The organism is Exiguobacterium sp. SH4S7, assembly GCF_004336795.1.
Taxonomy (GTDB): domain Bacteria; phylum Bacillota; class Bacilli; order Exiguobacteriales; family Exiguobacteriaceae; genus Exiguobacterium; species Exiguobacterium aurantiacum_A.
On sequence record NZ_SJUT01000006.1, the window covers coordinates 167,572 to 210,883 of the forward strand.

The following is a 43,312-nucleotide window of genomic DNA, read 5'->3' on the forward strand; positions in this document are numbered from 1 at the left end:
AAATCGGGGACGAGTTGATAGATGCCAATTTGTTCGAACGCCCGGGCACTAGCGAGCTCGAACGGGAACTTCCGGCGTAGCGATGTGACCCGTCTTGCTTCCTCGGTCGCGGCATAGAGCGTATCGCTTTCGAAGAAACGCCCGCTAATCCCGAGGCGAGGTTCGGCGTCAGTGAACTTGTCTTGAAGCTGGGTCTCGAAGCGACCGGCCCACTGGAGGAGGGCGCCCTCTTCTTCAGACAGCTCGGACTTCATATAATGCCAGACGAGCAGTTGTTGGCCGTCGATAGCGTGGAGGACGACCTCGATCGCTTCTTGTGTCGCAAGCGCATAAAATAACCGCTCAGCGAATTGCGGAGTGATCGGCTGCAAGCAGTCGATGATCGTCAGGCGACTCGCGACGGCAATCGGGGCAAGTTCGTTCAAGCGTTCCCGATGTGCGGAAGCGAGGTATGGCGAAGCGAGCACTTCTAAAAAGAAACGCTCGAGTTCGGCATCGATGCGACGTTCGTGCATGGCGATCGTCATGAGCAGTTTCTTGGCAATACTTGCCCCTTCCTTCAAGACGGTGAGCTCCTGCTCGGAGAAAGGGGTCGTCCGGGCCAGGCTCCAAATGTAGCCGAGCACGTCTTCTTGCTGCTTGATGACGACGGCGGCGCGCTCGCCGAGACCGATGGCCATCCGGGCCGGGATGACGACAGGCTCGTCTCGGTCGATCAGCTCTTGCAGGATACCGCTTTCCCACAAATCTTCGATGACGGCTTCCGGGACGCGACGGCCGATGATGGTCGCGATCCTAGCCGGGTCGGTCGAGTCGGGATGCGTGCTATAGGCGAGTAGCTGATGGTGGCGATTTTCGATCGTGATCGGTGCGCGGATCGCTTGCCCGATCGCTTCGGCAAGCGTGTCGAGTGATTCATATGATTTCTGTAAAAAAGGCATGTCGATTCCTCCTCTCTATCACTATACCGTCTCTGTTGTGAAAGTTCACAAAAAGATGGACAGTTTTTGAGAGGGGACCGACATGCCTGGACATGTGTATCGTTTTACATTGGGAAAAATAGTCCGACGACGAGGCCAAGCAATGCGCCGACGATGACTTGGTACGGTGTATGGCCGACGAGTTCGTTCAAGATCGGCGTGTCGTGCTTGATCCCTTTAAAATAGTCGTTCAATAGACGGGCTTGGAAACCAACGGCTTGACGGACGCCGGTCGCGTCGTACATGACGATCGTCGCGAACGTGAGCGCGAGGGCGAACATGCTTGAGTCGAGGCCTTCAGCCCGGCCGATCGCGGTCGCGAGCGCGACGACGGTCGAGGTGTGGGAGCTTGGCATTCCGCCTGAGGCGAACATGATTTCAAGTTCAAAGTCACGTGTTCGAATGAGTTCGGTCACAAGTTTGGCCGCCTGGGCGATAAACCAGGCCAGTATTGCGGCGAGTAACGGTTCGTTAAAGAGCAATTCAGTCACTTCCTGTCTGACAATAGTATCTACACTATACCCGATTCCATGCCGCGCTAGACGTAAAGTTTCTGTCAAAAATAGCGTCGCGGGCATTTGCCCGCGACGCTATTCGGTCGATTTTTGTTACCCGACGACGCCTTCAGTCTCTTGAAGTTTTTCCGCGATGTTCTCGATGATAAAGCGGTTGCGTGGATGCTCCTGACACTCTTTCGAGCATGAACGCATCTGTTTCGGCTCACACTCTTCACAACAGAAGTGTTGGGCGTTACATACCGGGTTGGCACAATTAACGTAACGGACCGTCTTCGTTCCGCAGTGCATACATGCTGAAACGACTGACGGATTGACCGTGTTGACCGGGACGTTGATGCGCTCGTCAAAGACGTAAAGCTCGCCGTCCCAGTTTTCACCTTGCGTCGCTTCGTCCTTGCCGTACATGGCGACGCCGCCTTTTAAATGGAAGATGTTGTCGTGACCTTGGTCACGCATATATGCGGTAAATTTCTCGCAACGGACGCCTCCGGTACAGTACGTGAGAAGTGTTTTCCCTTCGTAGAGGTCTTTGTTCTCCTCGAGCCAGTCTGGCATGTAACGAGAAGCCTCTACGTCGATTTTGATCGCATTTTTGAAGTGACCAAGATCGTACTCGTAGTTGTTACGAACGTCGAGGATGACGACATCATCGCGATTCATCATCTCTTTCCATTCTTCCGGTTCGAGATACGCACCGTGTTGTTTAGGCACGTCGAACTCGCCATCAAAGCGCCACGTCACGAGCTCTTGTTTGTGACGGACAAAGATTTTCTTGAAAGCATGCTCTTCGACTTCATCGATTTTGAACTCGATGTCGCTGAAGTATGGATCGGCTTTCAAGTCGTTCATGTACTGTTCGGTTTGTTCCCAAGTGCCCGAGCACGTCCCGTTGATTCCTTCGGAAGAAATCAAGATACGTCCTTTGATCCCGAGGTCCTTACAATACTTGAGGTGTTGTTGTGTCAGTGTTTCTGGGTCCTCGATGTTGACGTACTTATAGTACAGTAAGACCCGCATTGGTTTTGTTTCCATGTTATTGCTCCCCTGTGTTCAGTTTTTTGCAGGAAAACGAACGTTGGGTTGTGTCGTTCGACGAATGAACTTGCCTGCAACCACAAGTCCATTATTATATGATAGATATCACAGTGAAATTTCGCAAATACTTTTTATTTTTTTTTGAGGAGGGCAGGGGGATGCGTCCTCTTGAACGAATTCGGGTAAAAGGTAGTAACGAAAGCCGAAGGTGGAAACTGAAATGCTCACATCACTCCAACAATATATATTGAACATCATCGAATGGCTCCAAGGACTGCCGGGAGGTCCTTGGGCTGGACTCGGGGCCCCGTTCCTGGAAGCGATTTTCCCGTTCCTCCCGCTCGTCTTGATCATCTCGGCGAACGCGGCCACGTATGGCTTCTGGCTCGGTGTGCTCTTATCGTGGATCGGCAGTTTGGCAGGGACGCTCCTCGTGTTCGCCGCCGTCCGATACGTGTTCCGCAAACCGATGACGCGTTGGCTCGAAAAACATAAACAGGGTGTCTATTGGCTCGATCGCATCAACCATATGAGTCCAATCTCGCTCGGATTCTTATATTCGTTGCCGTTCATCCCGGTCAGTTTGATCACGTACTTACTCGCCTTGATTCAAATGCCGCTCCGGACGTTCGTATTGGCGGCCGGATTCGGGAAACTGCTCGTCGTCGTCATCTTCTCGGTCATCGGTGATCAGTGGCAAGAGTTCATCCAAAGCCCGTTCCGCTTGTCGATGCTCGGCTTGCTCTTGCTCGTATTGTGGGCGATCAGCCGGGGTCTCGAAGAACTTCTCAAACGGCGCGCTTTCAAAAAACGGAACGAAGAGCTCAAACGTAAACGTGAAGCGAGAACATAAAAATCCTCGAAGGCGACCGCCTTCGAGGATTTTTGCTTAGTTGGTTTTTTTGAAACGTGGGAAGTTGAAGACGATCGCCAAGCCTCCGCAAATGAACAGGAGGAACGGATAGAACATATACGGGACGAGGGCGGGGGACGCCGTGTTCGTCAACTCGGCGGCGATGAGGAGCTGCGCCCCGTAAGGCAGAAGTCCTTGTACCCCGCACGAGAAGATGTCGAGTACGCTCGCTGACTTTTTCCGTTCGATGTCATACGTATCGGCGATATTCGCGGCAAGCGGGCCTGCTACGAGAATCGAGATCGTATTGTTCGCCGTCGCGACGTTCGTCGCACTGACGAGCCCGGCGATGCTCCATTCCGCACCAGCCCGGCGTTGAATCCGTGACGTGAGTGCGTCTCGTAAATAGGTGAGTCCACCGTTATGCGAGATGAGTCCGACGAGTCCGCCCATGAATAACGTCAAGAGCGAGATCTCGGCCATGCCCATCATGCCGTCGGCCATCGCCGTGACGTAAGACGTGACGGCCAAGCTTCCGTCAATCAGCCCGATGATGCCAGCGAGCGCGATGCCGCCGAGCAAAACGAGGATGACGTTCAGTCCGGTCAAGGCGAGGACGATGACGGCGAGATACGGAATCAACTTGTACCATTCGAACGCGGCCACTTCAATCGTCGACTCTCCGCTTGAGAGAACGGCTAACAGGACGGTCGTGATGATTGCGGCCGGGAGCACGATCCAAAAGTTGGTCCGGAACTTGTCGCGCATGTTCGTCCGTTGTGTCCGGACGGCGGCGATCGTCGTATCCGAGATGAACGACAAATTGTCTCCGAACATGGCCCCGCCGACAACGGCCGCGGCCGCGATCGCGATATTGACCCCGCTCTCTTGATGGATGCCGAGCGCGATCGGGGCGAGCGCGGCAATCGTACCGGTCGATGTGCCCATCGCCATCGAGATGAAAGCGGCGATGACGAACAGTCCGCTCAGTAAGAGTGACGGTGGCAGGAACGTCAAGGCCGCATTGACCGTCGCGTCAATCGCACCGATTGCACCGGCGACGCTCGAGAACGCACCGGCGAGCAGGAAGATGAATATCATGATCAAGATGCCTGGATTACCGGCACCTTGGGCGATGCGCTCAACGGTCTGAGTGACGCTTCCTTTCGTCATCATCGCAGCGACAATTAAAGCGATCAACGCCGCGATCAGCACCGGGAACTTGTAAAAGTCGCCATAATAAATACCCGCCCCGATGAAGAAGACGAGGAAGACGAGCAAGGGCAAGAGTGCCCATTTGTTAGCTGTTGGTTGTTCCAATCGATTCACCTCATTTCATAGAGTAGAAAAAAAGAGCCTTCCGAAAAAGGCTCTCTCTGTAAGAGACACCCTTTTCATCTTTCGAGCAGAACGCTCGCTGGATTTGGCACAGGTTACCCGCTGCCGAGACATCTAAGGGCCAGTCCCTCCGTCTCTCTTGATAAAAAGTCGTCATGATGTAGTTGTTAGACACGTTTCCTAACGTACCTGTTTCAAATCGGGTTGTCAACAGAAATCCCCCTGCGCCAGTGGACGCGGGGGGAAGTCATGTCGTCAAAAAGTTGTAATGGGCGACGCGGTTACGACCGGCGTACTTGCCGCCGACGTAAAGGGCCCGGTCAGCGTTACGAATCGTATCATCAAGCCGTTTGTCGCCGAACGCTTGAATCGTATCGACACCGATCGAGGCGGTCACGGGAATATCGACCCCATCGACACGGAACGGCTTATCTTCAATCTTCTGCCGAATCCGTTCGGCGATATCGACGGCTTGGTCGACGTCGCAATGATTGAGCAGCAAGATGAACTCCTCGCCCCCGTAACGGGCCGCAAAGTCATCGGTCCGGAGCATTTGCCGGATTCGCCGCCCGAACTCTTGGAGCACGCTGTCTCCGACTTGGTGACCGTGCGTGTCATTGATTTTTTTAAAGAAGTCGATGTCGAGCATCGCGACCGAGATCGGGTACATCGAGCCGTCCGAGATTTGTTGAATCCCATACTCGTAGAACGCGCGCGCATTGGCGAGCAGCGTCAAGCTATCGGTGCGGCTTTCCGTGTATAGGCGGTCGCGTTCGTGGCATCGGCTGATCGTTCGGTTGAACGATTTCAACAGTTTTACCATCTCGTTTTGAATGATGGGCGGATAGCCATAGACGTGTTCACCGATCATGACGATACGTGTGCGAATCCCGTCAATCTCTTCTGACTGGACCGAGATGAAGCTGTGGTAATCGTCATGAAACGCATCTGACAACGCTGCGTCCCATTCGAAGCGCATCTCATAATCGACAGACTTGGCGTGTGGATGGCGCGCTTCCATCAAGTCGAAGACGAGCGGACGGTCGATCGGCTGTCGCGTCAACAAATCGAAATAGAGCGTTCGGTCGAACAGGACGAACTCGACAAACCCTTTATCATATTGGTTGAGGCGCTCACATTGACTCAAGAACACTTCAATCGCCTGGGCCTCGCTTTGAGACAGGGAGACGGCCTCTTTCGCTTCATCGTACTGTTCGATCAATGACTTGAACGCGTCTTGGCGCCCTTTTTGAATCATCAACCGCTTAATAAAGAACGTGAGGGCGGCCGCGATGCTGCTGACGACGAGCAAGTTCGTCTCACGGAAGAACGACGCGGCGAAGATGAAGACCAAACTGACGATGTATGTGTAAAACGCGATGCTCAAAAAATCACGGACCGGGATATCGACGCGGAACCACCAGCCGACCTGATACTTCTGGACGACCGTGTTCAAAATGATGGCAATGATCAGACCGACGAGCGGAACGAACGAATCCTGCGAATAGAAGCCAAGACCAGTTTCACCTCCGAGGGCCAAGTAAACACTTGCCGGGATGGCGATTTCTAAAAATGACGTGATCGCGTTCCAAGGATAAGTGAACCGAAAGCGGCGGAGCGCGACGCGCGGTTTTAGGTTGGCGAACTGAAAGACGAGAAGTCCGATTTGGTTGACGAGGAGCGCCGTCTCAAAATCAAAGAATAAAAAGATGATGAGGACGATGCTTTCTGAAAACGTGAAATAAATGCCTTTTCGTTCAATCGAGTCCATTTGGAAAATGACGACGAGCAGCGCGATCAAGATGAACGGAAGCGGCTCGATCGCCGGAATATCAAGAACACCGGTTGTAAACAAGGTGATGGTCAGTAAAACGATCAAACTCCAAATGCTCCAACCGAGGACGGACATTTTGCGAAAATGATTCATAGTTCCCTCCTGTGTGGGAAAAGTCTTCTCATATGTATGGTAGGAGATTCGGCACGGTTGCGCCCAAGTCCTGCCTATTCATCATAATGGCTGAATTCTAGCATTGAGTCTACATCAAATATCCTCTATAATGAAGTTGCTTTTCAACCACATAGACGAAAGTCGATGAAAAAGAGAGTAACGATCGTTTAGTCAACAAAGCGACCTAGGGATTGGTGAGAGCCTAGGCTGACAAACATCGCGAAACGCACTTTTGAGATGCTATCCGAAGCGAGTAGGCGTAGCCGGGGGCCCCCCGTTATCACCGTTAAAGTGGTCTGTGTAAAGCAGGCAAGAAGAGTGGTACCGCGGGCCAACCCGTCTCTTTGCATCTGTGCAAAGGGCGTTTTTTTTATGACTAGATTTGAAGGAGGAAATTTACATGAGTTATGAACGCAAGTATGCGGAGGCTCTGTCACGTGTCATCGGTGACGAACTCACGCTCGACCAGATTGAGGCATTGATTGAAAAACCAAAACATGAGGCGCACGGGGATCTCGCGTTCCCATGCTTCCAACTCGCCAAGGCGTACCGGAAAGCGCCGGTCATGATTGCGACTGACATCGCCGGTGAATTGAACGACGAACTGTTCACAAAAGTTGAAGCGGCCGGTCCATATGTGAACGTCTTCTTGAGCCGTGACGTCGTCTCGCAGGAAATCATTAACACGGTTCTCGACGAGCAAGCGGATTACGCGACGCATGCGACACGCAACGAGACGATTGTCACGGACTTCTCGTCACCTAACATCGCCAAACCGTTCTCGATGGGACACTTGCGCTCGACGGTCATCGGTAACGCCATCAACCAGATCGCTCGCAAAAACGGCTACAACGTCGTCGGTGTCAACCACCTCGGCGACTGGGGTACACAATTCGGGAAACTCATGGTCGCTTATAAGAAGTGGGGCGATGAGGAAGCGGTCCGGGCAAATCCGATCGCTGAGCTCTTAAAGCTATACGTTCACTTCCATGAAGAAGTGAAAACTCAGCCTGAGCTTGAAGACGAGGGCCGTGCTTGGTTCAAAAAGCTCGAGGACGGTAACGTTGAAGCGACCGAACTGTGGACGTGGTTCCGTGACGAGTCGCTCAAAGAGTTCCAAAAAGTATACGATCTCCTCGGTGTCGAGTTTGACAGCTTCCACGGTGAAGCGTTCTACAACGACAAGATGGACCGGATCGTCGCCATGCTCGAAGAGAAGAACCTGCTCGTCGAGAGTGAAGGGGCGATGGTCGTCTCGCTTGAAGACGAGAACTTGCCACCTTGCCTGATCACAAAGAAAGACGGCGCGACGCTTTACGCGACACGTGATTTGGCTGCGGCCGTCTATCGTCATGAGACGTACAAATTCGTCCAAGCGAACTACGTCGTCGGTGGCGAGCAGGCGCTCCACTTCAAACAGTTGTTCTCGGTACTCCGCAAGCTCGGTTACGACTTCGTCGACGGCATGCACCACGTACCGTTCGGCTTGATCTTGCAAGAAGGGAAGAAGATGTCGACACGTAAAGGCCGCATCGTCCTACTTGAAGAAGTATTGAAAGAAGCGATCGAGAAAGCGCAAGCGAACATCGAACAGAAGAACCCTGAGCTTCCAAACGCAGAGAACGTGGCTCGTATGGTCGGCGTCGGCGCCGTCATCTTCCACGATTTGAAGAATGAGCGCATCAACAACATCGAGTTCGACCTCGACAGCATGCTCAAGTTCGAAGGGGAGACGGGACCTTACGTGCAGTACACGAACGCACGGGCGAACTCGCTCCTCCGTAAAGGCAACTACGACGGTTCGACGTTCGCAGGTGCGAACGACGACCACACGTGGGGCGTCGTGACGATGCTCAACGCGTTCCCACACGTCATCACGCGTGCTCATGAGCGCCGTGAGCCGTCGATCATCAGCCGTTATGTCCTCGACTTGGCGCAATCGTTCAACAAGTATTATGGCCACGTCCGTGTGCTTGAAGAAGATGCGGGCAAACAATCGCGTCTCGCGCTCGTCAAAGCCGTGACGATCGTCTTGACGGAAGGACTCCGTTTAATCGGTGTCCAAGCTCCAGAAGAAATGTAAATAAAAACATTCCGAACGCTGAAGTGACCCCTGAAAGTTAGACACGGTTATTTCATTTAGGCTGCGTGAACGAACTGGGTCCGGTACTACACCGGGCTCAGTTTTAATTTTGCCTTGATTCATCTTGCATTGTAATCATCTATATAAACGTGAAAAAGGGATGAATTCATCCCTTTTTCACAATCTTTTTTCGATTTCCATTCCAATCTCAAGGTATGCTTTTGTCCAATGGAAAGGCTGGATTTCTTCTAATTTTTTGTAGATTAATTCGTTCTTGTCTGAAGTTATTGCCGCCTTTACTTGTGAACCCCAGTAATAAAGTCTTTCTTGGCAGACGCCGCATGGTGTGAGCACTTTGAAGTTAGCGTTTTCATCATCACGAACGACGCATATCGAATGAGTCACTTTAGAGTTTAGCTTATGAGCTTCTAGGATTGCCCCAGTCTCCATACATAATTCGGTTGAAGCGTTAATAACTTCTGGCGATACGCTTATTAGCACATCACCTTGATCCGTATACATAGCTGCAGCACCGCCCCAACCGACAGGGTATCGTTGTTTGATAAATGCTACAGTAGCGTCGTAAAGTTCCTTCTCAATGTTCAAATCAATTTCCTCCTGTAGAAAAATACCATTTTATCCTTCGTTTGAAATATTATCATATTATTTTTGAGATGGGATTTTCTTCAAGCATCTTGATCTTGTTTTTAATAGTATGGAAGAGATAAAGGTTCAAAGAGTATAAGGTGCAATTACTATCACTTTCTATGATAGACCAGATAAAACCTAGCGTTTTCATGATGTCATCAAAAGTGGCATATATTGTGCCATTCTAAGTTGGCGCACGACATCGTTAATAAACGACTTCTTCTAAAGGCAATCCTTTCCAAATGTCGAAAGTTAGTGTATCGGTTTACTTTGATTCAGCTCTTAACGTGATTTATTCACCGATAAGTTAACTCGATTGAGGAGAGGGATAGAAGAATGCTTGAGAAGATATTAAAACATAGTTGGAACGCATTTTCGGGTCTATTCGTATTGCGATGTTCGGTTCGGTTGACGATTGGCCGAGTGCTTTTCTCCGAAACGAAATACTTCGTTCGTAAGTGCACGTACAAGGAGAGAACCATATGAAAAAAGTACTTCAAAAAAAGAGTAAGAAGGCGACATACACAGGTTTATTGATATTTATTGTACTTGTAGTTGCAATCGTTCCGACCCTGATCAATGAGTATAGTGAAATGAAAATTCAACATACAAAACAAGTGTCAACTGAATCTATGACGATGACCAAAGACGAAATATACAAATTGGAACGTCAACAGAGAGAACTAGCAAATCAATATGAAGAAAATCATGAGTGGTTGTACGATGAAATAAAAGACGTAGCACCACTTATAGAGTTTGGCTATGATTTTATGTACGATCACCCTGAGTATGACAAATTAAAAATAACATATCCTAAAACGACATATAAAATTGATGGAAAGAATGTAACTTTTATTTCTAATGAAGGTAAGATTATCCGAGCACATACTCAAGAGGGTTGGGAAAATGTACAAGTAAAATAAATCATCCTTAAAATGAACTGCACCTTTGATTGTTAGATGTGTCTAACAATCAAAGGTGCAGTTCGCATGCGTTCGGAGTGTTTTTATGCTTTCATCCGCGTAACTGTTCGCGTCTTCGTATCATACAGACACCATTCCCGGTCGAAGATGACGGCGCCGACGTTGATGACGTAGCGCTTCTTCTTCAACTTGAACGGTGTCCCGATTTCCCAGGGAATCGAGCGGCCTTTCCGGTAGATGCCCGGAATATGACTATGCCCGATGAAGACGAGCGGGTACTTGCCTTTTTCGACGATCGGCTCCCAGTCGGCGCTCCACTCGATTTGGTGACCATGTAAGAACAGCGCCTCATCGAGTGTCGTCTGTTCAGGCAATAATGAGATGCGGGTCTTGACAGGGTGCGACACGATGAGCACTTCGTCAATCCGTTCTTCTTGGTTGCCGCGCAGGCTCGGGAACGTCAAGAGCGCCTCATACTGCTCGTCAAACGTCATGACGTCAGAGACGTCATGAAACCGTTCGTTGCGCCGTTTTTTGCCGATATGGCACTCGTACAAGTCGCCGAGGCAGAGGATGTGCTCGGTCTCGCGCCTGACCGCCTTGAGGACGGCTTTCAAATCATCAAACGAACCGTGCGGGTCACTGATGATGGCGAGTTTCATCGGTAGTTCGTGAACTGGGCATCGACCGATAACTCGAGCTCACGGACGAGTTGCATGACCGCTTGTAGGTCATCCCGTGACTTGGCCGTCACACGAATTTGATCGTCTTGAATTTGCGATTTCACTTTCAACTTCGACTCTTTGATGGCGTTGTTGATCTTCTTGGCATCGTCTTTGTCGATTCCGCTCTTCAACTTGACACGTTGACGGACGGTACCGCCGAGTGCGCGTTCGATTTTTTGATAGTCGAGGTTTTTCGTCGGCACGCCGCGCTTGATCAACTTCGAGATCATGACGTCTTTTAATTGTTCGAGTTTGTAATCGTCATCTGAGACGAGGACGAGGTCACCGTTATCGAGTGACATCTCACTCTTCGACCCTTTAAAGTCGTAACGGTTCAAAATTTCTTTTTCGGCGATTTGGATCGCGTTTTTCACTTCTTCGAGGTTCATTTCTGACACGATATCAAAAGAATTGTCTTTTGCCATGTTTCATCCATCCTTTGTATGGGTTTTGTTATAATGATAGCAGATTTGAAGCAGTGAAGGAGTGAAACGATGGAACATACAATCGATAGACAGACAAATGTAGACTTGGATCACGTTGCATATCATGGAAAAGACCTTGGGGTGACGTTTAAAAGTGAACTCATCCGTCTGCGGGTGTGGTCGCCGGTAGCCGAGCAAATGACAGTGAAGCTTTATCGTACGGCGCGGGCGCGTAAGTTTGATCGCATCGAGCTCAAACGGGCCGAAAAAGGGACATGGATGGTCGAGCTTGACCGGGCGCAATTCGAAGGTCAGTTTTACGTGTTCGAGGCAATCGTTGACGGCAAACGCATCGAATCCCTCGATCCGTATGCGAAAGTCGTCGGCGTCAACGGGAAGCGGGGCTGCCTGCTCGACCCGTCTTCAATCAACCCGGACCATTGGGTCAAAGAACGTCCGCTCTTCCACTCTTCGCAAGAAGCGGTCATTTATGAAGCACATGTGAGAGATTTGACGAGCCATCCGGATGGCGGTGTCATGCACCGTGGTAAATTCCTCGGGATGACCGAGGCCGGCACGAAGACGAAAAACGGATACCCGACAGCGCTCGACTACATCACAGCGCTCGGCGTGACCCACCTTCAACTTATGCCGTTCTTTGACTACGGTTCGGTCAACGAGTCGCGGGAAAGCGAGTCGAACTATAACTGGGGCTATGACCCGGTCCATTATTTCGCGGTCGAAGGTTCGTACGCCTCGACAGCGGATGACCCGGCCGCCCGTATCCTCGAATTGAAGGCGATGATTCAAGCGCTCCATGACCGCGGGATCCGCGTCATCATGGACGTCGTGTTCAACCATACGTATGACGCTTTGACGACACCGCTCGGCCAGTTCGTGCCGGACTACTACTATCGGTTGAACGAGGACGGGACGCTTGCCGACGGCTCGGAGTGCGGCAACGATACGGCGTCAGAGCGGGCGATGATGCGCAAGCTGATCGTCGAATGCGTCTCGTATTGGGCCAAAGAGTTTATGATCGACGGCTTCCGCTTTGATTTGATGGGGCTGCATGACGTCAAGACGATGAACCAAGTCCGCAAAGCACTCGACCGGATCGATCCCTCGATCCTCGTCACCGGAGAAGGCTGGGATCTCGATACACCACTGGCAGTTCGTAAGAAGGCAAACCAACACAACGCCCATAAAATGCCACGTATCGCCCAGTTCAACGATGCAATCCGGGACGGAATCCGTGGTGACGTGTTCATCGAAGACTTGCCGGGCTGGATCAGCGGCAACGCCGAGCTGACGGCTGACGTGAAGCGCGGGATCGCCGGTGCGGTCACGAGTCAAAGCTTCGCCGATGAGCCGAACCAAGTCGTCAACTACGTCGAATGCCATGACAACTTGACGCTTTGGGACAAACTTGCCGCCGCTAGTCCTGACGACAATGAGACGACGCGCCGCCGCCGTCATCGTCTTGCGACGACGATCGTCCTGCTCAGTCAAGGCATTCCGTTCCTTCACAGCGGTCAAGAGTTTTTCCGCACGAAAGACGGGGACGAGAACAGTTTCAAATCGGGCGAGGTCATCAACCGATTGGACTGGACCCGGGCCGAGCAAGAGACGCCGAGCGTCGAATATGTGAAAGGCTTGATCAACTTACGCAAACAGTATCCGTTGTTCCGTCTCGAGAACACCGAACAGATTCGAAAGCACTTACGTTTCTTTGACGAAGAAGAAGGGATAATCGCCTACGAACTTCATCGTCACGTCGAAGGTTATGTCGAGCGTCATCTCGTCTACCATAACGGACTCGAAGTACCGGTCGACGTGAAGCTGCCAGCAGGCAAGTTCGAAGTTCATGTCGAGGACCATACCGTCAACTTGACGGCGCCACGCCTCGTCGAAGACCGGCACCTCACCGTCGCGCCGCTGTCGACGCTCGTCGTGACAGAACGCCGTCCGGATTACAGCAAGTACGCCGTCGCCGGTGGGGCTGCGCTTGCCATCCTTGGACTCTGGTACGTCGCGAAAAAACGGAAGAATAAACAAGGGTAACAAAAAAAGGAGACGTCATTCCGTCTCCTTTTCTTCGTTCGGCTCGGTCTTAGATGCTTCAAGCTCCATCATCTTCCGAACGAGGATATGTTTTGGCATATGCATGAGTTCTTCAAGCGGTACGTTCAACTTTTTGGCAAGCTCGACCGCCGTCTCGGGAGACAGTTGTAGTGGGCGCATGTGGTTTCTCCTTTCTAAATTCAGGTTTGCTACAGCCAGTATACAGCAAAAACGGACCGAGTGAGAATGTGTCGTGTGAACACATTCAAAATCGAAAAACCGTTCGGTCGTTGCTAAGCTGAAACTAGGAAGTGATCAAATGTACAAACAAGTAGCAGACTATCAGTTTCATCAGACGGTTGAATGGTTAGAGCGCGTCGGTGGAGGATGGATGTTGTATTTGGCGCAAACCGGATTTGTCTTTTTCGACGAAACGTTCCAAATCAGATGGGAACTCGAGTGGAAATCGGCACCTTGCGCACTATATATTGAACCACATGGAAAAAAAGCCGTCGCGCTGTTCCGAGACATGCAAACGTATGGAGTCATTGATTTAAAGCAAGGCATGATGGAGTGTCACCCAATCCCAAAAACGTTTCATGACGATTGGTTCAGCAATTTATGTCATTGGCGAGGAGATGATTTATTTCTCTACTCGGCGGAATCTGACATCGTGGCGTTAAACATGACCGACCACACGTTCCGCTATAGCCGCTATGAGGAGACGCCGGAGTTTGGCGCCATCATTGAGTTAGCCTATCATCCGATTTATGATTTTGAGCGATTCACGGCCCCGGGCCTCGTCACGCTTTACGATGAATTGAATCAGCAATTCATGGTCGAGCAGGTCGAAGCGGGTGAACGATGGACGATTCCTTACGGCGGCGATTATGATACGGTTATCGTCGACCAGGTCGGTGCGACGACAGCGATTACGTCGATGACGTCGTTCCAGCTGTTCAAGCGTGACCGTCTGCTGTTTGCTTCTGACGTATGTGCCGAAAGTGAATTATTGAAAGTGATGTTGCTTGATGAGTCGGGAGACCGCCTCGTCGTATTATCGACGCCTCGACGATTTTGCCATAGTTGGCTACAAGTGTTCGAGCGTTGACGTTCCTGGACCGAACTCACGGTTCAGGATTTTTTTGCGAAGACTTGATGAAACTCGTGCGAAACGGGAACAGTCTTCTTAGATGGAGAGGGGTGGACTTGGATGGAACGGTTAGGTAAAAATTTGGTGCGGTGGCGCTTTTGGGTGGTCGCCGTGTGGACTGTGTTATTAGCGGTCTCGATTTACTTCGGATTGCAGTTGCCTGGGGAATTGCGAGGAAACGGGTTTGCGGTTCAAGATGGTCGCTTCGCGCAAGTGGAGGACACGTTGAACGATCGGTTCGACCGGGCCGGCGCTTCGATGATCGTCTTGCTTGAAGGCGGTGACTTAGAGACGGTCATGGCCGAACAAAAAACACGGCTCGAATCTGTTTCAGGCGTCGATGGCGTCATCACGCCAGCGGAGAACCCGGACGCGCGTTCAGGTGACGCCGCGTACTTCGTGCTCGAGTTCGAGGACCAGGAAGCGGCCGAGGCGGCGATTGCCGACGTTCGTGCTGAATTGATTCGAGATACGGACACGGAAGTCCGGTTGACCGGGGAGCCGGTCTTTGCCCAAGATTTGAACGAGGCATCGAAAAATGACTTGATCCGGGCCGAATTGATCGGGATCCCGGTCGCGCTCGTCGTCCTCCTGCTCGTCTTCGGGACACCGCTCGCCGCTTTCATGCCCTTATTCGTTGGACTGATCACGTTCATCGTCGCGGCGGGATCGCTCTTCTTCTTCACGCAGACGATGGAGCTATCGATTTTCGTATTGAATGCCGTCGCGATGATCGCGATTGCGCTCGGGATCGACTTCTCGCTCCTGCTCGTCAACCGTTACCGTGAAGAGCTCGCCAAAGGACTGTCACGGGAAGCGGCCATCGTCCGGACGGTCGCGACGGCTGGTCGCTCGATCCTGTTCTCAGGACTGTGCGTCTTCGTCGGGCTCGCCGGACTGTTGTTCATTCAAGTCGATGTGTTTCAAGCGATCGCGCTCGGTGCCTTGATTGCGGTCGCGGGTGCCGTCTTATCGGCGCTCACGCTCTTGCCGTCGGCGCTCTATATCGTCGGCGATGCCATCAATAAAGGACGTCTCATCAGAACGAACGAGACGCGCTCTGAAGTGCGCTGGCAAAAGTTGGCCCGGTTCGTCATGAAGCGTCCGGTCGTGATGACGCTCGTCGCGTTGCTCCTTTTGTTGCCGAGCCTTTGGTTCGTCCGCGACTTAGAACTGAACATCCCGGACGCCGATGCGCTCCCGACGTCGTACGAATCCCGGGCCGCCCTCGAGCGGTGGGACGATGTGTTCGGCGAGACGTCGACCGATGCGGTGCTGTTGTTTGAGACGAACGATTTGACCGACTCGATGATTCTTGACGAGTTGACAACCCTTACAGACGAGTTGAATGAAGACCCGATTGTCGACAACGTCACGACGTTCTTGACCGCATCAAACTTAACAGCTGCGGAATTCCAACAGCTCGTTCAAGTCGCCCCGGAACAGCTCGAGGCGTTTGAACGTCTCGTCACGCTCGAAGGGAATACCGACCTCGCACTCGTCAACGTCAGCTTCGACGTGCCGCCGAGTGATAAAGCAGCGCAGGCGTTCGTCCGCGATTGGCGCGACCAAGGCTTCGACGTCGGCGGACCGGCCGCCTTCAACGAAGAGATCTATGAAGAGATTTACGACAGCATCCCCTATGCGGTCGTGACCGTGATTTTAGCGACGATGGTCATCCTCATGTGGGCGTTCCGCTCGATCTTGATTCCGATCAAGGCGATCATCATGAACGTGCTCGGACTCGGGGCGACGTTTGGGTTATTGGTCATCATCTTTGAGTCGGGCTACGTCTACGACGCCGAGACGATCAGTATTTTGACGCCGGTGTTCATCTTCTCGCTCGTTTTCGGCCTGTCGATGGACTACGAGGTGTTCCTCGTCTCACGGATCGAGGAGTATTACCGCGAGACCGGGGATAACGACTATGCGACCGAGATGGGGCTCGCTAAGACGAGCAAGATTATCACGTCGGCCGCGATTATCATGATCGTCGTCACGGGCGCGTTCGCTTTCACCGGTGTCAGCCCGATCAAACAGCTCGGGGTCGGTATCGCGCTCGCCATCTTCATCGATGCGACGATCATCCGGATGTTGCTCGTCCCGTCCTTGATGAAACTGTTCGGCGACTGGAACTGGTGGTGGTTCGGGAAGAAGGATTTACCGAAACGTAATCTACACTAAATGTACATTTAATGAAATAGTCGCGAGAGTATGTTAAAATGGTCTCATGATTACGCGCAATTTGGGAAAGGAAGGTCTTTATGGACACCGAGAGGACATGGCCTCTGTTTCAATTGCCGGACTTCTAGCGTTGAGTTTTTACAGACGAACATCGATGTAAAAAATCAACAAACGGAAGATCGGAGATGGAACAGATGGAACCGCGGCTACGACTGAGGATCCTCCTCTCCGTTGAAAACGGGGAGGACAATCGGAATGAAACGAGTTGCTACCATAGTGCTCGGAACGCTGATCATGGCGTTCGGTTATTATTATTTGAATGAACAGTTTGGTTTGGCAGAAGGGGGCTTTGTCGGGTTAGCATTACTCGGCCGCTATTTATTTGATATCGATCCGGCGATCTCGATGATCGTACTCGACATCCCCTTCTTTTTAATCGCTCTTTGGTGGAAAGGCTGGCGCTTCGTCGGACAAGCCGTGCTTGCCGCGGCGTCACTTTCGCTCAGCTATGCGATGTGGGATCGACTCGACCTGTTGACGTTTGACATCCAGGTCTGGCCGGCGACACTGTTTGCTGCGATTGCGAGTGGGATTGTGACCGGCTACGGTCTCGGTCTCGTCTTGAAGTCAGGTGGAGCGACCGGAGGCGACGATTTATTCGCACTCGGTCTGTCAAAGTGGTCCGGCGTATCGGTCGGAACGATTCTCATCGCCTTCGATGTGGTTGTTCTTGCGATCTCGCTCATCTACTTGCCGCTCTCGAACGCGCTCTACACGCTCATCGCGGTCTCAATCGCGGGTCGTGTCGTCACGAAGATGTTGACGGAAGACGCTGTCGAAGTAGCCATACCAAGTGTGACCAAACTAACACCAAAAAACGATCTCGCCTGAGATCGTTTTTTGTTTTGTAAAATTTGTCACAGTTTTCCCCACGCCGTTCTTCTAAACTGATTATAGAAGGAGTGAGTCACATGAAATGGATGATTCCAAAACAGCACGGCGCCTGGTCGATGCTTATTTTACCGTTCTTACTCGGCGGCATCGTCGGAGGATGGACACTCGCGCACTTACCGTTCGCCATCGCTTGGTTGTTCGTCTACATGGGCACGTTTTTCTTGTTCCAATACGTGAAGCAACGGAAGAAGTCGGCTGAGCTGTTGCGAATGGTCGTGACGTATCTCGTGATTGCGACAGTCGCTGCCATTCCGGTGTTCATCACCGAGTGGCGTCTCGTCTGGTTCGTCCTCGCGATGATCCCGTTCGGTCTCGTCAACGCCTATTTCGCCAAAATCAAAGACGAGCGCAACGTCTGGAACGACGTCAGTGCCGTCACGTCATTTTGTATCGGTGGGATGGCGAGCTATTACTTGGGTGCGCAGACGTTGGGCGCGACGATCGTCTGGCTGTTCATCTTGCCATACTTGTATTTCCTCGGCAGTATCTTTTACGTCAAGACGATGATTCGGGAGAAGAAGAGCGCGTTGTACCGGAACATCTCGTGGGGGTATCACCTCATGCTCGTCGCAGCGTTCATCGCGTTCGGCTATTCGGTCTTGGCGCTCGCATACGCGCCGAGCCTCGTCCGGGCGATCGTTTTCTACGGCAAAAAGATCCCAATCATGAAAATCGGGATCTTTGAGATTGTGAACTCGGTGTTCGTTTTAATCTGTTTGAGCGTATATCTTTACACGTAGAAGGGGCAACCCTTCTTTTTTTAGTCGCTTGACGACGTGCTCGCGATGATGGCGACGCTTGCTGCCGCCGAGGCCGCTTGTTGCATCGCCAGCAAATGAGCGAACGTCCCGTTCAGTAGCAGGTCGCTCGCATCTTCGGTAATATGTTCCGCGGCGACGAGTTGGATGGCGATGTTTAGTCCGTGCGTGTTGAACCAGCGTTGCTGCTCTTTTTCAGCGTTCGTGATGTCGAGGATCGCTTGTTCGTCTTGGTCGTTCGGTGCCGAGACAATCGAGAGCAAGGCGAGCGACGGTAGCTGCTCACTCTTGACGGCAAGCTGTTGGTTTTCAAGGCGGGTGCGCCAGTCCAAGAAGCGAGCGACGGCGTCGTCTCGGTCCAACTTGCTGAACGTGAGCAAATGCGACACGAGCTGCAGTTCGTTCGAGCGTGGTAAGTGGATTTTCAGCGCCTCGTAATACGATTCGATGTGCTCGTTCAGTTCAGTGTGGTCGTCGAACGCTTGCACGAGGACGAGTGCCGACAGCAGATCCTCTTCACTCGTGAGCCACGGATGCTGGCGTTTAAATGCTTGATAGAGGGCGCTTGCCTCATCGAGCCTGCGTTCCGGTTCGTCGACGTTGATCAACTGGCTCGCGAGGAACGGCCGCAGCGCGCTGAAACGGAAATGTTTTCGGTCGAGCAGCGTGTCGAGACGAAGTGCTTCGTCAATCGCGGGGCCGACGTCTTCATACCTGGCGTCGAGAAACGATAACCAGACGAGGTTGTTGCTACCGCGAAATTTGGAGAACAAGCCGGTTTTCTGTTTGACGGCCGCCTGCGCCTGTTCAAACCGATTTGGATCGAACGGGGTGTCGTGGATGGCGTAGTTGACGGCCATCAAACGCCGGAAGTCGTCAGTGAGTGCCCATTTGGTCGCCGTTTTGATGGCTTCGAACGAATCGAGGTAAAGCGTATAACGAGCCAACATAAAAATCCCTCCTTTTTCTATTCGTACGGAAAAATTGGGCTAAACGTTTCATAAAAGTGATATTGTTTCTGCTCTTAAATTAGGACGGCGTTTAATTAGTAAACAAAAGGGAATCGAAATATGTCCGAAAACTTTGTTATTAATTTGGAGGTGCCGAAACATGGAAGGTAGTCCGTATGCATACGCGTTCCGAAACCTTGGTTCGGGATTTCTGTTCGGATTGGGCCTGATTGCATTTGTGGATGAGACGGTATTTCATCAATTATTGGCGTGGCATCATTTCTATGATAAATCGACGTCTGCCGTCGGCTTATTCTCAGACGGGTTATTTCATGCGTTCAGTTGGTTTGCGACCGTAGCTTCCTTGTTCCTCCTGGCAGACCTACGGAGAAGAAAGTCATTTTGGATGAAGCGGTGGATCAGTGGCGTCCTGATCGGCGTTGGTTTTTTTCAACTCTACGATGGGATTATTCATCACAAACTACTGAAAATTCATCAGATTCGTTATGGCGTTGAGATTCTTCCATATGACCTCGTTTGGAATGTTACGGCCCTCGTCATTCTCATAGGTGGTTTAGTGCTCTTTAACCAAACGCAGAAACGGAAGCTACTTGTGAAAGAAGGAAGATAAATGAGGATGCATTCCCATGTCCAGACGATAAGTGGCGGTTATGAGGCGGTGGTCGTGATTTTGTTGTTTATGGCTCTCCTTGCTTATTCGTTCGCCGGAATTTTCACGAGTCGCGCTTATAAACCGTGGCCGCTATATCGCTACGGGTTATGGATGATAGGTATTGTTTGTGTAGGCCTTACTTTGGTTGGACCGTTAGCGACTTTTGCCCACACCAATTTTGTCGGGCATATGATTAGTCATCTGTTTCTAGGCATGTTGGCGCCGTTGTGTCTCGCCTTGTCCGCCCCGATGACGTTACTGTTACGGACGCTTGATGTACACGTCGCGAGAAGAGTGACACGCGTATTAAAAAGTCGGCTGCTCCAATTCTTCACGAATCCGGTCACGGCTTCCGTTCTCAACATTGGAGGACTATATCTGCTCTACATGACGGATTTGTATTCACTGATGCATCAATCAATTCTTTTATATGTGTTAATTCATCTACATGTGTTTTTAGCAGGGTATTTGTTTACCATTTCTTTGATTTATGTGGACGTCACGTCACACCGATACAGCTACATATACCGATCACTTGTATTGATTGCAGCGTTGGCCGGACATAAGATATTGGCAAAAATAATTTATGTGAGCCCACCAAATGGGGTGCCAACAGGAGAGGCAGAGGCAGGAGCCATGTGGATGTATTACGGTGGGGATTTGGTTGATCTTTTATTAATCATCATTCTTTGTTACCAGTGGTATATTGCAACTTCTCCCCGTGCCCTAGCTACGAGAGATAACGTATGAGTACACAAGAAAAGACGATCGTCCCGATGCGTTCGGGATGATCGTCTTTTCTGTCTGGCGGTCTACAATTATTGAACTTGCGTGTACAGTTTTTGCATGTACTCGTTCACTTCGTCGGCTGCTTGGAACATCATGAACGAATGTTGCAAGATGATTTCCGGTGAGAAGCCGAGGTCGAGATCGAGCGTTGAAGCGAGCGTGACGTCACGGTCGCTGTCGAGCACGCAACGGAAGTACTTGAACTCTTGGTTGAACTCGTTCAATGCGTTGAGGATCGGTAGGTCTTCGACGTAGTCCGGCACGTGCGTCACTGTCGCGGCGTATAGCTCGGCGTCAGTCGTCTTTTTGTTGAAGGCGATAATCATAACGGGCTGGGCCCCAGATTTAGTCGTTTCACGCGTTAAAAACGTGACGTGCGTTTCGGTCTCGCTCTCTTTGAACGTCATGTTGCGTTCTGCGACGAGCGCTTTGAATGATTCTACTTTTTCTTCGAAGTTCACAAAGAAATCCCCCTTAAAAGTCGTTACTCTAACTTTCTCCCATTTGAGAGGGGAAAGCAAGGGGAACTAGCGTTTCATCAACATTTTGATGGCTTCTTCGACCGTTTCCGACGTATCTTCGCCATCTTGTTGCGCCGTGATGATGCACTGCTCCAAGTTCTTGGCGACGATGATCGTCGAGGCGCGGTCGAGTGCCGATCGGGCCGCGCTCAGTTGTGTCACGACGTCGCGACACTCCTTGCCTTCTTCCATCATGCGGATGATGGCCCGGATCTGGCCTTCGACCCGTTTCATCCGGTTCAACACTTTCGTGTCGTATTGATACTGTTCCATAAGTTTCACCTCTATATTCAAATCGTTCAGTAACCCAACTAGTAGTGTGTAGTCTCATCTTAATACGTGGGGGAGTATGTGTCGAGCAACAACGTTTAAGCCGGAAAAAATCGACTGTTTGCCGATTCGTCAAACTTTTCCCTTGCAATCGCATACCATAGGGGGTATATTAATGACGTGGAAGCGAATTGTTCAATGAATCACAAAGTTTATCGAACGCCCGCTACCAAGCTGATCATGAATACGTGAAATGACTATAGATAAAAAGGATGGGTAAACAAAGATGAAAGCATCGGCTTTAAAACGTCAAATGGACTTTGAAGTCCCTGTAAACATCGTCGACGTGCGCGAACGCGACGAGTTTCAAGAAGCACACATCGCGGGGGCGGCGAATTATCCGCTCTCTGAAATAACGGAGTGGATTGATACGCTCGACACAGACCAAGAGTACATCGTGCTTTGTCGTTCGGGCGCTCGCAGCACGCAAGCTACTTGGCAAATGGAAGCAAAAGGTTATAAAGTGGTCAATATAGAAGACGGCTTGATGAGCTGGCCTGGTGAAGTCGTCAAAGGAGGAAATGAGCAATGAGTAAAAAAATCGTAATTGTCGGTGGGGTAGCAGGTGGTGCTTCGGCAGCCGCACGTCTCCGTCGCTTAAATGAAGAAAATCAAATCGTCATGTTCGACCGTGGCGAATATATCTCATTTGCCAACTGTGGTCTCCCATACTACATCGGTGACGTGATTCAAGACCGTCAAAAATTGCTCGTCCAAACAGTTGAGGGCATGAACAAACGGTTCCAACTCGATATCCGCAACTTGACGGAAGTGATGAAAATCAACCGCGCTGAGAAGACGGTGACGGTGAAACACGTCCAAACGGGTGAAACGTACGATGAGTCATACGACGTCCTCGTCTTGTCGCCTGGAGCGAAACCGATTCGTCCGAACATTCCTGGAATCGAGGAAGCAGAAGATATCTTCACGCTCCGAAATATTCCGGATACAGATAAAATCCGCAGCTACGTCGATGACAAGGCACCGAAACACGCGACGGTCATCGGAGGCGGCTTCATCGGAATCGAGATGGCTGAAAACTTACGTGAACGCGGCGTTGACGTGACGCTCGTCGAAATGGCGGATCAAGTCATGACACCGCTCGACCGTGAGATGGTCGCACCAATCCATGAACATATGCGTCTCCATGGCGTGGACCTCCAATTGTCAGACGGCGTGTCGTCGTTCTCTGATCAAGGGAAGAAGATTCATTTGACGAGCGGCCGTGTCATTGAAACGGACATGGTTGTCATGTCGATCGGGGTCATTCCTGAATCGACGATCGCCCGAGAAGCCGGTCTTGAGACAGGAACACGTGGCGCTATCCGTGTCAACGAGAAGATGCTCACGTCGGATCCGAACATCTATGCGATCGGGGACGCGGTCGAAGTGCTCGACTATATCTTCAAAGAGCCAACGGTCGTTCCGCTCGCATGGCCAGCCAACCGTCAAGGACGCCTCGTTGCCGACATCATTAACGGCCGCGACGTGAAGTACAACGGGACGATGGGTACCGGGATCGCAAAAGTGTTCGACATGACTGTCGCTTCGACAGGATGGAACGAGAAACGTTTGAAAGCGGCCGGCAAAGAGTTTGAAGCCGTCCACGTGCACCCAGGTTCACACGCAGGCTACTACCCAGGATCGACTCCGGTTTCACTCAAACTGTTGTTCCATCCGACAACGGGTGAAATCTACGGTGCTCAAGGTGTCGGGATGAACGGTGTCGATAAACGGATCGACGTCATCGCGACAGCAATCAAAGGTGGTTTGACGGTCCTCGACCTGCCAGACCTCGAACTTAGCTACGCACCGCCGTTCAGCTCGGCGAAAGATCCGGTCAACATGATCGGTTACGTCGCCTCGAACGTCATCCTCGGTGACAACGAAGTCGTGCATTGGGACGAGATTGACGCATTGGTCGAGAACGGTGCGACACTCCTTGACGTCCGTGACGAGTCTGAGCATGAGCTCGGGAAAATTCCTGGGTCGATCAACATCCCGCTCAACTCGCTCCGTGACAACTTGGACAGCTATAGTAAAGACGAGACGATCTACGTGACGTGTCAAGTCGGCCTTCGTGGCTACCTGGCTTCACGCATCTTGCGCCAAAATGGCTTTAAAGTGAAAAACTTGAGCGGTGGCTACAAGACGTGGTCGCAAGTACGACGTGATTTTGACGCGCTCGAGACAGTTAAAACGGCAGATGAGACTGCTGCGACAGCAACGAAGGAGGCACCACCCGCAATGACGAATGAACCAGTCGGAGAACCGATTTTCCTTGATACATGTGGTCTTCAATGCCCGGGCCCGATTTTAGAAGTAAATAAAAAAGTGGCAGAGCTCGGCGAAGGCGAGACGCTCCGCGTCCTCGCAAGCGATCCTGGTTTCTTCGCAGACATCGAAGCATGGGCGAAAAAGACGGGTAATAAACTCGTCTCGAAACAGTTCGTGAACGGTCGCGTCGAAGCGATCCTTCAAAAAGGCAACGGCCCTGCGGCCGCTCAAGCAGGAGCACCAGCCGGCGACGGCGCTTCGATGGTCGTCTTCAGCGGAGACCTCGACCGTGCCCTCGCCTCGTTCATCATCGCTCAAGGCGCAGCGGCAATGGGCAAAGAAGTGACGATGTTCTTCACATTCTGGGGATTGAACGTCATTCGTAAACCAGACGCACCTGACGTGAAGAAGCAAGGTCTCGAGAAGATGTTCGGCATGATGATGCCTTCGCATGCTGGAGAACTTCCGCTCTCGAACATGAACTTCGGTGGGGTTGGCCAGAAAATGATGAAGAAAGTGATGAGCGACAAGAACGTGCCATCACTTGACCAAATGATTAAATCGGCACAAGAAGCAGGCGTCAAGATGGTCGCTTGTACGATGTCGATGGATGTCATGGGAATCAAAGAAGAAGAGTTGATCGACGGCATCAATCTCGGCGGTGTGGCAGCATACCTCGGGGCAGCTGAAGGCGGCAACTTGAACCTGTTCATCTAAGTGAATTAAATAATCAGAGCGACTGGCCATGGGCCGGTCGCTTTTTCTATTGTTTGGGTGTGAAACTTGAAAATTGCTGAAAAAGATTGCATTCTCCGCACACTTTTCCTATAATTCTAATCATGTTAAGAAAGTTGACATAACTTTTACTTATAACTAAACATACATTTTGGAGGATTGAAGATGGAGAATATGATCGAAAAGTTTGTTGGGCAAGCGAACGACCTGCTCTGGTCGTCGGTGCTCATCGTCGTTCTTGTCGCGTTAGGCCTTTACTTCACGATTCGCATGGGGTTCGTTCAGTTCCGTATGCTTCCTGAAATGTTCCGCCTCTTGTTCAAAGACGGCATGAAGCGTGAAAAAGGACAAGTGTCTTCGTTCCAAGCGTTCGCCATCGGGACGGCAGCACGTGTCGGAACAGGCAACATCGCCGGTGTCGCGACAGCGATCGCGCTCGGTGGTCCGGGAGCTGTCTTCTGGATGTGGATCATCGCTTTAGTCGGTTCCGCCTCGGCGTTCGTCGAGAGCACGCTCGCACAGGTCTATAAAATTCGAGATGGCCGTACATGGCGCGGGGGACCGGCTTACTACATGGAGCGTGCCCTCGGACAACGGTGGCTCGGCATCTTGTTCGCCATCCTCATCACGTTCTCGTTCGGTTTTGCTTTTAACTCGGTACAGTCGAACACGATTTCGTTGTCTGTGAGCAACCAATTTGGAATTAGTACGACGACGGTCGGTATCGTATTGGCAGTCGTCACAGCAATCGTCATCTTCGGTGGAATTCAATCGATCGCCGTACTTTCCAGTATCATCGTTCCAATTATGGCCGGCGGTTACATCTTGCTAGCTTTATGGATCATGATTTCAAACGCTTCGCTATTGCCGAGCGTGTTCGGTCTCATCTTCTCTGAAGGTGTGCTCGGGCTCGAGCAACTGTTCGGCGGGGCAATCGGGGCGATGGTCCTTCAGGGGATTCGCCGCGGTCTGTTCTCGAACGAAGCAGGTATGGGGTCGGCTCCGAACGCGGCGGCGACTGCTGAAGTATCACACCCTGTCAAACAAGGCTTGATCCAATCGTTCAGCGTCTTCGTCGATACACTTCTCATCTGTACGTCGACAGCGATGATCATCTTGTTGTCAGGCGTGGCTGGTTCGGAAGCGTTCGCAGGTGTCGAATTGACACAAGCGGCACTCACGGCTGAGATTGGTCCGATGGCGACATCGTTCCTGACGATTGCGATTTTCTTGTTCGCGTTCAGCTCGATCCTAGGAAACTACTACTATGGTGAGACGAACATTCAGTTCATCTCGAATAAAAAGATTTATGTCACGCTCTACCGCATCGGTGTCGTCGGGATGGTCCTCTTCGGAGCGATCCGTTCGGCCGGTCTCGTCTGGTCGATCGCCGACGTGTTCATGGGACTCATGGCGCTCGTCAACTTGTATGCGATTTTCCGTCTTGCGAAAGTCGCGCGGCTCGTGCTCGACGATTATTTGGAGCAACGCCGTCAAGGAGACGATCCGGTATTTTATGCCGACTCGATCGAAGACCTGCCTGGTCGTGAATATTTAGAGGCTTGGGATAACGAGGAAGAAGAAGTCAAAACGGGTACGTTCCGTTCATAAGCAACAAACCGTCTACGAATATACGTAGACGGTTTTTTTGCGTCTGAAAGAAGGGTAAAGTGAAGAAAAGGGGGGCGTTCACTCATGGAGACGACACATTATATACGCATTTCCCCGGAAGTATGGGTCTCGTTCGGTCAAGACCCGGAGATGATTTTAGACTGGTTGCTTCACGTGCACGAGCAACACCGTGACACGTACGAGACGTTGACGCTTCCAAATATTGAACGGTTTCAACAAATACTCGGTCAAATCGAGGTGTATATCGACGGGAATGATACGTATAACTTGGAGATGGCCGTCATCGGGGAAGAGTTGGTCGTCAATGAGAAGCAGGCGGTCGTCGTCGGGATTTTGACGCCGCAGCTGCTTCATATCGTCAAAGACGCGATGAACGCCTTCAAAAAAGAAGATGTCGGAGAGATGGCGCTAGTGAATCGTGACAGTCTCGATGACATTTGGCTCAAATGGACGCTGTTGAAGCGCTTCTGTGACGAGGCGAGCGAACGGGATGAGCTCGTGTTGATTTATTATGAATGAATTCCTCTATCACATGGTATAATTTAACAAAAATGACGGAGGGATGGAGCGTGGATTTTTTAGGACTTCTGTTATGGATTGGGCTTTTCATTAATCCGTTTTTAGGTTATCAAACGGGGGAGAAATGGATTGGGCGTCTGACGCTCGGATCTTTACTCGTATTGATGGGCTTGTTTTTGTATCGGCATAGCGGATTCGATGCGTATGAGTCGTTGCAAAGCGTATGGGATGTGCTACTTACGGTTTATCTGCTCATGCTCGTCATGAATAGTTATTTAGTTAGTCGACGACTTGTTCCAGAACTGACAGTATTTCATATCAGTTTCATTGCACTGTCTAGCTTTATGTTGAGCCAAATTTGGTCAGTTCTATCCTTGAAAACGTGGAAGACGTCTCAACTTGTCGATACACAAACCTTGCTGTTGACACTTATAATCGCGTTAATCCTCTTACTTATCGTTTGTTTGAAGATGGTGGATCGTCGAGCCAATGCATAAAAAATCCCGAAGCGTGTAAGTTCACATGCTTCGGGATTTCGTTTATTTCAATGCGATTTCAAGTGCTTTGACGTTCTCGCGCATCAAGTCGAAATAGCTTTGGTCCATCTGTTCTTTCGTGACCGATTCAAGGTTGTAAATCGTCACCGCTTCGGCACCGATTTCATTTTTGACGACTTCGGCCACTTTCGGTGTCACCGTGTCCTCGAACGCGATGTACTTCAAGTCATGGAGCTCTGCCTCTTCGATGACTCGCTTCAACGCTTGCTGTGACGGCTCTTCAGACGGCGTGAGACCAGTGATCGGAAGCTGGTCGAAACCGTATCGTTCCGCCAAGTAGCCATAAGCCGCGTGCGTCACGAGGAGCTCTGACTTCGAACCGGCGTCGACAGCCGCTTGCAGCTCGGCATCGAGCGTGTCGGCTTCTTCTTTGAATGCGCTCAACCGATCTGCGAATTCGTCTTTATAGTCAGGCGCTTGCTCGGCGAACGACGCCTCAACCGCTTCTGCCATCGAGACGGCGTTCATCGGATCGAGCCAGACGTGCGGGTCGTATTGGCCGTGATTGTGACCGTCGTCCTCGCTGTGGCCTGCTTCTTCTTCCGTATGCCCATCTTCCTCGTGGCCATGCTCGTCTGCTTCGTGGCCGTGCTCATCCTCACCGTGAACGTGGACCGTGTCGTCAGCCGAGAGCAGAGCGATGTCTTCTGCTGTTTTGACGAACGTGACGTCCTCACTCGCGAGACTCTGTTCCATCGACTCGACGTACGGCTCAAGGTCATGGCCGATCGTGAGGAATAGATCAGCTTCCGCGATCTGTGTCATCTGTTTTGAAGTCGGCTCGTACGTGTGCGGGTCGGCGCCGGGCGGGATCACCATCTCAACGCGGACGCGATCGCCCCCGATCTCTTCGGCAATCGATTTTAAGGCGAATGTCGACGCGTATACCGTCAACTGATCGCTCGCTTCGTCTGTAGCATTTGTAGCATTGCTCTCTTCGTTGTTGGCGCAACCGCCGAGTAAAAGTGTCCCGGCCGCGGCGACGCTCATTAATTTCTTGTTCATGTATTATTCCGCCTCTCAATTCTCTATATCAATTATTAAACCGTAACGGTTACGTTCTGTGACTGCGTCTAATATTATAGGGGGCAGTCAATCACACGTCAAGTCCGACTTCCGATGGATGGTTTTTTAAGAAAAAGGGAATATGATTAAAAAAAGAGCGAGGAGTGGATTTGTATGAGAAAGGAGACCGCCTGGTTTGTCGGGGGCGCTGCGTTAGCGGCGGCGACCGCAGCCGGGGCGAGCGTTTGGAATCAGTACGGTTCGCTCGTTAGATGGCAAGAACCAGAGATGACGGTTCGCCCGTCTATACGCAAACGACGAACCCACACGTACAAGGTCGTCAACGACCAACCGCTCCAATTCGATATATACTACCCACCGGGCGATGGACCGTTCCCGGTCGCCGTCTACGCGCACGGTGGCGCGTTCGTCCGCGGAGGCCGAGGCATGGTGACGTTGTTCCATCCCCTTCTCGATCATTTCTTGGGGAAAGGGTTCGCCATCGTCAGCATCGACTATCGACTGTTCGAGGACGGGGTCTACTTCCCGGACAACATCATCGACGTGTCTGACGCGCTCTGTTACTTGAAACAACATGACGGGCTTCTCAATCTCGATATCGATCAATTGATCGGCTGGGGGGACTCGGCTGGGGCGGCGCTCGTCCTCGCGACGGCGCTCGACCGGGGTAAACAGTTCACAGGTGAACTCGGTGACGATGTGCCGCCGATGAAAGGTGTCATCGCGCTGTATCCGCCGACGAACTTCCTCTTGTTCAAGTTCATCCAGACATGGCTTGCGCACTTGAAGTTTTACGAGGGCAGTCGCGAGGCGTGGCGTGAATTGATGGTGAAATGTTCACCGGTCACACATCTGTATGACGACGCGCCGCCGATTCTCATCTTGCACGGGAAAAAAGACCCGATCGTCCCGTTCGGGCAAGCGCTCCATTTCGTCGAGCACGCCAGTGAGGTCGGGGCGAACGTCCAGCTCATCTCGTTCCCGAACGGTACCCACTCGCTTGCAAGTTTTCTCCAATCTGATAATCCGATTAAAGAAACACAGCTCATGGCCCGCATCGATCGTTTCATCGACGATGCCTTGACGTGACGTTGCGCTTTTTTAGAAAGATGTTACGATTGGAAAAGATTTAACGATTACGAAGGAGTGAAGAGTGTGACGGAACTTTGTTTAGTCCGACATGGTCAGACAGATTGGAATTTTCAAGAAATCATTCAAGGACGGGAAGATATCCCGCTCAATGCGCTTGGGCATCGCCAAGCCGAAGAGAGCGCGGCTTTTTTAAGTCAAGAGAACTGGGACGTGATCGTCGCGAGCCCGCTCACGCGAGCAATCGATACGGCCCATTACATCGCGGAGGCGTGTGGGATCGGTCCGGGCGAGATTATTCAAGACGAACGGTTCATCGAGCGTGAGTTCGGCCATGCGTCAGGCAAACCGGTGCCTGGCATTTACGAGGCCGTTCAAGCGGACGATCAGGAACGGGTTCCGGGTCTTGAGTCGGAAGACGAGATGCGGGCCCGGGTGCTTGAAGGGATGGAACATCTCGTCGAGGTGCATAAAGGGAAGCGGATCATCGTCGTCTGCCATTCGCATGCAATCAAAGCCGCCCTATCGGCGGTCGATGACACGTACACGTTCCGCCATGCCATGCGGAACGCCTGCTCGAACTATATCGAACATCGTGAAGATCAGTTCGTCGTAAAGGCAGTGAACGTTGCCGATCATATTACGAACGAGATCGTCACGAAGTGAGGAGAGGCTCATGACGACATTGCTCTGGATTTTCATCATCGCATCATTTGTTGTCGCGTTCGCGGGATTGATCTATCCGGTCATCCCGAGCGTGCTGTTCTTATTCATCGGTTATGTGATTTACGGATTCGGGTTCTCGTTTGAACCGCTCACATGGACGTTTTGGCTCTGGCAAATCCTGTTCTTGATTTTCTTGTTTGCGGTCGACTACATCGTCACACGGGCGACAGTCGACAAGCGCGGCGGCTCGGAACGGGCGAAGTGGGGCGCGACCATCGGTTTAATCGCCGGACCGTTCATCTTCCCGCTCGTCGGCGTACTCATCTTCCCGTTCATCTTTGCGTTTTTAGCGGAGCTCACGCTCGGCAAAACGACGCGCGAGGCGTGGAGCATCGGCGTCGGGACGGTGCTCGCATTCCTTGGGAGCACCGTGCTCAAAGTCATCGGGATGACGATGATGGTCATCTTGTTTTTCATGTATATCTAAAGGCGGAGAAAATTCTTCGTCTTTTTTGGTTGAGCCGTTTACAAAAACGGGGAAAGAAAAACAAGACCGTTCGCTTATTCGAACGATCCTGTCTTGACGAGCTGGGTGAAGGCAGAGCGGCTGAACGACTGTTGCTGCTCGACTTGTTTTTCGAAGAACGACGGTTTGAGATTGGCGTCCGCCACCCCTTCTGAGATCAAGGAGTCGAGAACTTGTTTCGTCGGATCTTGTTTTGGCAGGAGCATCAATCCTTCAGCGACGAACGTGTGATGGTTCGACAGCGAACGCTCGCTCGTGAACGTCATCGCGATGGCCGCGGGACGGTTATTGGCCGAGGTGATGACCGCCTCTGCTAAAAGAAGGATCCGTTTATTCAAATAGTGGTGGAGCATGACGGCAAATTCGGTCGGGACGAGCATTTCGAGGAGCCATTCATTATCGTGTTCTTTCGAGATGATCAACCCGTCGAGCAGCTCGATCGGGAGGTTTAACTCGTTGCCGTACTCGTCTTGGACGAGGCGGACTTGGACCAGACGGAACGTTTTCATCGTATCGATCCCTTCCACGTTTTCTTTAACTCATCTTAACATAGTCTGATTCGAAGATTGTGTTACGATAACGGGGAAGCGACGTGAATATCAGAGGATAAGGAGGCATCACCATGAGTTGGATTGTTGGCATAATCGGATATATCACGATCCTAGCAATCGGTTATTACGGTGTCCTTTTCTTCAAAGTAAAGCAAGAACGGAGTCGAGCCGGGTATCGCATCTTTCTTTTACTCTCGGGACTGTTCTTCGTGAGTGGGAGTGACTATATCATCGCCTTGTTCCAGGGGGACACGGAGGCGACGTTTTGGCAGCGGACCATCTATTTCATCTTGATTTTGATTTCCCTTTCGATCGCACTTTACTTTCGGAGAAAAGAAGATAAACTCCATGCGCACGAAATGACGACCGCATAAAGAAAAGGTTACGGGGACGCCCCGTAACCTTTTCTTTATTTTGGAATCCGTGTTTGACGGATCATTTCGAGCTTCAAATCCCACAGCGGCTTGCTGAACGTGACCGCATACACTTCTGGCAACCGGAGTCGCTTGTACTCTTCCCATAGTCCGTTCATCTGCTCATGGTGATACTGGCGGATGTCTGTCGCACTCGGCAAGTCGTACACGCGCTTCCCATCTAGGAAGATCGGTTCGAGCAAACGTTTGACGGTGAAGTTGCGCGTCTTGATTCGGAACGCCGGGTCACGCACGTCGATCAAGTCGATCTCTGTATACGTCTCGACCGGTTCGTCGGCGAGCGCGATGTAATCCCCTTTGAACTTGCCCGTCTCGTTATCGATGATCCGGTAAAGTTCTTTCTTGTGCGGGGTCGTCGTCTTCACTTTCGAGGACGACACTTTGATGACCGGTTTCAACTCGCCGTCGGCCCCTTCACGGGCGACGAGCTTGTACACCATCCCGAGGGCCGGCTGTTCATAAGCCGTGATCCCGCGCGTCCCGACGAGGAACGTGTCGGCTTCAGCGCCTTGCATCCGCAAGTCTTGGATGACGTACTCGTCGAGGTCACCTGAGACGACAATTTTAACGTAGTCGAGACCGGCCGCGTTCAATGCTTTCCGAGCCCGTTTTGATAAGTAGGCAAGGTCGCCCGAATCGAGACGGACCGATTTCAAGCGGTATCCTTTCGCCTCGAGCTCTTTTGCGACCGTGATGGCGTTCGGGAGCCCCGATTTGAGCGTGTCGTATGTGTCGATCAACAGGCTCGTGTTGTCCGGATACATCTCGGCAAACGAACGGAACGCCTCGAGTTCGTCATCATGAAACTGGATGTCGGCGTGCTCCATCGTCCCTCCGGTCGGGACGTTAAAATCACGTCCTGCCGAAACGAGGCTCGTCACGTCAAAGCCGGCGATGTAAGCGGCGCGCGTCCCATAGTAGGCGGCGTCGACGCCTTGGGCACGGCGGGCCCCGCCTTCAAGCAACGTCTCATTCGGCGCGGCTTGACGGATTCGGGCGTACTTCGAGGCAATGAGTGACTCATGGTTAGCGATGTTGAGGAGCGCCGTTTGGAACAGCTTCGCTTCGAAGATCGTCGACTCGATCCGGACGACTTGTTCGTGCGGGAAGATGATTTCACCTTCGCGCACACTATAGAGAGAACCGGTGAACTTGAAGTTGCGGAGAACGTCACCGAACTCGTCCTCGAACCCGAGCTGTTCTTTCAAATAAGCAATATCGGCTTCCGTGAACGAGACGTTCTCTAAATAGTGCACGATATTTTGCAAGCCGGCGAAGACGACGTAACCGCCGCTGAACGGGTTCGAGCGGTAGTAAAGGTCGAAGACGACTTTTTCGTTATGACGGCCTTGTTTCCAATAAATATACATCCAGCGTGGGAGATAAAGGTCGGTATGAAGCGCTAAGTTGCGATGTAACATTGTAGTTTCCTTTCTGTTTGGCGTCACTTCCCGGTCACAGTAGCTCCGAGGGTCGTGACAAAATGTTCGAGCGCCCAGTCGTGTCCGACCGGGTTAAAGCTTTGAACCGCATCCGCATGGACGACGATCTTGTATCCGAGGTTGTACGCATCGACGGCCGTATGGAGCACACAGATGTCGGTGCATACACCGACGAGATGGACTTCATGGATGCCGCGCTCACGTAGGCGAAGGTCAAGGTCTGTGCCTGCGAAGGCGCTGTAACGCGTCTTGTCGATCCAATGATCGGCGCGTTCGGCGGCGGGTTTGACGGCGCCGTACAACTCGCGACCTTCCGTGCCCCGAATGTTGTGGGGTGGGAACAACGTCGTTTCAGGGTGATACGTGTCGCCGGCGTCATGGACGTCGTTCGCGACGACGACGTAGTCCTCTGTTGAAAATTCCTCGATCAACTGGACGATTCGTTCTTCTATGTCTTGCCCGGGTTTCCCGCAAGTCAAACGACCCGTGTCTGCGATAAAATCAAACGTATAATCAATGACGATCAATGCCCGCATGGGAAGTCTCCTCTCTCTTGTGAAGAATGATTTGGCTATCTTTCTTATTCTAAATCATTTTGCGGCATGCGAAAAAGATTATTTTCGCGCTTGGTCGGGTAGTAAGTGTAAGAGGAACTGCAATCGAAAGGGGAATCAGCTGATGATTTTGTCATCGACCGAACTGTCTGAACAGTTGTCACGATTACCGGGCTGGGAAGTCGTCGAAGGGGAGTTACAAAAAACGTATCGCCTCGAGACGTTTCCGGAGGCGATCCAATTCGTTCATCTCGTCGCCGATATGGCCGAGACGCTCAACCATCATCCGAACATATTGATCGAGTATCGCAACGTCACGCTCACCGTGTCGACACACGACGAAGGAGGCATCACAGAGAAGGACATCATGCTCGCGAAAGGCTGTGAGGAACTTGTCTAAACTGTTTATGACGTTCGCCTCAGGCAGTGTGGCCGATCGGTTGCGCAAGGAACCGGGCGTCATCGTCGCGAGCGGCAACGAGACAATCTTGCTTGCCGAAGGGGACAAGTCCCCGTTCCAGAGTGGGAAGACGTTCCAGATCGAAGAAGCGGCAGGACAATTCGCGCCGACAGGGAATATCATCTATGCGAACATCCCGGTCGACTCGAACGCCCGGTCGCTCTTGTTCCACCGATTGCTGAAAGAAAAGTCTCGTCTCGGGTCTGGGCACAACGGATTTGCCGCGTATCGGCTCGGCGTTGACCCGGACGACAACCACGGGATTGTCATCATTCAATTCACTGAAGAAGGAAATCGGTTCCGTGATTCGACCGACTACTTACTGTTTCAAGAACGGTTGAAAGAAGCCGTCGAACAAAAAGGGGCCGGTCCGATCATAAAACACTATGTCGTCAGTGAACCGGATAACCTATAATAAACATAACGTCACGTTAGGGGAGGATTTTTTTATGAACAAGAACTACTTCTGGATGGGTTTGGCGGCAGGTGCCATTATCGGTGCCAGCGCATCGCTACTCCACAAAGAGACACGCGATCAGCAGATCAGACAGCTCAAAGGGATGAAGTCACGACTCAAGTCGACGGACACATCGACGCAATCACATTCGGTTGGGCTCCAAGCCTCATCGAAAAGCAGCTTGAAAGATCGCGTCATGGACTTGAAGGCGTTGTACGAAGAAAACCAAGACACGATCCAAAACCTCGTCGAAGACGTCAAAGACTTGGTCGACGCGCTCCAAGACGCACGTCATAAAAATCAGATTTAATTCAAATGGCCAAGCGCTGAGCGCTTGGCCATTTTTTCATAAGAACTGTGCGAACAAGCCGAAAACGGCGAGCCCGATAATGACGTAGAAAATCCATTTGCTGTCGCTCGAATGGACGACAGGCGGAGCGTACTTCCGCGGCTTGTACTTCCCGTAACGGAGCGGACGCGAGTAAGGCACCGTGAAACGAGACAGCGGGATCGCGAGCAAGAATCCGGCCAAGAATCCGTACACGTGTCCCCAAAGCGACACGTTCGACCCGATGAGCGTGAACACGGCGCTGATGGCGACGAAGATATAGACGAGTCGAGCGTCTTGGCTGTAGATGAGCGTACGGCGGAAGCGGCCGATGAAAACGTAGAAGCCGAGAATCGCTAAAATCGCACCCGAAGCACCGGCCTGCAGGTAGAACAGTTCGCTCACCGTGAAGAAGGTCAACAAGTTGGCGAGCGCACCCGCCACGAGATAAAACACGGCGAACTTCACATGACCGACCATGCGTTCCATGGCAGGTCCGAAAATGATGAGCGCGAACGAGTTGAACAGCAAGTGACCGAGGCCTAAATGAATGAAGTTGGCTGTCACGAGACGGTACCACTCGCCCTGGGCGAGCGCGAGGTGGAACGACCCTCCGAGCGCGACGATACGCAGTGAGGGCATCAAAGAATCGATGACAAACACGAGCAGTTGGATTACAATGAACAGCGTTACGAGCGGATACGCCCGTACGAACGTTTGAACATTCTCAGTACGACTAAACATAGCATCACCTCTTTTCTTAATTGTATAAGGAAACGAGTGAAAAAGGAAAGGAGCGAGTGTCCTATGATTGCGGGAATCGGAATCGATATCGTCGAGCTAGAACGGATCGCTCGCTCGATCGAACAACCTCGCTTTATGAACCGGGTGCTTACGGAGGCAGAGCGCGGGCTTGCCCTCACGTATTCAGACGAACGCCGAATCGAGTTCGTCGCCGGTCGGTTCGCGGCGAAAGAAGCCTACGCCAAAGCGGTCGGGACAGGCATCGCCCGCGGTTTGTCGTGGCAGCAGATCGAAATATTGCCGGACGAGACGGGACGCCCGCATATGACGGCGCCTCACCCGGGCCGGATTCATGTCAGCATTAGCCATAGCGAACGGTACGCCGTCGCACAAGTCATCATTGAAGAGGGGGATCACCATGTTTCGTCCAAGTTGGATTGAAATCGACCGGGCGGCGATCGCCCACAACATCATCGAAATCAAAAAACGTATCCCGCAAGCGCTCATGGCGGTCGTGAAAGCGAACGCCTACGGGCACGGGGCCGTTGAGGTCGCGAACATCGCGCTCGCAAACGGGGCGACGATGCTCGGAGTCGCCTTGCTTGAAGAAGCAATCGAGCTTCGAGACGCCGGTATCACCGCCCCGATCCTCGTCATGGAAGCACAATTCCCAGAATACGCCGGAGTCGCGGCCGAGCATGATGTGACGCTCTCCGTGTTCTCGGCCGACTGGTTACGTGAGGCGAAAGCGTATGTGACCGAGCGGCCGCTCACCGTACACGTCAAAGTCGACACAGGCATGGGACGTCTCGGCTTGCGGACGCGGGCCGAACTTGACGCACTTCTCGATGCAGCCGACGACCGCTTTGACGTCGAAGGGATTTATACACACTTCGCGACGGCCGACGAACCGGACAGTCCGCTCTATTACGAGCAACAAAAGCGGTTCAGTCAGTTGATCGACGGACTCATCCCGCGCTTCCGCTACATTCATACATCGAACTCGGCCGGGGCGATCCGGATGGCCGGAGAAGATGTTCCCTATAACCTTGTCCGTGTCGGCATCGCGCTGTACGGGTTATACCCATCGAGCGAGATGGCGTCGGCGTATGCGTTCTTGAAACCGGCGTTCACATTGAAGAGCCGACTCATGCAAGTGAAGACGCTTGAAGCCGGGCAGACGGTCAGCTACGGTGCGACTTACACGACGACGGCCGATGAATGGATCGGGACGGTACCGGTCGGTTATGCCGACGGCTGGATCCGCAAGGCGAGCGGCTTCGAAGTCGACGTCGAGGGCGAGCGTTGCCCGATCGTCGGACGGGTGTGCATGGACCGCTTCATGATCCGCCTTCCGCACGAGTTCTCGGTCGGCACCGTCGTCACGTTGATCGGCGGGGCGGTCGCCATCGATGAACTCGCGGCACACCTCGGGACCATCAATTACGAGGTCGTTTGTCAATTGACGAGTCGATTGCCACGGCGCTACGTGTAAATCATAAACGTGTGAAATTATCTGAATTCTTTCGTGAATCCTCTATATTTTCCCATTCTTGCGTGTTATATTGATAAAGAACGCGGGAAAAATTCCGCCAATCACCGAAACGATTCTGGAGGTGCAAGATGTTGAAACAGCGAACTGCGGGTGCTCTAGTGTCCGTTCCAGATCGGTTCTCGCAGCATGTGAGTCCGATTTCGATGAAAGATCGTGAATCACTGTCATTGAACGATGTAGTGACGTACTTGTCTAAGGAAATTGCTGATCGACAACAAGCACTGCGTGAAGAATTGGCGAAAGGCTATCAAGAGATGGCCGCGTTTAATTTGAATATGGCAGAAGAGATGCTGATGATTGAGACGGAAGCCGAACATGCTCTCTTACGTCAAGTAAGCGGGGTGTGAGCGGAGTGATCGTAAAGCGTGGTGACGTGTTTTATGCGAATCTGTCGCCCGTAGTCGGTTCAGAGCAAGGTGGAGTTCGTCCGGTTCTCGTCATTCAAAACGATATCGGCAATCGCTTTAGCCCGACCGTCATTGTCGCTGCGATTACGGCTCAGATCCAGAAAGCAAAACTGCCGACTCATGTGGAAGTATATCAAGTCAAACACGGCCTCGAACGAGACTCCGTGATTTTGCTTGAACAGATTCGAACGATTGATAAGCGTCGTCTGACGGATAAAGTCACTCATCTCGATGATGAGACGATGCACAAAGTTGACCGAGCGCTAGAGATCAGTATGGGATTAATCCCGCTCTAGCTTACATATAACTAAACCGGTACATGGGTATCGGTTTTTTTTCAAAAAGATCGATAAAAGTGGTTTCAAATCCTGAAATAAGGGAAATATGATTAATCGTACTCAATTTTTCTATGCGTAACATTAGGAGGGAATATACAATGGATTTAGCGATTCGCGAGCAAGTCATTGGAGAACAATTACACCTTTACGTTTCTGGAGAGGTAGACACATATACGGCACCAAAATTGAAAGAGGTCTTGCACCCGGCGATTACGGAACAAGATGTCATCGTTCATTTGGACGAAGTCGACTATATGGACTCAACAGGTCTCGGCGTCTTCGTCGGCGCACTTAAAATTGCCAAACGTAACGAGAAAGAGTTGTCGCTCGTCGGCGTTACCGATCGCGTCAACCGTCTCTTTGAATTGACAGGCCTAGACAAGTTATTGTCGATCAATACAAACGTAAGAGGTGGCACGAAATGAGTAACATCGAACAGACGGTGATGACGTTCCCGGCCAAACCGGAATATGTCGGCGTGGTCCGTTTAGTCGTCTCAGGAATCGCTAACCGTATGGGATATACGTACGACGAGATCGAGGATATTAAAATCGCGGTCTCGGAAGCGTGTGGCAACGCTGTTCAGCACGCTTATGAAGACCAAGAGGGTGAAGTGAAGCTCACGTGCGGCGTCCACGACGACCGCCTCGAGATGACGATCGAAGACTCGGGCAAGACGTTCTCGGACGACGTGAAACGCCAAGCGGCTCCGGTCGAGGAGACGGCAGAAATCGAATCGCTTCACGAAGGGGGACTCGGTCTTTTCCTCATTGAAGCGTTAATGGATAACGTCTCGATCAACAAGGACAACGGTGTCAAAGTGACGATGACGAAACTCCTTAACAGGGACGAGGTGGATCAGAGTGCCAGCAAAATCTCAACAACGCCATCACAGTGATGATGAAGTATTAGAGTGGATTGAGCGCTATCAACAGGACGATCAAAACGAAGAAGTCCAGATGCTCCTCATCAACCGATACTCAGACCTTGTTGAAGCGCTCGCTCGAAAATTCTCGCGTGGCCGGGCCATCCATGATGACCTTGTGCAAGTCGGGATGATCGGGTTGCTCGCCGCACTTCGCCGTTTCGACCCGGAGTTCGGACGCAGCTTCGAATCATTCGCCGTTCCAACGATCATCGGTGAAATCAAGCGTTTCATCCGTGACAAGACGTGGAGCGTTCACGTGCCGCGTCGGATCAAGGAGCTTGGACCGAAAATCAAGAAGACGGTCGAAGAGCTGACGACAGAACTGCAACGGTCACCGCGCATCGATGAGATCGCCGAATACCTTGGCGTTTCCGATGAAGAAATTCTCGAAACGCTCGAGATGGGCAAGAGCTATCAAGCGCTCTCGGTCGACAGCTCAATTGAAGCGGACAATGAAGGCAGCACGGTCACACTGCTCGACCTCGTCGGCAGCCAAGAGCGTGGGTATGAGTCAGTCGACCAGCGCCTCATTCTCGAAAAGGCGTTCAGCGTCTTGAACGAGCGGGAACAAGCGATTTTGGAATGTGCTTACTATAAAAACATGAGTCAAAAAGAGACGGGCGAACTCCTCGGTATTTCCCAGATGCACGTGTCACGTCTACAACGACGCGCGCTCGAGAAATTGCGTGAGGCCATCAAAGTCCCACTCAACGAAGTATTCTCAAGCGATGACTAAACGGTCATCGTTTTTTTGTCGTCTTCTACAGAGTTTGCTACACTTCAATAGAGAAGAGAAAAGGAAGTGATTCGATTGATTACGAAGATTGCGAACGAATTAAAGCTGAATACGAGTCAAATCGAGACGGTACAACAACTTGCGTCGGATGGAGCGACGATCCCGTTCATGGCCCGCTATCGAAAAGAGATGACGGGGAATTTGGACGAAGTCGAGATCAAAGCGATCCTCGACTCGCTCCAATACGAAGAGAGTCTCCAAAAACGGAAAACAGACGTCCTCGCAAAACTCGAAGAACTCGAGAAGGCGACGCCGGAGCTGACACGGGCCATCGAGGTCGCGACGAGTCTCCAACAAGTCGAGGACATCTACTTGCCGTATCGTCCGAAGCGCCGGACGAAAGCCGAGCAGGGACGAGAGAAGGGGCTGCAGCCGCTCGCCGACTGGTTCCGAGAAGTATCTGCTTATTCGGTGCAACAAGCGGAGGGACTCGCGGGTGAACTGGCGCTAGAAGAGGCGCTTCCGTTCGTACAAGCGATCATCGGGGAAGAGTGGGGGGAAGAGGCAGCGCTCCGCCAGACGCTGCGGACGAAAGTGCGGAACGAGGCACTCCTCCGGTCCCAAAAGAAAAAGGCGGCAGAAGATGAGAAAGAAGTGTTCGCCCAGTATTACGACTACGAGGAGAAAGTGGTCGGCATCGTGCCGCACCGCATCCTCGCGTTGAACCGGGGTGAGCGGACCGACGTGCTCCAAGTGAAGCTCGTCTTTGACGAGACGTTGTTCTTGAAACGAGCAATCAGTAAGTTAGATCGTCTTCCGACCGAGAAACGGGATGTCGTGACGCTCGCTATAAAGGACGCGTTCAAGAAATCGGTCTTCCCGGCCATCGAACGTGAAATCCGCAGTTCGTTGACCGAGACGGCTGAAGAACAAGCGATCGACGTCTTCGCGAAGAATTTGAAGCAACTCTATATGCAGCCGCCACTCCGTGAAGTCGTCGTGCTCGGTATTGACCCGGCCTACCGGACCGGCTGTAAGTGGGCCGTCGTCAACGAGACCGGGAAAGTCGAAGAAGTCGGCGTGTTCTATCCGACGGCGCCGAAGCATGACGTGACCGGTTCAGAAAAAGTGCTCTCATCTCTTGTGAAACGCTATCCAATCTCCGTCATCGTCATTGGCAACGGGACCGCCTCACGTGAGACCGAGCAATTTGTCTCGAACTGGCTGAAGACGGCCGAGCGTGAGATCGCGTACGCGATCGTCAATGAAGCCGGTGCCAGCGTATACTCGGCTTCCGAGATTGCGCGATCTGAGTTCCCGGAGTTGAAAGTCGAAGAACGTTCGGCTGTATCGATTGCCCGTCGGATCCAAGATGCGATGGCCGAGCTTGTGAAAGTCGACCCGCAATCGGTCGGGGTCGGACAGTACCAGCATGATGTCAGTCAAAACAAATTGAAAGGCTCACTCGAGTTCGTCGTCGAGAGCGTCGTCAACATGGTCGGTGTCGATGTGAACCGGGCTTCCGAGTCGTTGCTCACGTACGTATCGGGCCTCAATAAGACGACGGCAAAAAATATCGTCGCGTATCGTGATGAGTTCGGGCGCTTCAATACCCGTAAAGAAATCAAGAAAGTGCCGCGTCTTGGGGCGAAGGCGTATGAGCAGGCGGCTGGCTTCCTTCGCATCACGAACGGGAGCGACGTGCTCGACCAAACCGAGATCCACCCAGAGAGTTACAAGTTGACGTTATCTCTATTGAAGGAACTCGGTGTCTCGAAAGCAGCGGTCGGCACGGCCGAGTTGCGAGATCGGTTGAAATCGGTCGATGCCCGAGTGCTCAGCGAAACGCTTGAGGCGGGACTGCCGACGGTCGAAGACATCTTGAAGTCGCTTGCCAAACCGGGCCGTGATCCACGTGAGGATATTCAAAAGCCGCTTTTACGGACGGACGTCATGAACTTAGAAGACTTGCAGGTCGGGATGGAGTTCCAAGGGACGGTTCGCAACGTCATCGACTTCGGGGCATTCGTCGACATCGGGGTCAAACAGGACGGGCTCGTCCACATCTCGAAGTTGTCGAACCGTTACGTCAAACATCCGCTCGACGTCGTCGCGGTCGGGGACATCGTCACCGTCTGGATCGAGCAAGTCGATGCCAACCGGGGCCGGATCAGCCTGACGATGCTAGAGCCTAAAAAACAATAAATCGATATTTAGTAAGAAGAAAGTCGGAGTTGAGCAAAGTGGTTTCATTTTGCTCAACTTTTTTATTAAAAAGTGTTGACGGTCGTTTTTGACCGTGATATCTTATAGAGGTCGCCAAGAGCGCGGCATGAAAAATTAAAGCTTTTCTAAAAAAGTGATTGACACGTTTCGGGTTTGCGGTTACAATTTAAATCGTTACTTTGAAAAATTCAAGCAACGTTCCGCAATAGCTCAGTGGTAGAGCAACCGGCTGTTAACCGGTAGGTCGTAGGTTCAAATCCTACTTGCGGAGCCATTTTATTTTGGAGACGTACCCAAGCGGCTATAAGGGGCTCCCCTGCTAAGGGAGTAGGCTGGGAAACCGGTGCGAGGGTTCGAATCCCTCCGTCTCCGCCACTTACTTTTTAGAAAACATCAATCAAATAAATGGCCCGTTGGTCAAGCGGTTAAGACACCGCCCTTTCACGGCGGTAACACGGGTTCGATTCCCGTACGGGTCACCATTTCGGAGGATTAGCTCAGCTGGGAGAGCACCTGCCTTACAAGCAGGGGGTCGGCGGTTCGATCCCGTCATCCTCCACCATTTCAAATTTAAGCGCGTATACTGGTCTTGTGGTGTAGGGGTTAACATGCCTGCCTGTCACGCAGGAGATCGCGGGTTCAAATCCCGTCAAGACCGCCATTTACGTTGGGCTGTAGCCAAGTGGTAAGGCATTGGATTTTGATTCCAACATGCGAAGGTTCGATCCCTTCCAGCCCAGCTTATATTTGAGCCATTAGCTCAGTTGGTAGAGCATCTGACTTTTAATCAGAGGGTCGCAGGTTCGAGCCCTGCATGGCTCACCATTTTTATTCCTCGTAACATTTAATTACGCTGCGGTCGTGGCGGAATCGGTAGACGCGCTAGGTTGAGGGCCTAGTGGTGGTTAACACCGTGGAGGTTCAAGTCCTCTCGACCGCACCATGCACCCTTAGCTCAGCTGGATAGAGCGTTAGACTACGAATCTAAAGGCCGGGAGTTCGAATCTCTCAGGGTGCACCATTTTTATTATGGGCCTATAGCTCAGCCGGTTAGAGCGCACGCCTGATAAGCGTGAGGTCGGTGGTTCGAGTCCACTTAGGCCCACCATCTTAACTGACGAACTTTGAAAACTGAACGATGAGGCAAAAAAAGTTTTACAAGTTTTGATTGAAGCGCAAGCTTCGTCATTTTCAAGAGCTATATCAAATTCTTTGGAGAGTTTGATCCTGGCTCAGGACGAACGCTGGCGGCGTGCCTAATACATGCAAGTCG

Annotated in this window: 47 protein-coding genes, 10 tRNA genes, 1 rRNA gene, 1 riboswitch and 1 other annotated feature (1 of these 60 cut by a window edge); of the genes, 41 read left to right on the forward strand and 17 right to left on the reverse strand. The window is 51.8% G+C overall.

Annotated elements, in window-relative coordinates; translation table 11 throughout:
* From EVJ29_RS12090 to trhO, 3 genes are all read right to left on the reverse strand, one after another.
* A protein-coding gene (locus EVJ29_RS12090) for a PucR family transcriptional regulator (RefSeq protein WP_131465989.1) crosses the window boundary here: on the reverse strand, positions 1–941 show its 5' portion. The gene continues 283 nt to the left of window position 1, outside the view; the window shows 941 of its 1,224 coding nt (coding positions 1–941); the start codon lies at positions 939–941; its stop codon lies off the left edge, out of view.
* A 104-nt stretch (positions 942–1,045) separates the two neighbouring features.
* Positions 1,046–1,471 carry a divergent PAP2 family protein gene (locus EVJ29_RS12095; protein ID WP_070329193.1) on the reverse strand — a complete coding sequence of 142 codons (426 nt, stop codon included), beginning with the start codon at positions 1,469–1,471 and terminating at the stop codon, positions 1,046–1,048.
* 117 nt (positions 1,472–1,588) lie between these two features.
* The gene (trhO, locus tag EVJ29_RS12100) at positions 1,589–2,530 is read right to left on the reverse strand and encodes an oxygen-dependent tRNA uridine(34) hydroxylase TrhO (RefSeq protein WP_070329194.1); all 942 of its coding nucleotides are present in this window, start codon (positions 2,528–2,530) and stop codon (positions 1,589–1,591) included.
* Positions 2,531–2,753: 223 nt separating this feature from the next.
* Between trhO and EVJ29_RS12105 the strand changes: the two genes are divergently transcribed.
* Positions 2,754–3,386 carry a TVP38/TMEM64 family protein gene (locus tag EVJ29_RS12105; protein WP_131441650.1) on the forward strand — a complete coding sequence of 211 codons (633 nt, stop codon included), beginning with the start codon at positions 2,754–2,756 and terminating at the stop codon, positions 3,384–3,386.
* A gap of 36 nt (positions 3,387–3,422) precedes the next feature.
* Here the strand turns inward: EVJ29_RS12105 and EVJ29_RS12110 are convergent, their stop codons facing one another.
* Entirely contained in the window at positions 3,423–4,706 is a 1,284-nt protein-coding gene (locus tag EVJ29_RS12110) for a Na+/H+ antiporter NhaC family protein (RefSeq protein WP_070329196.1), read from the reverse strand.
* 71 nt (positions 4,707–4,777) lie between these two features.
* A riboswitch (SAM riboswitch) is annotated at positions 4,778–4,873 on the reverse strand.
* Between the two features lie 98 nt (positions 4,874–4,971).
* A complete protein-coding gene (locus tag EVJ29_RS12115) occupies positions 4,972–6,651 on the reverse strand; it encodes a GGDEF domain-containing protein (protein ID WP_236633531.1) in 1,680 nt (559 codons plus the stop codon).
* 156 nt (positions 6,652–6,807) lie between these two features.
* Positions 6,808–7,019, forward strand: a binding site (T-box leader).
* A 53-nt stretch (positions 7,020–7,072) separates the two neighbouring features.
* On the opposite strand from EVJ29_RS12115, the gene argS reads away from it, so the two are divergent.
* Entirely contained in the window at positions 7,073–8,755 is a 1,683-nt protein-coding gene (argS, locus tag EVJ29_RS12120; protein WP_131490613.1) for an arginine--tRNA ligase, read from the forward strand.
* A gap of 177 nt (positions 8,756–8,932) precedes the next feature.
* On the opposite strand, the gene EVJ29_RS12125 is transcribed toward argS, so the two are convergent.
* Positions 8,933–9,361: a cytidine deaminase gene (locus tag EVJ29_RS12125; RefSeq protein WP_131490614.1), complete on the reverse strand. Its 429-nt coding sequence runs from the start codon at positions 9,359–9,361 to the stop codon at positions 8,933–8,935.
* Between the two features lie 524 nt (positions 9,362–9,885).
* Between EVJ29_RS12125 and EVJ29_RS12130 the strand changes: the two genes are divergently transcribed.
* Positions 9,886–10,326: a hypothetical protein gene (locus EVJ29_RS12130; RefSeq protein WP_131490615.1), complete on the forward strand. Its 441-nt coding sequence runs from the start codon at positions 9,886–9,888 to the stop codon at positions 10,324–10,326.
* 83 nt (positions 10,327–10,409) lie between these two features.
* Here EVJ29_RS12130 and EVJ29_RS12135 read toward each other — a convergent pair whose 3' ends face one another.
* Both EVJ29_RS12135 and EVJ29_RS12140 read right to left on the reverse strand, forming a co-directional pair.
* On the reverse strand, positions 10,410–10,988 hold the full coding sequence (locus EVJ29_RS12135) for a metallophosphoesterase family protein (RefSeq protein WP_070329198.1): 579 nt from the start codon (positions 10,986–10,988) through the stop codon (positions 10,410–10,412).
* Positions 10,985–11,476 (reverse strand): YajQ family cyclic di-GMP-binding protein, encoded by a 492-nt coding sequence (locus EVJ29_RS12140; protein WP_034780837.1) that lies wholly within the window; start codon positions 11,474–11,476, stop codon positions 10,985–10,987. Before EVJ29_RS12140 ends, EVJ29_RS12135 begins: the two co-directional genes overlap by 4 nt.
* A gap of 69 nt (positions 11,477–11,545) precedes the next feature.
* Here EVJ29_RS12140 and pulA point away from each other — a divergent pair, with 69 nt between their 5' ends.
* The gene (pulA, locus tag EVJ29_RS12145) at positions 11,546–13,540 is read left to right on the forward strand and encodes a type I pullulanase (protein WP_131505160.1); all 1,995 of its coding nucleotides are present in this window, start codon (positions 11,546–11,548) and stop codon (positions 13,538–13,540) included.
* A gap of 15 nt (positions 13,541–13,555) precedes the next feature.
* On the opposite strand, the gene EVJ29_RS12150 is transcribed toward pulA, so the two are convergent.
* A complete protein-coding gene (locus EVJ29_RS12150; protein ID WP_016509685.1) occupies positions 13,556–13,720 on the reverse strand; it encodes a YycC family protein in 165 nt (54 codons plus the stop codon).
* Positions 13,721–13,859: 139 nt separating this feature from the next.
* Here EVJ29_RS12150 and EVJ29_RS12155 point away from each other — a divergent pair, with 139 nt between their 5' ends.
* The 4 genes from EVJ29_RS12155 to EVJ29_RS12170 all read left to right on the forward strand — a co-directional run bounded on the left by EVJ29_RS12155 (position 13,860) and on the right by EVJ29_RS12170 (position 18,571).
* Positions 13,860–14,651 carry a hypothetical protein gene (locus tag EVJ29_RS12155; protein WP_131469050.1) on the forward strand — a complete coding sequence of 264 codons (792 nt, stop codon included), beginning with the start codon at positions 13,860–13,862 and terminating at the stop codon, positions 14,649–14,651.
* Positions 14,652–14,753: 102 nt separating this feature from the next.
* Positions 14,754–16,877 carry an MMPL family transporter gene (locus tag EVJ29_RS12160; RefSeq protein WP_070329201.1) on the forward strand — a complete coding sequence of 708 codons (2,124 nt, stop codon included), beginning with the start codon at positions 14,754–14,756 and terminating at the stop codon, positions 16,875–16,877.
* 255 nt (positions 16,878–17,132) lie between these two features.
* Positions 17,133–17,768: a YitT family protein gene (locus EVJ29_RS12165; protein WP_070329202.1), complete on the forward strand. Its 636-nt coding sequence runs from the start codon at positions 17,133–17,135 to the stop codon at positions 17,766–17,768.
* A gap of 80 nt (positions 17,769–17,848) precedes the next feature.
* Positions 17,849–18,571: a YwiC-like family protein gene (locus EVJ29_RS12170; protein WP_131490616.1), complete on the forward strand. Its 723-nt coding sequence runs from the start codon at positions 17,849–17,851 to the stop codon at positions 18,569–18,571.
* A 20-nt stretch (positions 18,572–18,591) separates the two neighbouring features.
* Here the strand turns inward: EVJ29_RS12170 and EVJ29_RS12175 are convergent, their stop codons facing one another.
* Positions 18,592–19,539, reverse strand: a complete 948-nt coding sequence (locus EVJ29_RS12175) for a DUF4003 family protein (protein ID WP_236633532.1) — start codon at positions 19,537–19,539, stop codon at positions 18,592–18,594.
* 160 nt (positions 19,540–19,699) lie between these two features.
* Between EVJ29_RS12175 and EVJ29_RS12180 the strand changes: the two genes are divergently transcribed.
* Both EVJ29_RS12180 and EVJ29_RS12185 read left to right on the forward strand, forming a co-directional pair.
* Positions 19,700–20,170 carry a DUF2243 domain-containing protein gene (locus tag EVJ29_RS12180; RefSeq protein WP_131490618.1) on the forward strand — a complete coding sequence of 157 codons (471 nt, stop codon included), beginning with the start codon at positions 19,700–19,702 and terminating at the stop codon, positions 20,168–20,170.
* A 6-nt stretch (positions 20,171–20,176) separates the two neighbouring features.
* Complete coding sequence (locus EVJ29_RS12185; protein ID WP_131490619.1) at positions 20,177–20,962, forward strand: cytochrome c oxidase assembly protein; 786 nt, start codon at positions 20,177–20,179, stop codon at positions 20,960–20,962.
* Positions 20,963–21,030: 68 nt separating this feature from the next.
* Here the strand turns inward: EVJ29_RS12185 and EVJ29_RS12190 are convergent, their stop codons facing one another.
* Together EVJ29_RS12190 and EVJ29_RS12195 are read right to left on the reverse strand one after the other, a co-directional pair.
* Entirely contained in the window at positions 21,031–21,462 is a 432-nt protein-coding gene (locus EVJ29_RS12190; RefSeq protein WP_016509669.1) for a YbjN domain-containing protein, read from the reverse strand.
* Between the two features lie 66 nt (positions 21,463–21,528).
* Positions 21,529–21,795 carry a metal-sensitive transcriptional regulator gene (locus EVJ29_RS12195; protein ID WP_016509666.1) on the reverse strand — a complete coding sequence of 89 codons (267 nt, stop codon included), beginning with the start codon at positions 21,793–21,795 and terminating at the stop codon, positions 21,529–21,531.
* Positions 21,796–22,078: 283 nt separating this feature from the next.
* Here EVJ29_RS12195 and EVJ29_RS12200 point away from each other — a divergent pair, with 283 nt between their 5' ends.
* The 5 genes from EVJ29_RS12200 (at position 22,079) to EVJ29_RS12220 (ending at position 27,512) form a co-directional block, all read left to right on the forward strand.
* Positions 22,079–22,384, forward strand: coding sequence for a rhodanese-like domain-containing protein (locus EVJ29_RS12200; protein WP_016509667.1), 306 nt, complete (start codon positions 22,079–22,081; stop codon positions 22,382–22,384).
* Positions 22,381–24,846 (forward strand): CoA-disulfide reductase, encoded by a 2,466-nt coding sequence (locus EVJ29_RS12205; protein ID WP_131466004.1) that lies wholly within the window; start codon positions 22,381–22,383, stop codon positions 24,844–24,846. Before EVJ29_RS12200 ends, EVJ29_RS12205 begins: the two co-directional genes overlap by 4 nt.
* A gap of 183 nt (positions 24,847–25,029) precedes the next feature.
* A complete protein-coding gene (locus EVJ29_RS12210) occupies positions 25,030–26,475 on the forward strand; it encodes an alanine/glycine:cation symporter family protein (RefSeq protein ID WP_131490620.1) in 1,446 nt (481 codons plus the stop codon).
* Positions 26,476–26,559: 84 nt separating this feature from the next.
* Positions 26,560–27,015, forward strand: coding sequence for a hypothetical protein (locus EVJ29_RS12215; protein WP_070329208.1), 456 nt, complete (start codon positions 26,560–26,562; stop codon positions 27,013–27,015).
* A 50-nt stretch (positions 27,016–27,065) separates the two neighbouring features.
* Positions 27,066–27,512, forward strand: a complete 447-nt coding sequence (locus tag EVJ29_RS12220; RefSeq protein WP_131490621.1) for a hypothetical protein — start codon at positions 27,066–27,068, stop codon at positions 27,510–27,512.
* A 42-nt stretch (positions 27,513–27,554) separates the two neighbouring features.
* Here EVJ29_RS12220 and EVJ29_RS12225 read toward each other — a convergent pair whose 3' ends face one another.
* Positions 27,555–28,577, reverse strand: a complete 1,023-nt coding sequence (locus EVJ29_RS12225) for a metal ABC transporter solute-binding protein, Zn/Mn family (protein WP_131490622.1) — start codon at positions 28,575–28,577, stop codon at positions 27,555–27,557.
* 174 nt (positions 28,578–28,751) lie between these two features.
* Here EVJ29_RS12225 and EVJ29_RS12230 point away from each other — a divergent pair, with 174 nt between their 5' ends.
* The 3 genes from EVJ29_RS12230 (at position 28,752) to EVJ29_RS12240 (ending at position 30,840) form a co-directional block, all read left to right on the forward strand.
* Positions 28,752–29,687 (forward strand): alpha/beta hydrolase, encoded by a 936-nt coding sequence (locus EVJ29_RS12230; RefSeq protein ID WP_070329211.1) that lies wholly within the window; start codon positions 28,752–28,754, stop codon positions 29,685–29,687.
* Positions 29,688–29,753: 66 nt separating this feature from the next.
* Positions 29,754–30,353: a histidine phosphatase family protein gene (locus tag EVJ29_RS12235; protein WP_070329212.1), complete on the forward strand. Its 600-nt coding sequence runs from the start codon at positions 29,754–29,756 to the stop codon at positions 30,351–30,353.
* Positions 30,354–30,363: 10 nt separating this feature from the next.
* Positions 30,364–30,840, forward strand: a complete 477-nt coding sequence (locus tag EVJ29_RS12240; protein WP_070329213.1) for a DUF456 domain-containing protein — start codon at positions 30,364–30,366, stop codon at positions 30,838–30,840.
* A gap of 74 nt (positions 30,841–30,914) precedes the next feature.
* Here EVJ29_RS12240 and EVJ29_RS12245 read toward each other — a convergent pair whose 3' ends face one another.
* Positions 30,915–31,388: a YwpF family protein gene (locus EVJ29_RS12245; RefSeq protein WP_070329230.1), complete on the reverse strand. Its 474-nt coding sequence runs from the start codon at positions 31,386–31,388 to the stop codon at positions 30,915–30,917.
* A 113-nt stretch (positions 31,389–31,501) separates the two neighbouring features.
* Here EVJ29_RS12245 and EVJ29_RS12250 point away from each other — a divergent pair, with 113 nt between their 5' ends.
* A complete protein-coding gene (locus tag EVJ29_RS12250) occupies positions 31,502–31,804 on the forward strand; it encodes a hypothetical protein (RefSeq protein ID WP_070329214.1) in 303 nt (100 codons plus the stop codon).
* Positions 31,805–31,839: 35 nt separating this feature from the next.
* On the opposite strand, the gene EVJ29_RS12255 is transcribed toward EVJ29_RS12250, so the two are convergent.
* Together EVJ29_RS12255 and EVJ29_RS12260 are read right to left on the reverse strand one after the other, a co-directional pair.
* Positions 31,840–33,285, reverse strand: a complete 1,446-nt coding sequence (locus EVJ29_RS12255) for a nicotinate phosphoribosyltransferase (protein WP_070329215.1) — start codon at positions 33,283–33,285, stop codon at positions 31,840–31,842.
* Between the two features lie 23 nt (positions 33,286–33,308).
* Positions 33,309–33,842, reverse strand: a complete 534-nt coding sequence (locus EVJ29_RS12260) for a cysteine hydrolase family protein (RefSeq protein WP_070329216.1) — start codon at positions 33,840–33,842, stop codon at positions 33,309–33,311.
* A 142-nt stretch (positions 33,843–33,984) separates the two neighbouring features.
* On the opposite strand from EVJ29_RS12260, the gene EVJ29_RS12265 reads away from it, so the two are divergent.
* Genes EVJ29_RS12265 through EVJ29_RS12275 form a run of 3 tightly spaced genes read left to right on the forward strand, consistent with a single transcriptional unit; the run spans position 33,985 to position 35,087 of the window.
* Positions 33,985–34,260, forward strand: a complete 276-nt coding sequence (locus EVJ29_RS12265) for a 4a-hydroxytetrahydrobiopterin dehydratase (RefSeq protein ID WP_070329217.1) — start codon at positions 33,985–33,987, stop codon at positions 34,258–34,260.
* Entirely contained in the window at positions 34,253–34,735 is a 483-nt protein-coding gene (locus EVJ29_RS12270) for a hypothetical protein (protein WP_236633533.1), read from the forward strand. Before EVJ29_RS12265 ends, EVJ29_RS12270 begins: the two co-directional genes overlap by 8 nt.
* 34 nt (positions 34,736–34,769) lie before the next feature.
* Positions 34,770–35,087 carry a hypothetical protein gene (locus EVJ29_RS12275; RefSeq protein WP_070329219.1) on the forward strand — a complete coding sequence of 106 codons (318 nt, stop codon included), beginning with the start codon at positions 34,770–34,772 and terminating at the stop codon, positions 35,085–35,087.
* 36 nt (positions 35,088–35,123) lie between these two features.
* Here the strand turns inward: EVJ29_RS12275 and EVJ29_RS12280 are convergent, their stop codons facing one another.
* Positions 35,124–35,849, reverse strand: a complete 726-nt coding sequence (locus EVJ29_RS12280; protein WP_131490623.1) for a rhomboid family intramembrane serine protease — start codon at positions 35,847–35,849, stop codon at positions 35,124–35,126.
* A 63-nt stretch (positions 35,850–35,912) separates the two neighbouring features.
* Between EVJ29_RS12280 and acpS the strand changes: the two genes are divergently transcribed.
* The 19 genes from acpS to EVJ29_RS12375 form a co-directional block, all read left to right on the forward strand.
* Positions 35,913–36,290: a holo-ACP synthase gene (gene acpS, locus EVJ29_RS12285; RefSeq protein WP_070329221.1), complete on the forward strand. Its 378-nt coding sequence runs from the start codon at positions 35,913–35,915 to the stop codon at positions 36,288–36,290.
* Positions 36,268–37,344 carry an alanine racemase gene (gene alr / locus EVJ29_RS12290; protein WP_070329222.1) on the forward strand — a complete coding sequence of 359 codons (1,077 nt, stop codon included), beginning with the start codon at positions 36,268–36,270 and terminating at the stop codon, positions 37,342–37,344. The genes acpS and alr overlap by 23 nt, the downstream gene beginning before the upstream one ends.
* 128 nt (positions 37,345–37,472) lie before the next feature.
* Positions 37,473–37,751: a hypothetical protein gene (locus EVJ29_RS12295; RefSeq protein ID WP_070329223.1), complete on the forward strand. Its 279-nt coding sequence runs from the start codon at positions 37,473–37,475 to the stop codon at positions 37,749–37,751.
* A 5-nt stretch (positions 37,752–37,756) separates the two neighbouring features.
* Positions 37,757–38,107 (forward strand): type II toxin-antitoxin system PemK/MazF family toxin, encoded by a 351-nt coding sequence (locus tag EVJ29_RS12300; RefSeq protein WP_016510516.1) that lies wholly within the window; start codon positions 37,757–37,759, stop codon positions 38,105–38,107.
* Between the two features lie 140 nt (positions 38,108–38,247).
* Positions 38,248–38,574, forward strand: a complete 327-nt coding sequence (locus tag EVJ29_RS12305; protein ID WP_016510528.1) for an STAS domain-containing protein — start codon at positions 38,248–38,250, stop codon at positions 38,572–38,574.
* Positions 38,571–39,047, forward strand: coding sequence for an anti-sigma B factor RsbW (rsbW, locus tag EVJ29_RS12310; protein ID WP_131490624.1), 477 nt, complete (start codon positions 38,571–38,573; stop codon positions 39,045–39,047). The genes EVJ29_RS12305 and rsbW overlap by 4 nt, the downstream gene beginning before the upstream one ends.
* On the forward strand, positions 39,013–39,813 hold the full coding sequence (gene sigB / locus EVJ29_RS12315) for an RNA polymerase sigma factor SigB (RefSeq protein ID WP_070329225.1): 801 nt from the start codon (positions 39,013–39,015) through the stop codon (positions 39,811–39,813). Before rsbW ends, sigB begins: the two co-directional genes overlap by 35 nt.
* A gap of 66 nt (positions 39,814–39,879) precedes the next feature.
* Entirely contained in the window at positions 39,880–42,018 is a 2,139-nt protein-coding gene (locus EVJ29_RS12320; RefSeq protein WP_236633534.1) for a Tex family protein, read from the forward strand.
* A gap of 220 nt (positions 42,019–42,238) precedes the next feature.
* Positions 42,239–42,313: transfer RNA gene (locus EVJ29_RS12325), tRNA-Asn, on the forward strand.
* A 9-nt stretch (positions 42,314–42,322) separates the two neighbouring features.
* Positions 42,323–42,414: transfer RNA gene (locus EVJ29_RS12330), tRNA-Ser, on the forward strand.
* A gap of 32 nt (positions 42,415–42,446) precedes the next feature.
* A tRNA-Glu gene (locus EVJ29_RS12335) sits at positions 42,447–42,521 on the forward strand.
* A gap of 4 nt (positions 42,522–42,525) precedes the next feature.
* Positions 42,526–42,601 (forward strand) — tRNA-Val (locus EVJ29_RS12340).
* 23 nt (positions 42,602–42,624) lie between these two features.
* A tRNA-Asp gene (locus EVJ29_RS12345) sits at positions 42,625–42,700 on the forward strand.
* A gap of 7 nt (positions 42,701–42,707) precedes the next feature.
* Positions 42,708–42,779: transfer RNA gene (locus tag EVJ29_RS12350), tRNA-Gln, on the forward strand.
* Positions 42,780–42,788: 9 nt separating this feature from the next.
* A tRNA-Lys gene (locus EVJ29_RS12355) sits at positions 42,789–42,864 on the forward strand.
* Positions 42,865–42,894: 30 nt separating this feature from the next.
* Positions 42,895–42,982: transfer RNA gene (locus EVJ29_RS12360), tRNA-Leu, on the forward strand.
* A gap of 1 nt (position 42,983) precedes the next feature.
* Positions 42,984–43,060, forward strand: a tRNA-Arg gene (locus EVJ29_RS12365).
* Between the two features lie 10 nt (positions 43,061–43,070).
* Positions 43,071–43,147 (forward strand) — tRNA-Ile (locus EVJ29_RS12370).
* 101 nt (positions 43,148–43,248) lie between these two features.
* Positions 43,249–43,312: ribosomal RNA gene (locus tag EVJ29_RS12375) — 16S ribosomal RNA — on the forward strand; the annotation flags it as partial.

Bases quoted from the DNA above. Each gene is read 5' to 3' on its own strand.
- EVJ29_RS12175 (WP_236633532.1), bottom strand. From the start codon at position 19,539: ATGTTGGCTCGTTATACGCTTTACCTCGATTCGTTCGAAGCCATCAAA.
- EVJ29_RS12135 (WP_070329198.1), bottom strand. From the start codon at position 10,988: ATGAAACTCGCCATCATCAGTGACCCGCACGGTTCGTTTGATGATTTG.
- EVJ29_RS12155 (WP_131469050.1), top strand. From the start codon at position 13,860: ATGTACAAACAAGTAGCAGACTATCAGTTTCATCAGACGGTTGAATGG.
- acpS (WP_070329221.1), top strand. From the start codon at position 35,913: ATGATTGCGGGAATCGGAATCGATATCGTCGAGCTAGAACGGATCGCT.
- EVJ29_RS12200 (WP_016509667.1), top strand. From the start codon at position 22,079: ATGAAAGCATCGGCTTTAAAACGTCAAATGGACTTTGAAGTCCCTGTA.
- EVJ29_RS12255 (WP_070329215.1), bottom strand. From the start codon at position 33,285: ATGTTACATCGCAACTTAGCGCTTCATACCGACCTTTATCTCCCACGC.
- EVJ29_RS12150 (WP_016509685.1), bottom strand. From the start codon at position 13,720: ATGCGCCCACTACAACTGTCTCCCGAGACGGCGGTCGAGCTTGCCAAA.
- alr (WP_070329222.1), top strand. From the start codon at position 36,268: ATGTTTCGTCCAAGTTGGATTGAAATCGACCGGGCGGCGATCGCCCAC.
- EVJ29_RS12205 (WP_131466004.1), top strand. From the start codon at position 22,381: ATGAGTAAAAAAATCGTAATTGTCGGTGGGGTAGCAGGTGGTGCTTCG.
- EVJ29_RS12250 (WP_070329214.1), top strand. From the start codon at position 31,502: ATGAGTTGGATTGTTGGCATAATCGGATATATCACGATCCTAGCAATC.
- pulA (WP_131505160.1), top strand. From the start codon at position 11,546: ATGGAACATACAATCGATAGACAGACAAATGTAGACTTGGATCACGTT.
- EVJ29_RS12280 (WP_131490623.1), bottom strand. From the start codon at position 35,849: ATGTTTAGTCGTACTGAGAATGTTCAAACGTTCGTACGGGCGTATCCG.
- EVJ29_RS12180 (WP_131490618.1), top strand. From the start codon at position 19,700: ATGGAAGGTAGTCCGTATGCATACGCGTTCCGAAACCTTGGTTCGGGA.
- EVJ29_RS12275 (WP_070329219.1), top strand. From the start codon at position 34,770: ATGAACAAGAACTACTTCTGGATGGGTTTGGCGGCAGGTGCCATTATC.
- EVJ29_RS12170 (WP_131490616.1), top strand. From the start codon at position 17,849: ATGAAATGGATGATTCCAAAACAGCACGGCGCCTGGTCGATGCTTATT.
- EVJ29_RS12185 (WP_131490619.1), top strand. From the start codon at position 20,177: ATGCATTCCCATGTCCAGACGATAAGTGGCGGTTATGAGGCGGTGGTC.
- EVJ29_RS12240 (WP_070329213.1), top strand. From the start codon at position 30,364: ATGACGACATTGCTCTGGATTTTCATCATCGCATCATTTGTTGTCGCG.
- EVJ29_RS12225 (WP_131490622.1), bottom strand. From the start codon at position 28,577: ATGAACAAGAAATTAATGAGCGTCGCCGCGGCCGGGACACTTTTACTC.
- EVJ29_RS12195 (WP_016509666.1), bottom strand. From the start codon at position 21,795: ATGGAACAGTATCAATACGACACGAAAGTGTTGAACCGGATGAAACGG.
- EVJ29_RS12165 (WP_070329202.1), top strand. From the start codon at position 17,133: ATGAAACGAGTTGCTACCATAGTGCTCGGAACGCTGATCATGGCGTTC.
- rsbW (WP_131490624.1), top strand. From the start codon at position 38,571: ATGAGTAACATCGAACAGACGGTGATGACGTTCCCGGCCAAACCGGAA.
- EVJ29_RS12115 (WP_236633531.1), bottom strand. From the start codon at position 6,651: ATGAATCATTTTCGCAAAATGTCCGTCCTCGGTTGGAGCATTTGGAGT.
- EVJ29_RS12210 (WP_131490620.1), top strand. From the start codon at position 25,030: ATGGAGAATATGATCGAAAAGTTTGTTGGGCAAGCGAACGACCTGCTC.
- EVJ29_RS12265 (WP_070329217.1), top strand. From the start codon at position 33,985: ATGATTTTGTCATCGACCGAACTGTCTGAACAGTTGTCACGATTACCG.
- EVJ29_RS12160 (WP_070329201.1), top strand. From the start codon at position 14,754: ATGGAACGGTTAGGTAAAAATTTGGTGCGGTGGCGCTTTTGGGTGGTC.
- EVJ29_RS12295 (WP_070329223.1), top strand. From the start codon at position 37,473: ATGTTGAAACAGCGAACTGCGGGTGCTCTAGTGTCCGTTCCAGATCGG.
- argS (WP_131490613.1), top strand. From the start codon at position 7,073: ATGAGTTATGAACGCAAGTATGCGGAGGCTCTGTCACGTGTCATCGGT.
- EVJ29_RS12260 (WP_070329216.1), bottom strand. From the start codon at position 33,842: ATGCGGGCATTGATCGTCATTGATTATACGTTTGATTTTATCGCAGAC.
- trhO (WP_070329194.1), bottom strand. From the start codon at position 2,530: ATGGAAACAAAACCAATGCGGGTCTTACTGTACTATAAGTACGTCAAC.
- EVJ29_RS12245 (WP_070329230.1), bottom strand. From the start codon at position 31,388: ATGAAAACGTTCCGTCTGGTCCAAGTCCGCCTCGTCCAAGACGAGTAC.
- EVJ29_RS12140 (WP_034780837.1), bottom strand. From the start codon at position 11,476: ATGGCAAAAGACAATTCTTTTGATATCGTGTCAGAAATGAACCTCGAA.
- EVJ29_RS12130 (WP_131490615.1), top strand. From the start codon at position 9,886: ATGAAAAAAGTACTTCAAAAAAAGAGTAAGAAGGCGACATACACAGGT.
- EVJ29_RS12215 (WP_070329208.1), top strand. From the start codon at position 26,560: ATGGAGACGACACATTATATACGCATTTCCCCGGAAGTATGGGTCTCG.
- EVJ29_RS12105 (WP_131441650.1), top strand. From the start codon at position 2,754: ATGCTCACATCACTCCAACAATATATATTGAACATCATCGAATGGCTC.
- EVJ29_RS12230 (WP_070329211.1), top strand. From the start codon at position 28,752: ATGAGAAAGGAGACCGCCTGGTTTGTCGGGGGCGCTGCGTTAGCGGCG.
- EVJ29_RS12305 (WP_016510528.1), top strand. From the start codon at position 38,248: ATGGATTTAGCGATTCGCGAGCAAGTCATTGGAGAACAATTACACCTT.